The sequence below is a fragment of the Asticcacaulis sp. AC460 genome (assembly GCF_000495795.1).
In the GTDB taxonomy this organism is placed as follows: domain Bacteria; phylum Pseudomonadota; class Alphaproteobacteria; order Caulobacterales; family Caulobacteraceae; genus Asticcacaulis.
In genome coordinates, this window is sequence record NZ_AWGD01000027.1 from 1 (window position 1) to 46,425 (window position 46,425).

General features: G+C 62.1%; 43 protein-coding genes. 21 read left to right on the plus strand and 22 right to left on the minus strand.

Going from position 1 to position 46,425, the window contains the following annotated elements:
• Window positions 1-3,097, minus strand: a 3,097-nt coding sequence (locus ABAC460_RS39330; protein WP_023454244.1) for a cadherin-like domain-containing protein, incomplete at its 3' end; no start/stop codon positions are given.
• Between the two features lie 273 nt (window positions 3,098-3,370).
• Here ABAC460_RS39330 and ABAC460_RS39335 point away from each other — a divergent pair.
• Entirely contained in the window at window positions 3,371-4,651 is a 1,281-nt protein-coding gene (locus ABAC460_RS39335; protein ID WP_023454246.1) for an O-antigen ligase family protein, read from the plus strand.
• Between the two features lie 105 nt (window positions 4,652-4,756).
• Here the strand turns inward: ABAC460_RS39335 and ABAC460_RS39340 are convergent, their stop codons facing one another.
• Both ABAC460_RS39340 and ABAC460_RS39345 read right to left on the minus strand, forming a co-directional pair.
• Window positions 4,757-5,812: a quinone-dependent dihydroorotate dehydrogenase gene (locus tag ABAC460_RS39340; RefSeq protein ID WP_023454247.1), complete on the minus strand. Its 1,056-nt coding sequence runs from the start codon at window positions 5,810-5,812 to the stop codon at window positions 4,757-4,759.
• A complete protein-coding gene (locus tag ABAC460_RS39345) occupies window positions 5,812-6,300 on the minus strand; it encodes a SixA phosphatase family protein (protein WP_023454248.1) in 489 nt (162 codons plus the stop codon). Before ABAC460_RS39345 ends, ABAC460_RS39340 begins: the two co-directional genes overlap by 1 nt.
• A gap of 104 nt (window positions 6,301-6,404) precedes the next feature.
• Here ABAC460_RS39345 and ABAC460_RS39350 point away from each other — a divergent pair, with 104 nt between their 5' ends.
• On the plus strand, window positions 6,405-6,887 hold the full coding sequence (locus ABAC460_RS39350; protein ID WP_023454249.1) for a CAP domain-containing protein: 483 nt from the start codon (window positions 6,405-6,407) through the stop codon (window positions 6,885-6,887).
• Here the strand turns inward: ABAC460_RS39350 and ABAC460_RS39355 are convergent.
• Complete coding sequence (locus ABAC460_RS39355) at window positions 6,881-7,624, minus strand: class I SAM-dependent methyltransferase (protein WP_023454250.1); 744 nt, start codon at window positions 7,622-7,624, stop codon at window positions 6,881-6,883. The two genes, ABAC460_RS39350 and ABAC460_RS39355, sit on opposite strands and share 7 nt — an antisense overlap.
• A gap of 72 nt (window positions 7,625-7,696) precedes the next feature.
• Here ABAC460_RS39355 and gloB point away from each other — a divergent pair, with 72 nt between their 5' ends.
• Complete coding sequence (gene gloB, locus ABAC460_RS39360) at window positions 7,697-8,449, plus strand: hydroxyacylglutathione hydrolase (protein ID WP_023454251.1); 753 nt, start codon at window positions 7,697-7,699, stop codon at window positions 8,447-8,449.
• 82 nt (window positions 8,450-8,531) lie between these two features.
• On the opposite strand, the gene ABAC460_RS39365 is transcribed toward gloB, so the two are convergent.
• Window positions 8,532-9,260 carry a DUF4908 domain-containing protein gene (locus tag ABAC460_RS39365; protein WP_031237018.1) on the minus strand — a complete coding sequence of 243 codons (729 nt, stop codon included), beginning with the start codon at window positions 9,258-9,260 and terminating at the stop codon, window positions 8,532-8,534.
• Window positions 9,261-9,523: 263 nt separating this feature from the next.
• On the opposite strand from ABAC460_RS39365, the gene ABAC460_RS39370 reads away from it, so the two are divergent.
• Window positions 9,524-10,801, plus strand: coding sequence for a serine hydrolase domain-containing protein (locus tag ABAC460_RS39370; protein ID WP_023454253.1), 1,278 nt, complete (start codon window positions 9,524-9,526; stop codon window positions 10,799-10,801).
• Between the two features lie 306 nt (window positions 10,802-11,107).
• Here ABAC460_RS39370 and phbB read toward each other — a convergent pair whose 3' ends face one another.
• Window positions 11,108-11,830 carry an acetoacetyl-CoA reductase gene (gene phbB, locus ABAC460_RS39375; protein ID WP_023454254.1) on the minus strand — a complete coding sequence of 241 codons (723 nt, stop codon included), beginning with the start codon at window positions 11,828-11,830 and terminating at the stop codon, window positions 11,108-11,110.
• 25 nt (window positions 11,831-11,855) lie between these two features.
• Window positions 11,856-13,034, minus strand: a complete 1,179-nt coding sequence (locus tag ABAC460_RS39380; RefSeq protein ID WP_023454255.1) for an acetyl-CoA C-acetyltransferase — start codon at window positions 13,032-13,034, stop codon at window positions 11,856-11,858.
• 405 nt (window positions 13,035-13,439) lie between these two features.
• On the opposite strand from ABAC460_RS39380, the gene phaR reads away from it, so the two are divergent.
• Complete coding sequence (phaR, locus tag ABAC460_RS39385; protein WP_023454256.1) at window positions 13,440-14,072, plus strand: polyhydroxyalkanoate synthesis repressor PhaR; 633 nt, start codon at window positions 13,440-13,442, stop codon at window positions 14,070-14,072.
• A 181-nt stretch (window positions 14,073-14,253) separates the two neighbouring features.
• Window positions 14,254-14,517 (plus strand): hypothetical protein, encoded by a 264-nt coding sequence (locus ABAC460_RS39390; RefSeq protein ID WP_023454257.1) that lies wholly within the window; start codon window positions 14,254-14,256, stop codon window positions 14,515-14,517.
• Between the two features lie 229 nt (window positions 14,518-14,746).
• Here the strand turns inward: ABAC460_RS39390 and ABAC460_RS39395 are convergent, their stop codons facing one another.
• Together ABAC460_RS39395 and ABAC460_RS39400 are read right to left on the minus strand one after the other, a co-directional pair.
• On the minus strand, window positions 14,747-15,265 hold the full coding sequence (locus ABAC460_RS39395) for a hypothetical protein (protein ID WP_023454259.1): 519 nt from the start codon (window positions 15,263-15,265) through the stop codon (window positions 14,747-14,749).
• A 30-nt stretch (window positions 15,266-15,295) separates the two neighbouring features.
• Complete coding sequence (locus tag ABAC460_RS39400; RefSeq protein ID WP_031237020.1) at window positions 15,296-16,033, minus strand: glycosyltransferase family 2 protein; 738 nt, start codon at window positions 16,031-16,033, stop codon at window positions 15,296-15,298.
• A 118-nt stretch (window positions 16,034-16,151) separates the two neighbouring features.
• Here ABAC460_RS39400 and ABAC460_RS39405 point away from each other — a divergent pair, with 118 nt between their 5' ends.
• Window positions 16,152-17,900 (plus strand): ArnT family glycosyltransferase, encoded by a 1,749-nt coding sequence (locus tag ABAC460_RS39405; protein WP_023454261.1) that lies wholly within the window; start codon window positions 16,152-16,154, stop codon window positions 17,898-17,900.
• Between the two features lie 63 nt (window positions 17,901-17,963).
• Here the strand turns inward: ABAC460_RS39405 and ABAC460_RS39410 are convergent, their stop codons facing one another.
• From ABAC460_RS39410 to ABAC460_RS39440, 7 genes are all read right to left on the minus strand, one after another.
• Window positions 17,964-18,662 (minus strand): VIT1/CCC1 transporter family protein, encoded by a 699-nt coding sequence (locus ABAC460_RS39410; protein WP_023454262.1) that lies wholly within the window; start codon window positions 18,660-18,662, stop codon window positions 17,964-17,966.
• 122 nt (window positions 18,663-18,784) lie between these two features.
• Window positions 18,785-19,792: a glycosyltransferase family 2 protein gene (locus tag ABAC460_RS39415; protein WP_023454263.1), complete on the minus strand. Its 1,008-nt coding sequence runs from the start codon at window positions 19,790-19,792 to the stop codon at window positions 18,785-18,787.
• A gap of 2 nt (window positions 19,793-19,794) precedes the next feature.
• The gene (thrS, locus tag ABAC460_RS39420) at window positions 19,795-21,729 is read right to left on the minus strand and encodes a threonine--tRNA ligase (protein ID WP_023454264.1); all 1,935 of its coding nucleotides are present in this window, start codon (window positions 21,727-21,729) and stop codon (window positions 19,795-19,797) included.
• Window positions 21,730-21,847: 118 nt separating this feature from the next.
• Window positions 21,848-22,084: a membrane protein insertion efficiency factor YidD gene (yidD, locus tag ABAC460_RS39425; RefSeq protein ID WP_023454265.1), complete on the minus strand. Its 237-nt coding sequence runs from the start codon at window positions 22,082-22,084 to the stop codon at window positions 21,848-21,850.
• A gap of 175 nt (window positions 22,085-22,259) precedes the next feature.
• Window positions 22,260-22,685, minus strand: a complete 426-nt coding sequence (locus ABAC460_RS39430; protein ID WP_031237022.1) for an iron-sulfur cluster assembly scaffold protein — start codon at window positions 22,683-22,685, stop codon at window positions 22,260-22,262.
• Between the two features lie 38 nt (window positions 22,686-22,723).
• A complete protein-coding gene (locus ABAC460_RS39435) occupies window positions 22,724-24,292 on the minus strand; it encodes a cisplatin damage response ATP-dependent DNA ligase (protein WP_023454267.1) in 1,569 nt (522 codons plus the stop codon).
• Between the two features lie 307 nt (window positions 24,293-24,599).
• Window positions 24,600-25,610 carry a ligase-associated DNA damage response exonuclease gene (locus tag ABAC460_RS39440; RefSeq protein ID WP_023454268.1) on the minus strand — a complete coding sequence of 337 codons (1,011 nt, stop codon included), beginning with the start codon at window positions 25,608-25,610 and terminating at the stop codon, window positions 24,600-24,602.
• 249 nt (window positions 25,611-25,859) lie between these two features.
• Between ABAC460_RS39440 and ABAC460_RS39445 the strand changes: the two genes are divergently transcribed.
• The 3 genes from ABAC460_RS39445 to ABAC460_RS39455 all read left to right on the plus strand — a co-directional run bounded on the left by ABAC460_RS39445 (window position 25,860) and on the right by ABAC460_RS39455 (window position 29,523).
• Window positions 25,860-28,298 carry a ligase-associated DNA damage response DEXH box helicase gene (locus tag ABAC460_RS39445; protein ID WP_023454269.1) on the plus strand — a complete coding sequence of 813 codons (2,439 nt, stop codon included), beginning with the start codon at window positions 25,860-25,862 and terminating at the stop codon, window positions 28,296-28,298.
• Window positions 28,282-28,950: a ligase-associated DNA damage response endonuclease PdeM gene (pdeM, locus tag ABAC460_RS39450; RefSeq protein WP_023454270.1), complete on the plus strand. Its 669-nt coding sequence runs from the start codon at window positions 28,282-28,284 to the stop codon at window positions 28,948-28,950. The genes ABAC460_RS39445 and pdeM overlap by 17 nt, the downstream gene beginning before the upstream one ends.
• A 66-nt stretch (window positions 28,951-29,016) precedes the next feature.
• Complete coding sequence (locus ABAC460_RS39455) at window positions 29,017-29,523, plus strand: DUF4262 domain-containing protein (protein ID WP_023454271.1); 507 nt, start codon at window positions 29,017-29,019, stop codon at window positions 29,521-29,523.
• A 47-nt stretch (window positions 29,524-29,570) separates the two neighbouring features.
• On the opposite strand, the gene ABAC460_RS39460 is transcribed toward ABAC460_RS39455, so the two are convergent.
• Entirely contained in the window at window positions 29,571-29,897 is a 327-nt protein-coding gene (locus ABAC460_RS39460) for a cell division protein ZapA (protein WP_023454272.1), read from the minus strand.
• Window positions 29,897-30,214: a hypothetical protein gene (locus ABAC460_RS39465; protein ID WP_023454273.1), complete on the minus strand. Its 318-nt coding sequence runs from the start codon at window positions 30,212-30,214 to the stop codon at window positions 29,897-29,899. The genes ABAC460_RS39460 and ABAC460_RS39465 overlap by 1 nt, the downstream gene beginning before the upstream one ends.
• A gap of 201 nt (window positions 30,215-30,415) precedes the next feature.
• On the opposite strand from ABAC460_RS39465, the gene tkt reads away from it, so the two are divergent.
• Window positions 30,416-32,362 carry a transketolase gene (gene tkt / locus ABAC460_RS39470; RefSeq protein WP_031237024.1) on the plus strand — a complete coding sequence of 649 codons (1,947 nt, stop codon included), beginning with the start codon at window positions 30,416-30,418 and terminating at the stop codon, window positions 32,360-32,362.
• Window positions 32,363-32,696: 334 nt separating this feature from the next.
• On the opposite strand, the gene ABAC460_RS39475 is transcribed toward tkt, so the two are convergent.
• Window positions 32,697-33,236, minus strand: a complete 540-nt coding sequence (locus ABAC460_RS39475) for an EF-hand domain-containing protein (protein ID WP_081716606.1) — start codon at window positions 33,234-33,236, stop codon at window positions 32,697-32,699.
• A gap of 175 nt (window positions 33,237-33,411) precedes the next feature.
• Here ABAC460_RS39475 and ABAC460_RS39480 point away from each other — a divergent pair, with 175 nt between their 5' ends.
• The 10 genes from ABAC460_RS39480 to folB all read left to right on the plus strand — a co-directional run bounded on the left by ABAC460_RS39480 (window position 33,412) and on the right by folB (window position 41,719).
• Window positions 33,412-34,146 carry a response regulator gene (locus ABAC460_RS39480; protein ID WP_023454276.1) on the plus strand — a complete coding sequence of 245 codons (735 nt, stop codon included), beginning with the start codon at window positions 33,412-33,414 and terminating at the stop codon, window positions 34,144-34,146.
• Between the two features lie 13 nt (window positions 34,147-34,159).
• The gene (locus ABAC460_RS39485) at window positions 34,160-35,707 is read left to right on the plus strand and encodes a sensor histidine kinase (protein WP_235075825.1); all 1,548 of its coding nucleotides are present in this window, start codon (window positions 34,160-34,162) and stop codon (window positions 35,705-35,707) included.
• A gap of 147 nt (window positions 35,708-35,854) precedes the next feature.
• Entirely contained in the window at window positions 35,855-36,877 is a 1,023-nt protein-coding gene (gene gap / locus ABAC460_RS39490; RefSeq protein ID WP_023454278.1) for a type I glyceraldehyde-3-phosphate dehydrogenase, read from the plus strand.
• 52 nt (window positions 36,878-36,929) lie between these two features.
• Entirely contained in the window at window positions 36,930-37,277 is a 348-nt protein-coding gene (locus tag ABAC460_RS39495; protein ID WP_023454279.1) for a hypothetical protein, read from the plus strand.
• 78 nt (window positions 37,278-37,355) lie between these two features.
• On the plus strand, window positions 37,356-37,757 hold the full coding sequence (locus ABAC460_RS39500) for a hypothetical protein (RefSeq protein WP_023454280.1): 402 nt from the start codon (window positions 37,356-37,358) through the stop codon (window positions 37,755-37,757).
• A gap of 65 nt (window positions 37,758-37,822) precedes the next feature.
• Entirely contained in the window at window positions 37,823-38,227 is a 405-nt protein-coding gene (locus ABAC460_RS39505) for a hypothetical protein (RefSeq protein WP_023454281.1), read from the plus strand.
• 79 nt (window positions 38,228-38,306) lie between these two features.
• On the plus strand, window positions 38,307-39,503 hold the full coding sequence (locus tag ABAC460_RS39510; protein WP_023454282.1) for a phosphoglycerate kinase: 1,197 nt from the start codon (window positions 38,307-38,309) through the stop codon (window positions 39,501-39,503).
• Between the two features lie 192 nt (window positions 39,504-39,695).
• Window positions 39,696-40,733 (plus strand): class II fructose-bisphosphate aldolase, encoded by a 1,038-nt coding sequence (gene fba, locus ABAC460_RS39515; protein WP_023454283.1) that lies wholly within the window; start codon window positions 39,696-39,698, stop codon window positions 40,731-40,733.
• 51 nt (window positions 40,734-40,784) lie between these two features.
• Window positions 40,785-41,372, plus strand: coding sequence for a 6-carboxytetrahydropterin synthase (locus tag ABAC460_RS39520; protein WP_023454284.1), 588 nt, complete (start codon window positions 40,785-40,787; stop codon window positions 41,370-41,372).
• Entirely contained in the window at window positions 41,369-41,719 is a 351-nt protein-coding gene (gene folB, locus ABAC460_RS39525; protein ID WP_031237028.1) for a dihydroneopterin aldolase, read from the plus strand. Before ABAC460_RS39520 ends, folB begins: the two co-directional genes overlap by 4 nt.
• A gap of 42 nt (window positions 41,720-41,761) precedes the next feature.
• Here folB and ABAC460_RS39530 read toward each other — a convergent pair whose 3' ends face one another.
• The 3 genes from ABAC460_RS39530 to ABAC460_RS39540 all read right to left on the minus strand — a co-directional run.
• Window positions 41,762-43,573, minus strand: coding sequence for a DUF885 domain-containing protein (locus ABAC460_RS39530; RefSeq protein WP_023454286.1), 1,812 nt, complete (start codon window positions 43,571-43,573; stop codon window positions 41,762-41,764).
• Between the two features lie 60 nt (window positions 43,574-43,633).
• A complete protein-coding gene (locus ABAC460_RS39535; RefSeq protein ID WP_023454287.1) occupies window positions 43,634-45,979 on the minus strand; it encodes a hypothetical protein in 2,346 nt (781 codons plus the stop codon).
• A gap of 77 nt (window positions 45,980-46,056) precedes the next feature.
• Window positions 46,057-46,425, minus strand: a 369-nt coding sequence (locus tag ABAC460_RS39540) for a DUF4031 domain-containing protein (RefSeq protein WP_235075827.1), incomplete at its 5' end; no start/stop codon positions are given.

Genomic DNA, 46,425 nt, shown 5'->3' on the forward strand with positions numbered 1-46,425 from the left:
CGCTGCCGCTCAGGTCGGTGCCGGTCCAGGTGACGACATAGCCGCCGCCGGTCAGGTGCGCCACGGACGACGAATTCTGCTCGCCGGCGGTGATGTTGTTGACCGCGCCCTGGGTCAGCGGATTGAAGGTGGTGGCCAGAAGGGCGGTGTCGCTCAGGATCCAGGTCTTCTGGTTGCCGGCCGTGGTGACGAAACCGTCGGTCACCGCGAAGGTGAAGGCAACCTTGCCGATGTAGCCCGTGGTCGGTGCGAAGCTGTAATTGCCATCGCCCAGATCCGTGACCGTGCCGTGGGTCGCCGTGACGGCGCCGCTGATGCTCAGTTCGTCGTTGTCAACGTCGGTGAAGCCATCCAGCAGGTCCGCTGCGGTGAAGGTATAGGCGGTGTTCAGCTTGCCCATGGCCAGGGTCGCCTGGGCTGTGGTCAGGACCGGAGGCCCGTCATTGACCGAGGTGAGGTTGAAGTTGCGGGTCTGGCCGGTGACATCGTTGACCCCGTCAGTGACCGTGTAGATGACGATGACCGAGCCGTGGTAGTTGGCGTCCGGCGTGAAGGTCCAGCCGCCGTCGGTGGCTTCAAAAGTGCCGTGGTTGGCGCTGATGGCCGAGACGGACAGGGTATTGCTCTCGACGTCAGAGAAGCCCTGCAGCAAGGTCGATTCCAGGATCACCTGGGTGGTGTCCTCAGTGCCATCAGCCACCGTGCCGGTAGGCGGGCCGGTCGGGGCGTCGTTGACGGCGCCCAGGCTAAAGGTGCGGGTGGCGGCGGTTGAGCCAGCTGGATCACTGTCATCCAGCACATTGTAGCTGAGGGTGACGGTGCCGTTATAGTCGGCGTCCGGTCTGATGGTCCAGGTGCCGTCTCCGTTATTGCTGACCTGGCCATGATCGGCCGTGACCGTCCCGACCGTAAGATCCGTATAGCCTTCGACGTCGTAATAGCCGTCGATCAGTTGCTCCAGCGTAACGTCATAGTCGGTATCTTCGGTGCCTGCGGTCAGGTCAGCCGGGCTTCCTGTCAGTTCCGGCGCGTCGTTGACGGCGGTCAGGGTAAAGGTGCGGGTGGCGGCAGTAGCGCCGGCCGGATCACTGGAATCGAATACCGTGTAGCTGAGGGTGACGGTGCCGTTATAGTCTTCGTCCGGCGTGATGAACCAGACGTCGTCTCCGAAGGTGGAGACCTCGCCATGGTTGGCCGTGATCGTACCGACTGTCAGTACCGTACCGTCTTCGACATCGGTATAGCCGTCCAGCAGTTGCGCCAGGGTGATCTCATAGTCGGTATCTTCGGTACCGGCGTCGAGCACCGCCGGCACAACGGTCAGGGCCGGCGCGTCGTTGACGGCAGCCAGGGTGAAGGTGCGCGTCAAGCCGGGGGTATCGTCATAACTGTCGGTGACCGTATAGGTCAGGGTGACCAGACCCTCATAATTCGCCTCCGGCGTAAAGGTCCAGCCACCTTCAGTTTCGGTCAGTTCACCGTGATCGGCCTCTATGGATTCGACAGATATTCCGTGATTTTCATAGTCCATCAGACCTTCGATAAGGGTCATGTTCGAGATGAACTGCGTCGTGTCCTCGGTCCCGTCATCGATGGTGCCCGTAGGCGTTCCCGAAGGCGCGTCATTGACTTCGGTGACCTCATAGACGGCAGATCCCTGGACCGTATCCGAACCATCGGAGATGACATAGGTCAGGTGAACGTCTCCGGTGAAGTAGACGGCATTCGTCAGCACTATGGTATAGACGCCCGCGCTGTGAGAGGCGGTGCCGATGACTTCGCCGTCATAGTCCTTGACGGTGATGGCGTGGTCGACAATCGACAGAACATCTTCATCGGCATCATTGGCATTGCCGAGCAGATCCGCCAGCGTAAAGGTGGCGTTGGTGCCCTCCTCCACACTGGTCAGCGTATCCTCGCCGCTGAAGGTCGGGGCCGAATTGGCCGAGAACAGCTTCTGGTAAATCCCGTTGCTGCCTGCGCCTTCGTCCTGTCCGTAGCTGGTCCAGGTCACGACATAGCCACCGTTCGCCGCCGCAGCGACGCTGGCATAGCCCTGATCTTCGGCGGTATAGGTGTTGACCAGAATTTCGTCACTTGTGGCGACACCGTCGCTATCGAAACGGCGCGAATAGATGGACGTATCGCTGCCCTCGGTTGAGGCGCGCGTCCAGACGATGACGAACCCGCCATCGCTCAAGGTGGCGATATCCGGAGCGAATTCAGCGCCGTCCCACGCTTCGCTGACAGTCACCGCCGTTCCCTGGAGCGTACCGGAACTGTTGAAACGGCTGCACACTATACTAGAATCGTTAGCAATATTGGAGACATAGGTGATCACGAAGCCGCCACCGGGCAGACCGGTCACCTGCGCGTAGGTCTGCTCCGTGGCTTCGCCAAGCGCCAGAGCGGTAACAGCGCCATTGGCGGCGCCGGAAGCGTCGGAACGCAGAAAGTAAACAAAAGTGCCCTCCCCCGGCACAGACGCATGCCAGGTCGTCACATAACCACCGTCACTTAGGGCCGCGACGCAAGGCGCGGAAGCTCCGTCTTCAAAACCGGAACTGACATAGATCTGATCGCCCTGGGCCACACCGGCGCTGTTGTAAACCCGGTTGTAAACAAACCCATCCTCCCAGGTGATGACATAGCCGCCGTTGGCAAGAGCGGTGATGCCCCTCACACTCTGGCCGGTCTCGATATCGGTGTTAACCACAAACTCGCCACCGACCTTGTCGCCATCTTCATCATAGCGCTGGGCAACGACGCCATATTCCTCGCCGTCCTGTACGTCAGCCGTCCAGGTGATGACAAACCCACCGTCGCTCAGGGCCGCGACGAACGGTTGGTACTGATGATATTGCACGGTTGTATTGGCGCGAGTTTCCACCCCTATGGCCGTACCGTTCGCTGCGAAGCGCTGGAAATATATGCCGTAGGTGTCGATCTCCTCATCGTCATTGTCGTCGTCGGCAAAGCTTTGCCAGGTAACGATATAGCTGCCGTCCGCGAGGTAGGTTACCGATGAATAGGACTGATCGCCGTCCGTGAAGGTATTGACGCGCGTCTCAGCCCCGGCCGTGTAAATCGCAACCATGTCGAACAACCCCTTGCAAATCTGCCTGGCACCTGCGGTTACCGGCTTTATCGATCGCAAGTTGGATGAAAATACTTATGAACTCCTTACTTTTTGGGTTTTCATTTACCATGCTTATGGAAAGGAAAGTCGCGGAGCCAAGGGCTGGCGGTGTTACGCCGGCCCTATGGGGTTTGGACAAACTTGGATCAAACCTGATCGTAACCGCGCCTGATTTGAACCTTATCTTGACGTTTTTCGCCTAGGGTTTCGACTTTCCTCAGGCTGCAAAACGTGCCGACACCTGCGACGATTCCGATATCAAGCCATAACCCGGCCGCGCCATCCGCGCAGCTGGAGGGCCTGGCGCTGTGGATCTTCCGCGCCGAAGCCGGGCTGACCATCTTCTGCTTCCTCATGCTGTCCAACGCTTTGGTCGGGCCCCTGTTCAATCCCACCCAAGGCGAGGAAGCCGGATTCCTGAGGCTGCTGTGGCTGCCGGTCTATGGTGTCGCCCTGTTGCTGTCGCTGCTGCGTTGGGACAAGTTCCTCAACATCCTGCCTGCCGTGTTCATGATCGGCGGGTTGATCCTGTTCTGTTTTGCTTCGAAATTCTGGTCGATCGAGCCCGGCATCACCACGCGGCGGACCATCGCCCTGTTCTTTACCTGCGTCTTCGGGCTGTATCTGGGCGCGCGCTGGCGTGGCTCGCATCTCACTGAATTGCTAGGAATCAGCTTCGCCATCCTGGCCATCGGCGCTCTGATCGCCTGCGTTGCAGCCCCCGGATTTGGCGTTCACCAAGACGTCAATGCCGGCCTGTGGAAGGGGTTGTGGTACGAAAAGAACCAGATGGCGGCTATGATGACCCTGGGTTTTATCGCCTGCACCACCACCGCCTATCAGGTGTCGGAACGACGCAAACTGTGGATCGGGTTTGCCCTGTTGATGTTTTTCCTGGTGTTGATGACCCGGTCCAAGACGTCGCTATTGGCCTGTATGCTGGTGGCGGGGGCGTTTCCGGTGTTTTTTGCGTTGAAGAAGGGGGGCGTGCTCAGCATCCTGTTCGTGTGGCTGGCCGCGACCGCGTCCTTGAGCGCGATGGCGCTGTATGTCATGGCGCCGGAGCTGATCTTCAAGGCGCTGGGTAAGGATCCGACCCTGACCGGACGGACCGAAATCTGGGAGTCGTTGGGACGTCTGTCGGACAAGCGGCCACTGCTGGGCTATGGCTACAAGGCGTTCTGGACGCCGGATTCGGTGCCGGCAGCCGTGGTGCGCCAAGAGACCAGCTGGGAGGTACCGTCGGCGCACAATGGCTGGCTGGATTTGCTGATCCAGCTTGGTTGGGTCGGGGTCATCCTGTTCGGCGCCTGCCTGGTGGCGTGCTTCTTCTGCGCGTTGTTCCGCTATGAGCGGGTCAAGGACGGGTTTTTCTCGGTGCTGATGCTGATGCTGTTCAGCTTCCTCATCCTGTCGGAGAGCTTTATCCTGTCGCAGAATTCGCTGGTGTGGGCGTTGTTTGTCTGCGCAATGGCAAGGTTGACGGCAAACGCACTGGAGAGCGAGCGGTAGGGGGAGCGAAGGCAGCGTCTTTGCGTAACGTCCTCTGAAGGCCGATCGCCCACGCTCCGCTCGGCTCTCGTCCTCTCCCCGCAAGCGGGGAGAGGTAAAATAAGATCAGCCCTTGCCTATGGCTTCGGACATGGTCGCAAAACCGTCCGCTTTCAGACGGGCCACCAAGTCGCGGCGGACAGCGTCGGCAAGGCCCGGCCCCTTGTACACCATGGCTGAATACAGCTGTACCAACGATGCGCCGGCGCGGATCTTGGCATAGGCCTCGGCGCCCGACGTGATACCGCCGGCGCCGATCAGCACCAGTTTACCGGCGGCGGCGGTCGCAGCCACTTTCAACGCCCGGGTCGACAGTTCAAACAGGGGTTTGCCCGACATGCCGCCCGCTTCCGAGGCAAACGAAGAGCGCAGGCCTTCGCGCGACAGGGTGGTGTTGGAGACGATCAGTCCCTCAAGCCCATGGTCCAGCGTCGCAGAGACCGTGTCTTCGACTTCGCTGTCGTCCAGGTCCGGCGCGATCTTGAGGAAGATCGGCATATTCTGCCCGGTGGCGCTCGCAAGGGCGCGGCGGGTCTCAGCAATACGGCCCAGAAGGTCGTCCAGGTGCGATCGCCCCTGCAAGGCGCGCAGGCCGGGCGTGTTGGGCGACGATATATTGATCGTAAAGTATGACCCCATGCCCCACAGGCGCTTCAGGCCCGTGACATAGTCCGCCATGCGATCGGTGGCGTCCTTGTTGGCACCGATGTTCAGACCGATGACGGCCTTATCCTTGGTGCCTTCGAGGTTGCGGGCATAGGCTTCCAGGCCGCCGTTGTTGAAGCCCATGCGGTTGATGACGGCTTCGTCCTCGGTCAGGCGGAATAGACGCGGCTTGGGGTTGCCGTCCTGCGGCAGGGGCGTGACCGTGCCGCATTCGACAAAGCCGAAACCGGCCCGCGCCATGGCCAGGGGCACTTCGGCATTCTTGTCGAAACCGGCGGCCAGACCGACGCAGTTGGGAAACCGTAGGGTTCCGCCGTCGTAGGGGACGTCGACCGCCAGCTGCGGCGTGCGCAGCGATGACACCGGCCCCAGACCCGCTTTCAACAGTTGAATGGTGACGGTGTGCGCCGTTTCCGGCTGCAGGATGTGAAGGGCACGGGTGGCGAGGCTGTACATCACTTCGCCAGGTAGATGCCGTCATAGATGGCGCGGCCGGCGGCATCGACTTCGAACACGGTGGCGGTTGCCGTCGGGTAGCCGCCGCGGACCTTTTCGATAATGTCGGCGCCGGCGGCGCCTTCGAACAGGTAGTCGGCGACCAGGGCCTGGACACCCGGATTGTGGCCGACCAGCAGGATGCAGTCGCCGTCGTTTTCGTGCTTTTCGAGGGCGCGGCGCATGGCGTCAGCCCCGGCATGGTAGAGGTCTTTCGAAACCAGGGCGTTGATCGTGCCGAACACGCCTTCGACCTGGGCGAAGGTGTCGCGCGTCCGTGCCGCCGCCGAGACCAGGGCGAAGTCCGGTTTCAGGCCATAGGCCTTCAGCGCCGTCGCCACCGAAGCGGCCTCTTCACGGCCGCGGCCGCTGAGGCGGCGGTCGAAATCCTCGCCCGAAGGCGCATCCTTTTCCGCCTTGGCATGGCGCATGATGATCAGGTGTTTCATGCCCTTCGCTATGGCGCAGAATCGTTTTCGCGGCAACCTGTCAATATCTGTAACTTGGATGTGCCCGCGAGGCGGCTATAGTTGCCGCAACAAGGGGATTATATATGAAAACCTGTATTCTGGCCGCCATCGTTCTGGCCACCGCAGCTCCCGCCTTTGCTTCCGACATGACGGACCAGATTCTGGCCGTCCATAACCGGGAACGCGCCGAGGTCGGGGTCGCGCCACTGGTGTGGAGCGACGAACTGGCCGATGGAGCCCAACAATGGGCCGATCACCTGGCCGGCAGCGGCAAGTTCGAACATTCGTCGACCGGCGACGGCGAGAATTTGTGGATGGGGACGACCGGCTATTACAGTTACAGCCAGATGGCGCAGGGATGGGCCGACGAAAAGGCGCTGTTCAAGTATGGCGCCTTTCCGGATCTCAGCACGGATGGAAACTGGGCCAGTGTCGGTCACTATACCCAGATGATCTGGAGCAATACGACCCAGGTCGGCTGCGCCAAGGGGACCGGCAGCGGTATGGATGTGCTGGTCTGCCGCTATCGCACGCCGGGGAATTACTGGGGGCAGAAGCCTTACTGAACGATTTCCCGCGAGGTCGGTACTGGCTGTTGGACGCCCAGGACGTCGCGCAGTTCCTGCAACAACGAGGGCTGGGCCTTGACCGTGTTGGCCACGAAAGGCTTGCGGCCGGCCTCCATCAGGATCAGCCCGCCCTTCAGCGGCCAGATGCGCGGCAGGATATTGTCCAGCGGCCCGGCCCAGCCCAGGAACGGCGCCATCGGCGGCGTGTAGAGGGCATAGCTCCAGGCCAGGGGCTCCAGCTCGGCGTCGCGCAGGGCGTTTTCGAGCTGCATACGGCTGTAGGGCTGACCGTAGCCGAACGGGGTCTTTTCGGCATGGGCCCAGAAACCGCCGCGGGCCGCCACGGCAATGATCAACCGGCCGGCAGGCGACAGCAGACGTGACGCTTCACACAGGAGACCATGCGGCGTTGACGATTCCTCCAGGGCGTGGATCATCAGGATGCGGTCAAACAGCGCCGTCGGAAACGGCAGGGCCTCTTCTTCGACCAGTGTAGCGCGGACCTTCAGGTCGGCCGGCCAGATTTCGGCACCCTGGGCCGCCGGCATGGCCTGCAACACGCGCCGCGCCTCTACGAAGCGGTCGAAATAGGGGCTGCAATAGCCTATACCCAGCACATCCAGTCCCCGCACATCCGGCCATGCCTCGTTCAGCTTGGCGGCGACCAGACGTTGCGCCACCGTCCCTTCCGGGGCGGCGTAAAAGCGGTTGAGCTCTTCGACCGAACGGCGCAAACGGGTTCCTTTTTGCTCGCAGTGTCCTACATATAGGACATCAGCGGACATAGTAGCAGGGAGGCGCGCAAAATGGGCCTGAAAATCGATATCTTTCCCTGCCTGAGCGACAATTACGGCTTCCTGGTGACCGATGAGGCCACCGGCATCACCGCCGCCATCGACACACCCGAAGCGTCACGGATCATTGCCCGCGTCGAGGAACGCGGCTTGCCGGGGCTGGACTTTATTCTCAACACCCATTGGCACCCCGATCACGGCGGTGGCAATGCCGAGGTTCAGGCACGCTTCGGCTGTCCGATTTATGGCGCGGAAGAGGTGCGCAAGCGTTGGCCGTTGGATCATGTGCTGAAGGACGGCGACGTCTTCATGCTGGGCGAGACACGGCTGGATGTGGTTGGTTTGGGCGGCCATACGCTGGGCGTCATCGGCTATTTCGATCGCGCCGGCGGCAATGCCTTTGTCAGCGACGTGATTTTCCCATTGGGGTGCGGACGGATGTTCGAAGGGACTCCGGAGCAGTATTGGGGCAGTTTGCTGCGGTTAGCGGAACTGCCCGACGACACGGTGTTGTACAGTGCGCACGAATATACGTTGGCGAATCTGCGGTTCGCCGAAAGCCTGGGTGTGGATGAAGTGTTGCAGGCACGTGGGGATAAGGTGCGGGCCAAGCGTGAACGTGGAGAGTTTACCGTGCCATCGACGGTTGCCGAGGAAAAGGCGACCAATCCTTTTTTGCGCTATCCGTTGATGGAAAAAGATTTTGCTGCGCAGGCGGCAAGATTCGGGGAGTTAAGAGCGGCGAAGGATGTGTTCAGGGGCTGATTGAGCAAAGATACCCCTCCACCCCTTCGGGGTCCCCCTCCCCACTTCGTAGGGAGGAGAAGCAAGTATCTCCTCGGCCAATTTAGCGCCGTTCGGCGACGGAATAGGTCGTCAGGATGATATTTACGATGCGCTTGGACGAGACATGACCACCCCAGGCGCCGCGCGAGGTATCCAGCTTCATGATCAGCACCCCGTCGGTCAGGGTCGCGCTGGGCGGACGGCCTTCGACGAACTGAACCGACTCGACGCCGGTCAGCCGTTGTTTTCCCTTACTCTGCAAGGCGACCTGAACCAGAGCGGACGAGGTCACGTCGGCCGCCTGGGCATAGAGGGCATCGGCACCCGGCGTCACATTGGGCGCTTCGAACGGCACCAGCCGCCCAAGGGCCTGGGAAACGCGCTTGCTGCCCTTGGCCAGGGTCTGCCACAGCAGGGCCGGCGACATGCGCGGCTGGCGGAAAGCATCGGCCTTGCCCGACAAGGCCACCGGATCACCGGTCGGGCGTTCGTCGGTGAACAGGATCATACCACCCCAGCGCGTCGATTTCAGCACCGGCTGGCCCATATCGTTCTTGTAGATCCGGTCGCCCTTGGCGCCCTGGGTCACCGACAGGCTCCACACCTCTGTGTCACCGTCGAAACGTAACAGCGGCTGGCGGCCGGATTCGTCGAGAATAAAGGCCTCACCGTCTTCGGATTCGAAGCGCGCCACCGTCTGGGCCGCCTCGGTCCGGCCGTCCTGGGACTTGCCGAACATCCGCTGCTGCAAGGATTGCCCATGCGCCGCCCCGGCGCCCACAAGGAGCATCAGGCATAGCAGGAGACGGCCAACAGGATTTACAGAGCGGGTGAGCATTGGCCGGATTGTTAGGTGGGGACTTGGGCGAATTTTAGACGCGGATTAAAATAAATTAAGGCAGCTTCGCCATGGCTAAGGAGTTGGAAAGGTTTGGCGGAATAGGCTGGACATTCTCCCCAATTCACGCCAGATTCGCCCGTAACGTGCGGGCGCGTTGGTGCTTCGAGTCGGCGGATTCGAGCAGAAGCCGCACTTTCGTTCGAGTACAGTTGATGACGCCAGACGACACTATCCCGCCGAAACTGAACCGCCGAGCCCTGCTGGCCGGCCTGACGGGAGCCGGTGTCGGCGCCCTGACCGTTGGCGGTCTCTATCTCTCCACGCAAAAGGCCGCCGTTGTCCAGGCCATCACGGCGAAGGCCGCGCCACCGCCGCTGAAAAGCTGGCCGACGCTGGATGCCCTGGGCGAGCAGATGGTCGCCGCCAAGCTGACGCCCGGCCTGTCGCTCAGTGTTATGCATGACGGCGTCATGTTCTATTCGCGCGGCTTCGGCGTGGCGCGGCTGGACAATAACGAAGCCGTCACGCCGCAGACCGGGTTCCGCATCGCTTCGATCACCAAGCACTTCGCCGCCTCGGCCATCCTGTTGCTGGCCGAAGCCGGCAAGCTGTCGATCGATGACTCGCTGGCGAAATATGTGCCGGAATATCCGCAGGCCGCCGACATCACCCTGCGCCAGATGATGAGCCACACCTCGGGGCTGAACGATTACATCAACGGCCAGAGCATGGTCATCCTGACCGAAGCGCAGCAGCGGGATTATTCGGCGCCCGAACTGATCGACATCATGAGCCGGCGCCGGCCAATTCTGCGCCATCAGCCGGGCCAGACCTGGGCCTACAGCAATACCGGTTTTACGTTGTTGGGGATCGTCGCCGAGCGGGTATCCGGGATGGCCCTGCCCGATTTCGTCGCCGAGCGCCTGGCCAAGCCGGCCGGGCTGACGCGGACTGCCATCGACCGGTCGTGCCACGAGATCAGCGGGTGTGCCGGCTACCGGCCGAACTATCGCGCCGAGCAGAAGTTCGACCTTATCCGGCCGATTTCACCGAGCTTTGCCGGCGGCGCAGGGGCCATTCGCTCGACCACCGAGGATCTGTGCCTGTGGCATCATGCCCTGATGGAGGGCAAGGTGATCAAGCCGGAGAGCCTGGCCGCCATGCTGAGCCCCGCGTTGTTGAAGGACGGCACGCCGGCGATCGAAAAACGCGGCAAGGACGAGATGAATTATGGGTTCGGGTTGGCGCTGGGCCATGAAGGGCCGATCCGGTTTGCTTCCCACGGCGGACGGATCAATGGCTTTACCGGCCATCTGAGGAGTTTTCCAGACCAGAAGGTTACGGTAGCGATCCTGTACAACAGCGACGGCGGCGGGGCTCCGGGTTTCCGGGCGGCCCAGCGCGGGTTGCGGGTGCAGTCGACGACCCTGGCGATGCAGGAACTGGGGATTGAGCCGGCCAAGACGGAGTCCGCGGACGGCGCGGGGTGAGGTCGGAGTTTCGGAAAGAAAGTCGCCCCACCACCACCCTTCGCCTCCGCTTCGCTATGGCTTCGGGTGGTCCCCCTCCCCACGCTAAGAGGCGCGGGGAGGTATCAGATTAAGGAAAGGGCGCGTACAGTTGGCACGCGCCCTTTCTTAAATTCTAATGGCACCACTTTAAGCGGTCATGAGCTGCCATGATGAGTCGAAAGGCGTTGGCTTTTGAGCACCCGCCGCGACGTGTACATCTCGTACACGAGCAAGGGCGCGGAAAAAGACGACGGCTTGCAGACCATCAGGGCGCGCTCAGGGCCCTTAAAGCATGTGTTGGCCGCCGTTGACGGCGATAGTGGCTCCGGTAATAAACGAAGCCATATCCGAGGCCAGGAAGGCGCAGATTTCGGCGACTTCTTCGGGCGTGCCCAGACGTCCCACCGGAATACCCGCCACGATCTTGTCCAGCACCGCCGGCGCAATGGCCGAGACCATTTCCGTCGAGGTATAGCCCGGCGCAACGCAGTTGACCGTGATGCCCTTGTTCGCCGATTCCATGGCCAGGGCCTTGGTGAAGCCGATCATGCCGGACTTGGCGGCCGAGTAGTTGGTCTGGCCGGCCTGGCCCTTCTGGCCGTTGATCGACGAGATGTTGATGATGCGGCCGTAGTTGCGCTCACGCATGCCTTCGATCACCTGGCGCGTCATGTTGAAGACGCTGTCCATATTGGTGTGGATGACCTGCTGCCACTGTTCCAGAGTCATCTTGTGGAAGAAGCCGTCGCGGGTGATGCCGGCATTGTTGACCAGGACCTCGATCGGGCCAAGTTCGGCTTCGACTTCCTGGACGGCGCGCTTGCAGTCATAGAAGTTGTCGACCGAACCCTTGACGATCATGACATTAAGCTCTTCGGCGACCTTGCGGGCGTTCTCTTCGTTACCGGCATAGCCGGCCGCAACCGTCAGGCCGGCATCCTTCAAACGCTTGACGATGGCCTTGCCGATGCCGCGTGTACCGCCGGTGACCAGTGCAACTCTTCCCATTTTTTTATCTCCCAACTAGAACAGATTACGCTTCGACCGCGAGGGCCACGCCCATGCCGCCGCCGATGCAGAGTGTGGCCAGGCCCTTGCCGCCGCCGCGACGCTGCAGTTCGTGCAGCAGGGTAACCAGGACCCGTGCGCCGGAAGCGCCGATCGGGTGGCCGATGGCGATGGCGCCGCCGTTGACATTGACCTTGCTCACATCCCAGCCCAGGTCGCGGTTGACCGAGATGGCCTGGGCGGCAAAAGCTTCGTTGGCTTCGATGACGTCCAGGTCGGAGATCGACCAGCCGGCCTTCTTCAGCGCGTTCTGGGTCGCCTGGATCGGACCGGTGCCCATGATGGCCGGATCGACGCCGGCGATACCAGCGGCCACGACGCGGGCCAGGACTTTAAGGCCACGGCGGTCGGCTTCGGCCTTCGACATCAGCACCACGGCGGCGGCGCCGTCGTTCAGGCCCGAAGCGTTGGCGGCGGTGACGGTGCCGTCCTTGCTGAAGGCCGGGCGCAGGCCCGAAATGCTGTCATAATTGACGCCGTGACGGATGAATTCGTCCTTGTCGACGACAACGTCGCCCTTGCGGCCCTTGATGGTGTAGGGGGCGATTTCGGCGTCGAACTTGCCACCCTTCTGGGCCGCTTCGGCCTTGTTCTGCGAAGCGACGGCGAACTCGTCCTGTTCCTGGCGGCTGATGCCGTACTTGGTGGCGATGTTCTCGGCCGTCGTGCCCATGTGGTAGTTGTTGAAGGCGTCCCACAGACCGTCCTTGATCATGGTGTCGACCAGGCCGAGGTCGCCCATCTTCTGGCCGGCACGGATATAGGCCGCGTGGGTCGACATCGACATGCTTTCCTGGCCGCCGGCAACGACGATGGCCGATTCGCCGAGCGCCACCTGCTGGGCGCCCAGGGCGACCGCACGCAGGCCTGAGCCGCAGATCTGATTCAGCGACCAGGCCGGAGCGTCATAGGGAACGCCGGCCTTCACCGAGGCCTGGCGGGCCGGGCCCTGGCCCTGGGCAGCCTGGAGCACCTGGCCCAGGATGACTTCGTTGACGTCGGACGCCTGCAGGCCGGCGCGTTCGACCGCGGCCTTGATGGCGTGGGCGCCCAGGTCGTGGGCGGGAATCGCGGCGAACGAACCGAGGAAGGAACCGACCGCGGTACGGGCGGCGGATACGATGACGACTTCATTGACAGACATGCGGAGAACTCCCTGGGGGCACGGCGGGGTTGGATGGGGGCGGCTTAAGACACCCCAGACGCGAAATCAAGTTTCCCGTTTCCCCGAAGCCTTGAACTGTGGTTTCCTATTGTAAGTCTTTTCGTGACAGACACTTGCCCGAAGTTGACGGCCGCGTCACCCCCTATCCACTGCCCCCCGATACCGTTTCAGTCAATTTTTTGTGCGCAGCATGTGCCGCAACATGATTTGCTGCGGCACAGAACATCGTTTTGCACTTAAACTCTTAAAATTATTGAATTTTTATTCATATTACGACACCTCTTTACGCATAAGCACAAAAGGGTTTATCGTGGTGCAAAATCAAGGCGGCAAAAGACCGCAAAATCCATGCAAAAACTCAGGTCAGCATTGGGAGTAAACGCAGTGAGTGAAACAAAACCCCGTAACAAACGTGGCGAGGGCGACCGCGTCATCATCAAGAAATACGCCAACCGACGGCTCTACAACACGGCGACCTCGTCCTATGTCACGCTCGACAACCTGTCGGACATGGTGCGCCAGGGCGTCGATTTCGTGGTCTTCGACGCCAAGACCGGCGACGATATCACCCGGTCGGTCCTGGCCCAGATCATCTTCGAAGAGGAAAGCCGCGGCCAGAACCTGCTGCCGATCCAGTTCCTGCGTCAGTTGATCAGCTTCTACGGCGACAGCATGCAGAACCTGCTGCCGACCTATCTCGAAATGTCCCTGGATGGCTTCGCCAAACAGCAGGAGCGTTTTCGTTCGCAGTTTTCCCAGGCCTTCGGCGGCACGCCGGCTCTGGGATATTTCGATGAGCAAGTGTCGCAAAACCTCGCCATGTTCGACCGCGCCATGCGGATGTTCTCGCCGTTCTCCTTCGCCAATGCGGCCGGCGGTTCAACAGTCGCGGCCACCGAGGGCCTGGATCCTGCGCCGGCAACTGCGCAGCGTTCCGATACCGACCAGGTCCGTGAACTGCGCGAGCAGATGGAAGCGATGAAGGCGCAGATAGACCAGCTCGCCAAAAAGAGCTGAGATACCGTATGAAAATCAATGAGGTTGGTCTGCAAAGGGCCGTTTTCTGCGCTTCCGGTGCTCACGTACTTGAGTACGCTCCGCTCCGGTTCTCGAAACCAGCCCTTTTCGACTCAACCTCACTGATTTTCAAAACGGTCTCAACGAGATTTCTTAGCTATTCTGAGGCATAGTGACGGGCATGAGCGATTCCAAATCCTCCCTGCCCGTCCCGTCCGGCCCGGTCATCGACCATGCCACCGGTAAGCCTGCGCGCAGGAAGCCGGCAACCGGTGTCGATGAGGGCACCTTTGCCGCCCAACTGCTGGGCGGTGGCGAGAAGCGCGGCCTGAAGGGCGGGCCCGAAACCCTGGAGCGGGCAAAAACGACCTATCTGAAGTCGGAATATTCCGGGTCGAACGACCGCCGCCCCCGCCCAGGCCGGGTCACAAAGACTGAAATTTAACCATAATTCTGACGGCACGGTCCTTGCAGATGGCTTGGCTCCTTCTGTGTGGAGTCGCGCGTGTCCCGTCCTGCCAAAGCCCCGTTTCTCGCCTCGCCGCGTTTCTGGACCCGCGCCTTCGATACGCTGGTCGTCGCCCTGATCTTTTCGGTGTTCGGCTGATCTGCCCGTAAAAACAAAACCCCGGCCTTGTGACCGGGGTTCCGTAAAAAGCACTGACATCCGGCCCTTAAGCCCCGAAGTCGATATCCTTCCGCGCCGAAATCGCGGTGACGATAAAGCCGGCAAGCACATCCATAAGGGTCATGGCGGTCAACAGGAAGAAGATCGAGGTTGCAAACGGCCGCAACAACAGGAACTCGACCAGACAAGCGATGAACAACACCATCGACAGTGAGTGGTTGATGATGGCCACCTTGTCCGACTTGGTCGACTTCAGCAACTCGAAGAACAGACAGATCAAGGCGCCCAGAAGGATGATGTCGCCCAGCGATACCGCCCACTTGGTGCCGCCGGCCGGCATGGGGATGCTGAACAATGGAGTCACCACCGACTCATACGCGGCGACTCCGGATTCGGCGCCGCTCCACATGGCGATGACCGCCAGGACATTATAGACGAGCCACGGTATAACCAGGAGCGGAAAGGCTGTAATCACGCTGATTTCCTTTTTTGATTTCGGGGCCGGTTCGTCGTACATGCCGATGGCAACTTCGCGTGCAGCGAGATCACGATGATCAATGGCCATGATGAGTCCCTCGTACCCCCGTCTGCAACCTTAACGCCCGGTTTCCGTCACCTTCCCCGGTTTGCGATAACGGCTGTTCAGCCATATTACACCGGGAAGGTCGGATAACGCCACTGCCAAACGGCCGAGATTGGTATATTTCGACTGACCTGTTGTACGTAAGCGATCATCCACCGGCTCCGACAGCACGCCATACCCCTCACGCGCGATAAGTGACGGCATGTAGCGGTGCATTTGATCGAAATAGGGGAGTCGCAAAAACACCTCGCGGCGGAAAGCCTTCAGTCCGCAGCCGGTATCGTCGCAACCGTCGTTCAAAAGCGCCTTGCGGATGCCGTTGGCCCAGCGTGATGCCCACTTCTTCGACAGCTTATCCTGGCGGTTGCGGCGGATTCCGGCGACCATGCCGATATCGGCCGGCGCCGCGCCCAGGACCTGGGTCATGCGCGCCGCATCCGCGGCCGGGTTCTGACCGTCGCCGTCCAGGGTGACGAGAATATTGCCCTGCGCCGCCATCACGCCCGTGCGAATGGCGCCGCTCTTGCCGACGTTCTTGCCATGGTGCAGCACCCGGATCTGGGGCAGGCCGGCCATGGCTTCGTTCAGCCGTGCCAGGGTGTGGTCGGAGCTCGAGTCGTCGACGAAGACGACCTCGAAACCGTCGGCACCGTAAACCTTTGAAAACTCCGCTACAATTTCCTCGGCGACTTGCACGCAGGCGCCTTCTTCATTATGAACGGGGACGATGACAGAGACGGATGGGGGCATATGCAGGGAATACTTAAGTCTTTGCGGCGGATAGGATTTTCATCCTGTCTTATCGTTTCCGCCTCCGTGCGTAAACAGCCATTTGCCCTCAATAGCCAACCGGCCTAAAAGGATCGTCATGTCCGCCGCCTTCTCCATGCCCGATCTGAAGGCCGCCCTCAGCCGGATGATGCATACCGACTTTTTCGGCCAGGCGTCGCGTGGCCTGCGCGGTCCCCTGGCTGCCGCCCTGCTGGCCTTTCTGGTCGGCCTGCCCTGCGCCATGATCATGCCGCCGCTGGACCGCGACGAGTCGCGGTTCGTCCAGGCGACGTCGCAGATGCTGGAGACAGGCGACTATATCAACATCAACTATCAGGACGGCCCCCGCCACAAGAAGCCGGTCGGCATCCACTGGATGCAGGCGGCTTCGGTCAAGCTGACCTCGGCGACCGAGGCGCGCAAGATCCTGGCCTATCGCTGGCCGTCGCTGCTGGGCGCGGCGTTGGCGGCTTTTGCCTGCGCCTGGGGGGCGTCACGGGCTTTCGGCACGCGTATCGGCACCAAGGCCGGGCTTATCTTTGCCGTCACCTTCATGCTGTCGACCGAAGCCTTCTGGGCCAAGACCGACGCGGTTCTCACCGGCCTGCTGACCTTGGCCATGGCCGCCATGGCCGTCATATACATGCGTACGCGCGATCTTGCGAAGGACGATCCGCCCCCGAAACTGCGCAAGGAACTCTGGATCTTCTGGCTGGCGACGGCCTTCGCGATCCTGGTCAAGGGGCCCGTGGCCTTCCTGGTCATCGCCCTGCCGATCCTGACCCTGTGGGGATGGGACCGGCGCATCACCTGGCTGAAGCACCTCAATATCGGCTGGGGGCTGATCCTGTGCCTGGCCATCTGCGGCCCGTGGGCGATCGCGATCACCATCACCACCGACGGCGCCTTCTGGACCGGCGCCGTGGGCCACGACCTGAAAACCAAGCTGGACGGTGGCTCCGAGGGCCATTTCGGCTGGCCGGGTTACCACACCCTTTTGCTGGCCATCACGATGTTTCCAGCCTGCGGGCTTTTGGGTGGCGCCATCCAGACCGCGATCCAGCGCCGCACCGAGCCGGCCATCCGTTTCGCCGTGGCCTGGTTCCTGCCGGTCTTCCTGTTTTTCGAAATCATGCCCACCAAGCTGCCGCACTATACCCTGCCGGCCTTCGGCGCGCTGTGCTGGCTGGCGGCGGTGTCGCTGGACCTGTCGCTGAAGACATGGGCCAAGGCGGTGAACGTGGTGATGGGTCTGTTCGGCGGCGTTCTGCTGACGGCCCTAGCCTGGTACGGCTACAAGACATACGGCACCCAGGGCTCGCTGCTGCTGCTGATCGCCGTCGCCGCTTCAGCCCTGGTGCTGATGATCTTCGCCGCCTGGCTGCTGCTGCGCAACCAGCAGCGCACGGCCTTTGGCTTCCTGCTGGCGTCGGGCATCATAGCGCATATGAGCTTTATCAGCCTGGCGGCGTCGCTGACGCCGATCTGGGTGTCGCGCAAGATGGAGGCCGCCCTGGCGGCGCACAAGCTGGATCCGCGCCTGGGCATCGCGCCGGGTCCCGTGGCGACGCTTGGCTATTCCGAACCCAGCTTCGTGTTCGAGATGGGCACCAAGACGCAGTTGTTGAACGAAAACGCCCCGGCGGCCGTCAAGGCGCTGAAGGAGGGCCGGCCGGTCTTCGTCGAGTCGCTGCAGGAAGCCGGCTTCCAGGCGGCGGCCAAGGCGGAGGGGGTGACGCCGCATATCGTAACCCAGGTAAAAGGTACCAACTATTCCAACGGTCGCGATGTGGTGATTACGCTGTACGACAATCCGTTGCCGGAAGGGGTAAAGTCGGCGGAGTAACGTCCGGAGATAAAACGATGCGGTTGAAGCTGTTGTCTGCCGGATAATCGGAGTTTGGGCGCTTCATACGCCTGCGCCAAAAATGCGGCCGACGGCAGCCGTTACCGCCATGGCAAGCGCGCCCCAGAAAACCACGCGCGCGGCCGCCTTCCAGGCGCCTGAACCGCCAGCCGCCGCCCCGATAGCGCCCAAAACAGCAAGGCATGCGAGCGCCGAAAGCGTTACGGTCCAGAAGGCAAACGGTCTGGGGCTTAGCAAAAGCGCGACCACTGGCAAAATGGCCCCTGCGGCGAAGGTCGCAGCGGAAGTCAGGGCAGCCTGAATCGGTCGTGCCTGGGTGTGCTCGGAAATGCCGAGTTCATCCCGGGCGTGGGCGCCAAATGCGTCGGCCTCCATCAGACTGGCGGCAACCTGTTCCGCCAATTCACGGGATAGTCCGCGAGCGATATAGATCTGAGTCAGTTCCTCAAGTTCAGCTTCGGGAAAATCGACCAACTCCTGCCGTTCACGGGCCAGATCAGACTGCTCCGTGTCAGCCTGGGAACTGACCGATACATATTCGCCGGCGGCCATGGACAGGGCGCCGGCGACAAGCGCCGCGACCCCGGTTACGACAACCGTTCCCTTGTCGGACGCAGTGGCCGCCATGCCGGCGATCAGACTGGCGACGGAAATGATGCCATCATTAGCCCCCAGGACGGCAGCGCGAAGCCACCCCACGCGGGATATGAAATGACGCTCCTGTGCACTGTGCCTGGGCATGGATGGCTCCTGTGGCGGCTGTCAGCCAATCTCCTGCCATGCCGGACACGCCGTCAGCATTGACCGGCGTCAATGCGAGCAAGGCATATCGCTAATCCCGGGCAGCAGCCAGCCAGACGGCCTTACTCGGCGGCGACGTCGTCTTCGTCGTTCCTGAGGCGCGGCCGGACCACAGCACGGGCCACCGAAACGCCCAGGATCACCGGCGTCAGCAGGGTAACATAGGCCTTGCGCCAGAAACCCTTGGCGCGTTTGTGGAAGTAGTAGCACAGCCCCATGCCCTTGTTCCATTCGACGTGCAGCGGCTCGACCCGCGACGTGTGACCGACGTGCATGACCTCGGCCTTGGGATGGAACAGCACCAGGCCGCCGGCTTCGCGGGCGCGCCAGCACAGGTCGACATCCTCGACGTGCAGGAAGAAGTGCGAGTCGAAGCCCTTCAGCCGCGCAAAGTCGCGCTTGGACACCGCGAAACAGGCGCCCGAAATAGTCGGGACGGCCTGGGGCGCGTCGGGCAGGTCGTTGAATTCGTAGTGGATCTCAAACTTCTGCAGTTCCGGCACCAGTTTGGACAACCGCGTCAGGGCCAGCAGAGTCGTCACCGGGGTGACCTCGCCACGGCGGGCGCCGCGCTGTTCCGAGCCGTCCGGATTCAACAGACGCGAACCGACGATGCAGGGCGAAGGCTGGCCGCGCGCCGACTCGACCAGACGCTTGATACAGCCCGGCTGCAGCAGGGCGTCCGGATTGAGGAAGACCAGCCACGGCTGGTTGGCCAGGTGGGCGCCCAGGTTGGCGGCCTTGGCGAAACCGATATTGCCATGGCCCTGGACCAGCAGGATGTGGTCGTTTTCGTCGTTCAGGTCGCGCAGTTTCTGCGCCGCCTTGTCCGACGAGCCATTGTCGATGATGATGAACTGTTTGACCTGGGGGTCGTCCAGCACCTTCTCGATGGCTTCGAACAGCACCTTGCCGGTGTGGTACACGATCATGATCACGCTGACGCCGTCGACCGTCTCATCATACGGCGACATGTCGAGATGCTGCATGACGAAGTAATGCGCTTCGCTGGTCGCCAGCTTGCGTTCCTTCAGCATTTCCACAATCGATGGCGGCAGGTTGTGATTCATGGTTAACCAGCCTGTCTCAAATCGGGCGGGGTTGCATCCGTTTGCAACCGCTGGACGGCATCGGCCAGGGACAGGATGGTCTGGCCATCCGAGCCCAGGAAGCGCAGGGCCACTTCGCCGGTTTCAGCCTCCTTGCGGCCGACCACGGCGATCACCGGCACCTTGGCGACCGAATGTTCGCGAACCTTGTAGTTGATCTTTTCGTTGCGCAGGTCGGCTTCGACCCGCAGTCCGGCGGCGCGCAGGGCGTCGGCGACCTGTTCGGCATAGGGGTTGGCGTCCGAGGTGATCGGCGCTACCACGATCTGAACCGGGGCCAGCCACAGCGGGAACTTGCCGGCGAAGTTTTCGATCATGATGCCGATGAAGCGCTCGAACGAGCCCAGGATGGCGCGGTGAAGCATGACCGGACGCTGGCGCGAACCGTCTTCGGCGACATATTCGGCGTCAAGGCGTTCCGGCAGGACATAGTCGAGCTGGAGCGTGCCGCAGGTCCATTCACGGCCGATGGCATCCTTGACGATGAAGTCGAGCTTGGGCGCGTAGAAGGCGCCATCGCCTTCGGCAATCACCGGTTCGACGCCGGCCTGTTTGGCGGCCTCGGCCAGCATGCCCTCGGCCTTGTCCCAGAACTCATCCGAGCCGGCACGGATTTCGGGGCGAGTGGCGAGATTGATATAGGCGGTTTCCATGCCGAGATCGGTGTGGATCAGCTTGGTCAGGCGCACGAACTTGGCGGTTTCCTCGACGATCTGGTCTTCGCGGCAGAAGATGTGAGCGTCGTCCTGGGTAAAGCCGCGCACGCGCATCAGGCCGTGCAGCGAACCCGACGGCTCATAGCGGTGGCAGGCGCCGAACTCGGCCATGCGGATCGGCAGCTCCTTATAGGAACGCAGGCCGACCTTGAAAATCTGGACGTGGCCCGGGCAGTTCATCGGCTTCAGCGACAGGGTCTCGCCTTCGACCGTTTCGCAGACGAACATGTTGGGGCGATACTTGTCCCAGTGGCCCGACTGCTCCCAGAAGGAGCGGTCCAGGACCTGGGGCGTCTTGACCTCGACATAACCCGAGGCGTCGAGACGGCGGCGCATATAGGCTTCGAGGACGCGCCACAGCACCCAGCCCTTGGGATGCCAGAAGACCATGCCGCGGCCTTCTTCCTGCATGTGGAACAGGTCCATGGCGCGGCCCAGCTTGCGGTGGTCGCGCTTCTCGGCCTCTTCGATACGCTGGACATAGGCTTCCAGGTCGGCTTCCGACGACCATGCGGTGCCGTAGATGCGTTGCAGTTGGGCATTGTTGTGGTCGCCGCGCCAGTAGGCGCCGGCCAGCTTGGTCAGCTTGAAGGCCTTGCCGATGAATTTCGATGACGGCAGGTGCGGCCCCAGGCACAGGTCCTTCCAGGCGTCGCCGTGGAAATAGACGCTGATGTCCTCGGATTCCGGCAGGTCGCGGATAATCTCGGCCTTATATTTTTCACCGATGGATTCGAAGTGAGCGATGGCGTCGTTGCGGTCCCAGACCTCGCGGCGAATCTTCTCGTCGCGGTCGACGATCTCGCGCATTTTCGCTTCGATCTTGGGGAAGTCGTCGGTGGAAAACGGCTCGTCGCGGGCGAAGTCGTAGTAGAAGCCATCGTCGATGGCCGGACCGATGGTGACCTGGGTACCCGGGAACAGCTCCTGCACCGCTTCGGCCAGGATATGGGCCGTATCGTGACGGATAACCTCCAGAACTTCAGGGGCTTCGCGCGTCAAGATGTCCAGCCTCCCCCCGTTCTCGAGTGGTCGGTCGAGGTCCAGCAGAGCCCCGTCCAGTTTGATCAGAACCGCCTTCTTGGCCAGAGATTTCGACAGGCTTTCGGCAATCTGTCTGCCGGTTGTTCCCTTCTCGAAGGAGCGAATGGCGCCATCGGGGAAGGTCAAGTCTATCGTCATCTCAGTCACTCTTCGCTGGCGACCTGTAGCCCTTACGGCGGGCTTCATCGCGCAATAATTTTCATAAAGATTCGATGTGGTCTTAATAAAACCATCTCGAACCGGTACTCGTTGACGCTTACCTTTCACCTTTGGGCGGCACCGGGTCGAACCCGTGGCCTCCGCCGGGACGGCAGCGGCAGATACGCTTGATACCCATCCAGGCGCCGGTCAGGGGACCGTGCTGGATCAGGGCGTCGGCCATATATTCGGAACAGGTCGGCCGATAACGGCAGCCCTGCCCAATATAGGGCGACAGGGTAAGCTTGTACGCCCGCAGAGCAGCGCGAACGGATCGCTCATACAGACCGGACATGCGGAAATAAAGCCTGGTTTACGTCAAAAAATGCCGCACTCAACGGTACTTACGCGCACTCTTCCCCGAACCCTGGTTACATACGAGCCTATTTCGACGGTGAAAGCAACCCCCGAAACGAGGGGTTCATGCTGCAGTGCGAGAATAGTTGCACCTTTGTAACGGCAGTGCGGAATCAGGGGTGCGCGTTATGGATGGCGTCGACGGTCGCTTCAAGGGCCAAAAGGGTGGAGGCGTGGCGGGCCGGAAAATCCTTCACGCTTCTCAGAATGTGGAAGTCGGCAAACCGTTCCGGGAAGGTAACCTCTTCCCCTTTCAGCAGCCGGCGCAAGGCGTCCCTGGCCGACAAAATCTCGGCCGTTGTGGCGCCGACGACATGCTGGCTGAGAATGGCCGCTGCCGCCTGGCCCAGGGCGCAGGCCTGGACCTCCTGGGCGAAATCGCTGACCGTATCTCCGTCCAGGTTCACTTCGATGTGGATGGTCGAGCCGCAGAGCTTGGCCGTGCGGTCGGCGGTCCCGTGCGGGTCAGCCAGCCGGCCGACATGCTGAAGTTGGGTGGTGCGGCGAAGGATTTCGCGGGAATAGAGCTCGTCGATCATGGACATCAGATAAGGGACCCGGACCGCAAAGAAAAGGGTTAGGTCAGCAAAGGTTCCAGTACACCCATGTGGTCGGCTTCGTGGGCCGGCTTGTCCCAGCGGATGCGGCTGATGCGCGGGAAGCGCAGAGCATAGCCTGACTTATGCCGGGTCGAACGATGGACGGCGTCGAAAGCGACTTCGAACACCAGTTCCTTGCGCACCTCGCGCACGGGGCCGAAGCTTTGCAGGGTGTGGTGGCGCACCCACTTGTCCAGTTCCTTCAGTTCGGCATCGGTGAAGCCGAAATAGGCCTTGCCGATCGGCAGCAGTTCGTTGCCCTTCCACAGGCCGAAGGTGAAGTCGGAATAGAAGGAGGAGCGTTTGCCCGAACCGCGCTGGGCATACATCAGCACGGCGTCGACCAGTTTCGGGTTGATCTTCCACTTGTACCATGGACCGGTCGGGCGGCCGGCGACATAGGGGCTGTCGCGGCGTTTCAACATGACGCCTTCGATGACCGAGGCGTTGTCGACGCTGCCGCGCAGGGATTCCAGTTCGGCAAAGTCCTTATAGGGCAAGTCCGGCGACATACGGATGCCGACCGGCTGATGGTGGTCCAAGGCCGCCTGCAACAAGGCCCGGCGGGCGGCATAGGGCTGGGGTCGGACGTCCTCGCCTTCCAGCATCAGCAGGTCGTAGGCGACGATGCCAGCGGGATGGTCAGTCATCAGTTTGGCCGACGGGCTCTTGCGGCCCAGGCGCTGTTGCAGGTCATTGAACGATCCCAGTTCGTCGCCGCGCAGGACCAGAAGTTCGCCGTCCAGCACGGCATGGAAGTTGAGGTGATCCAGCACGTCTGGGAAGGTATGGCTGATGTCGTCGCCGGTGCGAGTGAACAGGGCGCGGCCGATGGCGGAATGGACGACCTGGACTCGAATGCCGTCATATTTCCATTCGGCGGCATAGGTGCCCGGTTCGATCAATCTGTGGTCTTTGTCTTCGAGCGGATGGGCCAGCATGACCGGCGTAAAGGTCAGTTTCTCATGCACCACCGGCGCTTCGGCGCGGCCTTCCAGCCAGGCGAACAGGTCCTCATAGGGCGGATCGACGCCATGCCACAGGGTTTCGACCTGTTCGACCGGCTGGTTGCCGTACTTAGCCAGGACCTGTTTCAGCAGCCGCGCCGACACACCGATACGCAGACTGCCGGTGCCGATTTTGAGCAGCGCCCAGCGTTCCGGTGAAGTCATCCGGTCGAGCAGGCCGGCGACATAGGCCGGAAGGTCCGCCTTCGGTTTATGGCGCAGGTTATGGACGACCTCGCTCAAGGACGGTAAATCCATGGTGTCGGGGTTGCCGGGCCAGAGGTGCGCAACGGTTTCCGACAGTTCGCCCACATAGTCGTGGCTCATGGCCAGCAGGTGCGGGTCGGTGCGGGCGCGGATCAGCTCCAGCACCATGCCGCGCTTGAAATTGGGCAGGGACAGACTGTCACCGATGATGGCGACGGCATAGCCGCGGTCGGGATCGGGCGTGCTGGCGAAATAATCGAGCAGCAGCCGCTCCTTGCCGAGGGTCGAGGGTTCGAAATAGAGGCGTTCGAGAAGACGGGAGAAGGCTCTCATGGCGAACCTCGCAAACCGGCCGTTAAGTCGAGCTTCCCTTCTCCTCCCCGCTTGTCGGGGAGGGGGACCATAAGCGAAGCAAAGCAAAGCGGCGCGGAGCGAAATGGTGGTGGGGTATCTTGCTGTAGAGACCTCAGCCGCTGGTGGGACAGGAAAGTAAGAAACCCCACCACCGCACCTCGCTCGCTTCGATCTTCGGTCATTGACCTCAGATCTCCACACACTCGAGCGGTCCCCCTCCCCGAGCCTCGCCGGCAGGCAAAGCGCGGAGGAGAAGATAAGTGCGATTCAGCCTTTCGATAAAATATCACTCGCTGTCGTCCTCATAGCCAATGAGATGGAGCGCCTGGGCCTTCAGTCCCATCTGCTGGGCGGCATAGACCAGGGCGTCGTCGCGGCCATGGGTGACCCAGACTTCGGGGGCGCCGACATCGCTCAGGGTTTGCAAAAGTTCGTCCCAGTCGGCGTGGTCGGACACCACCAGCGGCAGTTCGACGCCCTTCTGTTTGGCGCGCGCCCGGATGCGCATCCATCCGGAAGCCGCCACCGTCAGCACATCGGGGAGCTTGCGCGACCAGCGGTCCTGAAGCGCCGAAGGCGGACACAGGACGATCTTGCCGGCCAGGGTTTTGGCGTTTTCAGGGGTGACCAGATCCCACGGTCCCAGGTCGATGCCGAGGTCCTGGTACAGTTCGCACAATCTGACCATGGCGCCATGCAGGTATATGGTTTCGGTGTAGCCGGCGCGGCGCAGGGCGACCATCATGCGCTGGCACTTGCCCAGGGCATAGACGCCGACCAGGTGGCAGCGCTCAGGGAACTGGCGCAGCGAGGTCAGCAGTTTGGCGATCTCGGCTTCCAGCGGCGGATGGCGGAAGACCGGCAGGGCAAAGGTGGCTTCGGTAACGAAGACGTCGCAGGGCACGGGTTCGAACGGGGTACAGGTCGGGTCGGCGCGGCGTTTGTAGTCGCCGGAAAAGACGATGGTTGAACCTTCGAATTCCAGCCGCGCCTGGGAGGAGCCCAGGATGTGGCCAGCCGGATGCAGGCTGACCTTGACGCCGTTGATCTCGACCGCCTGGCTGTAAGGCAGTGGATGCTCGGCCTGGGTGGCATGGGTTTCGCCGTAGCGGGCGCGCATGATGGCCAGGGTTTCAGGCGTGGCGAAGACATCGCCATGGCCGGCTCGGGCGTGGTCGGCATGACCATGGGTGACGACGGCGATTTCGGCAGGGTGCATGGGGTCGATGAAGAATCCGCCCGGCTTGCAGAAGACGCCTTCCTTGCTGACCTCGATCCAGTGGCGGGGATGGGTCATGCTGGCCGTCCTCCACCGCTCGCGGGGGAGGTGCTGAGCAAGTGTAGCCGAAGGCGAAACGCGTCGAAGCGGAGGGGGCGCCGAAAGCTCGGAGCTTGTAACGCCCCCTCCGGCTCGACGCGCTTCGGCCGATAGGGGGCCTCGCTTGCTCGCCACCTCCCCCGCAAGCGGTGGAGGATAAGAAGCATTTTTCCTGCGTATGCCAAAGTGAGATTGCTCCCTTACACCTGCGACCCTACATTCCTCATCATGGCGGCTATTCCTTCGCATTTCCGGCAGTGGTTCGACCAGCAGGGCTGGAAGATCCTCCCGCACCAGAAGGCGATGGTGGAACGCTACCGGCAGGGCCTGTCCACCCTGCTGACCGCGCCGACCGGAACCGGCAAGACACTCGCCGGGTTCCTCGGTTCGCTAATCGACATTGATGCGCGCCAACCCAAAGGTTTGCACACCCTCTATATCTCACCGCTGAAGGCATTAAATTACGATATCGAACGCAATGTCGTGGCTTTGATCAAGGCGCTGAACCTGCCCGTCACCGTCGAGTCGCGCACCGGCGATACCTCCGCCTATCGCCGCAAGCGTCAGCGCGCCAAGCCGCCGCATATCCTGCTGACGACGCCAGAATCGCTGATGCTGCTGTTGTCCTATCCGGACGCGGCCCAGATGTTCGGTTCGATCGAGGCTGTCATCATCGACGAAATCCACCAGGTGGCGGCGTCGAAGCGCGGCGACCTGATCACCCTGGCCCTGGCCCAGTTGGAAGCCTACCGGCCGGGCTATCGCCGTATCGGGTTGTCGGCGACGGTGGCCGAGCCCGACCTGTTCTCGATGTGGCTGGGGCCGACCGGCGCGCCCGTACCGCACCTCGACAGCCCCGGAGGCAAGCCGCCCAAGGTTCAGATCCTGAAGACCAGGGAAGCTATTCCCTATGGCGGCTTCATGGCCAAATATGCCGTGCCGGAGATCATGGCAGAGATAGTCAAGGCGAAGACCACCATCGTCTTCGTCAATACCCGCGCTCAGGCCGAACTGCTGTTCCAGTTCCTGTGGGAGGCCAATGACGAGGCCCTTCCGATCGCCATCTATCATGCGTCGCTGACGCGGGAGTTGCGCGCCAAAACCCAAGCCATGATGGCCGAAGGCAAGCTGCGCGCCGTGGTGGCTACGGCGGCGATCGAACTGGGCATCGACTGGGGCGATGTCGATGTCGTCATCCAGGTCGGGGCGCCCAAGGGCGTGTCACGGCTGCTGCAGCGTATCGGCCGGTCGAACCACCAGGTCGATGTGCCGTCCAAGGCGTTTCTGGCGCCGGCCAACCGGTTCGAGGTGCTGGAATGCGAGGCCGCCATCGGCGCGATCGCGGCGCGGCACTTGGATGGCGATCAGCCCCTGCCCGGCGCCCAGGACGTGGTCATCCAGTTCATCATGAATGCCGCCTGTTCGGCGCCGATCACGCCGCACGGGCTGCACGGCATCGTCAGCCGGTCGTGGTCGTACCGTCATCTGACCTACGAACAGTTCGAGGAATTGTTCCAGTTCGTCATCGATGGCGGCTATGCCCTGCGCGCCTACGACCGCTGGCACCGACTGGTCAAGCGCGACGGCGCCTGGGTGCCGTCGACGCCGCAGATGATCCAGCGGCATCGCCAGAACATCGGTGTCATCATAGAGGCCGGCAAGCTGAAGGTGCGCAAGATGCACGGCCGCGGCGGGCGCTATCTCGGCGAGATAGAGGAACAGTTCGGCCAGTCGCTGAGCCCCGGCGACACCTTCTATTTCGGCGGCGAGGTCCTGGCGTTCGAGCGCATCCAGGACATGACGCTGCATGCCAAGGCCAGCACGGCGAAGGAGCCGAAAATCCCGACCTATTCCGGCGGTCAGATGCCGCTGTCGACCTTCCTGGCCGATGGGGTTCGCGGGCTGTTGCAGGACGAGGATGCGCTGAACGGGTTGCCGAAACTGGTGCGCAACTGGCTGATGCTGCAGGCGCGGTTTTCGCAACTGCCCGACCACAAGAGTCTGCTGGTCGAGAGCTTTCCGCGCGGCAAGCTGTTCGCCACGGTGCTTTACACGTTCGAGGGCCGGCGGGCGAACCAGACCCTGGGTATGTTGTTCAGCCGGCGGATGGAGCGGCTGGGGCTGCATCCGTTGAGCTTTACCGTCACCGATTACGGGTTGGCGATCACCAGCGTCAAGGCGGTGACCGGCGAGAGCATTTACGAGCTGCTGCGTGCCGATATCCTGGCCGATGAGCTGGAGGAATGGCTGGGCGAATCGCCGATGCTGAAGCGGTCGTTCCGCCGCGTGGCGACCATTGCCGGCCTGGTCGAACAAAACCACAATTCGGCACGCAAGACTTTGAAACAGGTGACCTTTTCAACCGACCTGATCTATGACGTGCTGCGCAAATACGATCCCGGCCATGTCCTGCTGGCCCTGGCACGGGACGATGCCGAGCGCGAACTGCTGGACCTGGACCGCCTGACCGACATGATTTTGAACTTCCAGTCGCATATTGAGTTCCGTGAGTTGCCGCGGCCGTCGCCGATGTCATTGCCGGTGATCCTGGACGTGCGCACCGAGCGGCTGCCGGGCGGCGGGCTGGAGGCGCTGCTGGCCCAGGGCGATGTCGAGTCCCAGGCCGAACAAATGATGGCGGAGGTCGAGCATGGCCTCATGGCTTGAGGTCGCTTTTGCCGGGCATTATGTCGTGCTGGATGCGGAGCTGAGCCTGTACTGGGCCGAGCATGGGGCGCTGGCGGTGTCCGATCTGCACCTGGAAAAGTCGACCTTCCTGGCGCAGTTCGGCTCGCCCATCCCGGCCTATGACAGCCATGATACTTTGGTGCGGCTGGAGCGGTTGATCGCGCGGTACCGGCCGAAGGTGCTGATCCTGCTCGGCGACACTTTTCATGACAAGGCAGCGTGGGAACGGCTGGAAGATCGGACGCGGACGCAGCTTTTGACGGTGTGCGGGTCGGTCGAGCACTGCTGCTTCGTCGAGGGCAATCACGATGTCGGGGTCAGCGTCGATCCCAGCCTGTGTTTCGCCGATGACTATGTTATCGAGAATGTGGTGTTCAGCCATGAACCGGCGGCGGCGGACCTGCCGCAGGTGATCGGGCATTTTCATCCCAAGCTGCGGACGTCGCTGCATGGCCATAAGCTGAGCGGCAAGTGTTTCGCGATGAACGAGCGGTTGTTGGTCATGCCGGCGTTCGGCAGTTTCACCGGCGGGCTTGAGCTGACGCATGCGGCTTTTGCGACGCTGGCAAAGGGTGATCCGTTGCGGCCGTACATAATTTACGGGAACACCGTGGCTGCCGTTTGTTGGTGAACTCTTTCGGCTATTGTATATGCCTCGGGCTCGCTCCACAATTCGGGCACTTTGGGAGGGCTATTGATGCGAACTGCACTGGAGGCACCAGATGACGCATTGGATACGCAGGAGAAAGACTTCGTTGCGAAAATCCGTGAGCATGGGTGGTCTGGCACCAATATCTTTGCAGAAGGAAACCAGCCTGGCTTCACCTTCACAACGGGTTTCTGGGTGACCCATAGAGCCCCCGAAATCATCGTGTTTGGCTTAAAGGCCGAAATCGCTCACAGCGTGTTTTGGGACCTTTACAGAGACATTGCTAATGGGCAAACGTTGCCACTTTGCAGCCGAAGCGATGAGCTACTAGGAAACCATGACGCTTATCTCTTTCCGGTGCATAAGACCCACTATCCTGAATATTTAGGCTGGAGCAGGTGGTTCTACGCGGGGGACGAGTTTCCCTGCGTGCAACTGGTGTGGCCCGATCGCAAGAATGTCTTCCCTTGGGAGGAGACGTTTGACGCGACAATGGCTGCCAAACAGATCGACATATCAGAGAGCGGATGGAGAGGGATGTCCAGAAGGCATTAGGGATGACATTGCATGCCCCTCACCCGATCGCGGGGAGAGGTAATCCTTTACACGCCTAGCAGCCGTTCCAAGCGCGCGGCCGCATCTGAGATCGCAAACGCCGCCTTGCGTTCCATCTCATGGGCGCCGGCATTCATGCGCGAGTTCAGCGAATTGGCCTCATCCAGTTGCGCGCGCAGGTCCTGCATCTCGTCGATCATCAGCAAAGACGCCATCAGGAACAGACGCACCTCGCCGATAGCGCCGACATCCGACACCACCATCTCGACATGTTCATCAAACGTCCGCGCCAATTCCTGGACGCGGGCTTCCTGGCCGTCGGCGCAACCGACCGTGTAGGGCTTGCCGTTGACGCGGACCGTGACCTCGCCCATCAGGCGGCCTCTTCGCGCAGCAGGATCCGGATATTGGCCGCCGCCATGCCCAGCGCCTGGAAGGCCGTCTCGGCCGCCTTGGCCAGGGCCGCTTCACGGCCCTTGGCGTCTTCCAGCTCGCTCAACAGGTGCTCGACCTCTTCGTTGCGGCCGTCGGCTGGCGCCCCTTCGGTGTTACCCAGGAGCGGCGGCGGCAGGGGATCACCATTCTGCAGGGCCCGCACACGCGATTCGAGCGCCTCAAGCGCGCGGTCCAATCGGTCCACCGCCACGCTCAGGCTGCTTCCCATCTGCCCCGACGTCAGCGACGTTTCCATGCCCGATCTCCTCATCAACGGCCCGTTTTTTACTGCGGGCCGCATAAAAACCTACACTTGCCCCGGCATTTCCGCTAAAGCGCCGCCAAGTTTACGTGACTCGCGTCACCTCACAAGTTTAATAGAGACTCGGCCATGACCACAAGTCCCCAATCTGGTGACATCCCCGCCCTGACTGCGGACAAACCGCTCAGCGTTCTGATGGCCGATGCTATCCGCGTGCTGTCGATGGAAGCCGTCCACCGCGCCAAGTCGGGCCACCAGGGCATGCCGATGGGTATGGCCGATGTAGCCACCGTGTTGTGGACCAAGTTCCTGCGTTACGATCCCAAGAAGCCCGACTGGGCTGACCGCGACCGTTTCGTGCTGTCGGCCGGCCACGGCTCGATGCTGCTCTATTCGCTGCTGCACCTGACCGGCTACAAGTCGGTGTCGATGGACGACATCAAGAATTTCCGCCAGTTGGGCGCATCGACGCCCGGCCACCCCGAATACGGCCATACCGCCGGCGTCGAATGCACCACCGGTCCGCTGGGCCAGGGCCTGGCTACCGCTGTCGGCATGGCCATGGCCGAGCGTCACCTCAATGCCCGATTCGGTGACGACCTGGTCAACCACAAGACCTGGGTCATCGCCGGCGACGGCTGCCTGATGGAAGGCGTGTCGCACGAAGCCATCTCTCTGGCCGGGCGTTTCAACCTGAACAATCTGATCGTCCTGTTCGACGACAACAATGTCACCATCGACGGCTGGGCGACCCTGGCCGAAACCGGCGACCAACTGAAGCGTTTCGCCGCCGCCGGTTGGGCGGTCAAGGCTGTCGACGGCCACGACCATGCCAAGCTGGCCGCCGTCATGCGCTGGGCCGTGCGCCAGGACAAGCCGGTGATGATCGCCTGCAAGACCAAGGTGTCACGCGGCGCGGGCGCGCTGGAAGGCGACAAGCATGGCCACGGCTACAACCTGTTCGACGACCAGATCAAGGCGGCCCGCGAGGCCATGGGCTGGGCGCATGAGCCCTTCACCGTCCCCGCCGACATCAAGAAGGCCTGGGAATCGGCGGGCCGCAAGGGCACCCGCACCCGCAAGGCGTGGGAAGACACCGCCAAGACCAATCCGAAGTTCGACGAGCTGAACGCCGCCATGGCGGGCGACTTTGCCGACAACGCGTTCGAAGCGCTGGACGCCCACATCAAGGCGTCTTTGGAGTCCAAGCCGACCGACGCGACGCGTTCGTGCTCGGGCGCGGCGCTGTCGCACCTGGTTCCGGCCATCCCGGCGCTGATCGGCGGCTCGGCCGACCTGACCGGTTCGGTCAATACCCTGGTCAAGGGTATGGGCACCTATGACACCACCGACTATACCGGCCGCTACGTCCACTATGGCGTGCGCGAATTCGGCATGGCGGCGGCGATGAACGGCATGGCGCTGCATGGCGGCATCATTCCCTATGCCGGTACCTTCTTTGTGTTCTCGGACTATTCGCGCCCTGCCATTCGTCTCGGCGCGCTGATGGGCGCCAAGGTGGTTCACGTCATGACGCACGATTCGATCGGCGTCGGCGAAGACGGACCTACTCACCAGCCGGTCGAGCATCTGGCGGCGTTCCGCGCCATGCCCGGTCTGCATGTCTTCCGCCCGGCCGATATGGTCGAAACGGCGGAATGCTGGAAGGCCGCGCTGCATGCCGGCGGTCCGTCGATGCTGGTCCTGACGCGTCAGAAGATTCCGGCCGTGCGGACATCGGGTGAGAACCTGGCGCAAAAGGGCGCCTACGAGATCAGCGCGGCTTCGGGTGATGCAACGGTGTCGATCTTTGCGTCGGGTTCGGAAGTGTCCGTGGCCGTGGCGGCGCAGAAGCTGCTCGAGGCCGACGGCGTCGCGACCCGCGTCGTGTCGACCCCGTGCTGGGACCTGTTCGACGCTCAGACGCCGGCCTACAAGGCTTCGGTCATCGGGGATGCGCCGGTGAAGGTCGCCGTGGAAGCGGCGGTTTCGCTGGGCTGGGAAAAGTTCATCGGCAATGACGGCGTGTTCATCGGCATGAAGGGCTTCGGGGCGTCGGCGCCGGCCGACCGGCTGTTCAAGGAGTTCGGGATTACGGCCGACGGTGTTGCGGCTGCGGCCAAGGCGGCTGCGAAGGGTTAAGTAAGAAAGCCCCTCACCCGATCGCTATCGCTTCGCTCAGCTCTCGTCCTCTCCCCGCAAGCGGGGAGAGGGAATTATCTGGCGCATCGGGCGCCTGCGGTGTATCGATTGCGCAATTACAAAAGAAGCCGTGGCGACGGCGGTCGCCACGGCTCTCTCTCGGGACCAGGCAGCTCCGGGGAGATACCGCCTGTCTCAAGGACCTAGCGGGCGATGGAGCACTCCGTCGCCCTTTCATTTTGTCTAACGCGGTGAATTACGAACTCCGTCGCAAAAAAATCGGCCGCGGAACAAAAAATTCCGCGGCCAGTTTTCACCATTGTAAAATCGTATGTTACCGCCCGGGCATGGGCGGCGGCCCTTCGTGGCGCTTCAGTTCGTCGCCGCTTAGAACGCCGTCCTTGTTCCCGTCCATTTCGCCGAAATGCTCTTTCATCGGCGCCGAGAACTCCTCGAAGGTGACCTTGCCGTCCTTGTTGGCGTCCAGGCCGTCACCGCCGATGATGCGGATTTCGCTCTTATGGATGCGCGCGCCCGGCGGCGGCGGACCGTCGAAATCATCCGGCCCTTCACCGCCCGGACCACGCATCATGACGACGTCGCGTTCGATGTGCGGCGGCTTGAAGGCCTTGAATTCGTCCTCGGTGACAGAACCGTCCTTGTTGGCGTCCATCAGGTCGAACGGATCGGGCGGCGGGCGGTTGAACTCCTCGCGCGATACCTTGCCGTCCTTGTTGGCATCCAGCGTGACGAAGTCACCGCCGCCATGGAAGATGCGCACTTCGCGCTTCGGCTGCGCCAAGGCTCCGAATGCCAGGGCCGCAACGGCGATACCGGCCGCCGCCATCATGTAATGTTTGGGTCGTATAGTCATACGGGTCTCCCTTGAAAATTCGTCCTCCGCAGCCTCATACTGCGCCCCTGGTGTTTCCGGTTGATGTCAACGGTATGCCAATTGTGGCAAAATTAAGATTTATTATGTCACCCTGGCCATTCGTCCGCCGCATCTCGCGGGCACATAATCCGGTAGTTCTTCAATGAGTTGCCCCATGCCCCAAGCCGCCATCATGACCGAAACCGCCACTGCCACGCCGCTGCGCATCCTGATCGTCGACGACGACCGCGATATTCGCGAACTGACCGGCAACTTCCTCAGCCAGAACGGATTCACCATCCACACGGCTGCCCAGGGCAAGGAGATGGACAAGATCCTGACGCGCGGCGACATCGCCCTGGTGGTTCTGGACTATATGATGCCGGGCGAAGACGGCCTGTCGATCTGCAAGCGTCTGCAGGAACAGGGCGGACCGCCGGTGATCATGCTGTCGGCGCGCGGCGAAGAGATCGACCGCATCGTCGGCCTGGAACTGGGCGCCGACGACTACATCGCCAAGCCCTTTCATCCGCGTGAGCTTCTGGCGCGCATGCGCGCCGTCCTGCGCCGGCGCGAGGCCCGCACCGGTGGCGATAAGGGCGCGCCAGTCACGACCTTCTTCGGCTGGTCGCTGGACAATATCAAGCGCACCCTGACCCGTCCCGACGGCATCCAGGTGGCGCTGTCCAATGCCGAGTTCGAACTGCTGCGTGTCTTCCTCGACCGTCCCGGCCGCGCCCTGTCGCGCGACCAGATCCTCGATTACCTGCACGGCCCCAATGCCGACAGTTTCGACCGGGCCATCGATGTCCAGATTTCGCGTCTGCGCCGCAAGCTGAGCGACGATCATAACGAAGACATCATTCGCACCATCCGCGGCATCGGCTATATGTTCAAGCCGCTGAAGTAGGATTTCGCATTCGTTGACGACCCAACCGAAACGCCGGCTCATTTCAGTCTTATCCCCTTGGCCAATCTTCTGGCAGGTCCTGGGGCTGAGCCTGGCTGTGCTGATCCTGGCGTTGGCCATCAACACCTTCCTGGTGATCAATGCGCCGGACCCGCCACCGTCGGGCTATACATTGGAAGAGGCGGCGACGGCGCTGAAGACCGGCAAGGTCGAGCTGCGCAATGGCCGGACCCTGACGACGACGACAGCGGCCACGGCACCCGACTTCGTCAATCGGTCGGCGCCCGGGCATTTCGGCATGATGTCCGCCGCGCTCGAACAAAGGCTTGCGGCGCAACTGGGTGTACCGGCCGACACGGTCAAGGTGCGCATACTGCCCCACCGGCGCACCTTCCGGTCGGGCCCGCGACCGATCGAGACCGACCGGATCGTGACGTTTCGCAATGAAGAGTTTGGTCGCAATGAAGAATTTGATAGGAACGATGGCCCCCCTACGGGCCCCGGCGGCCAAGCCGGGTTCCGCGCCGAGGGCGATATGCCGCCGCCGCCCAACGACATGGCCGGCCCGATCATGCGGGTCGAGCGGCTGGAACTGCGCGGTGACATCGTCTATCCGCCGTTTTCCGCCGCGTGGAAGCTTAATGACGGCAGCTATAGAGTCATCACGCCGCCGCAGGAGTTGATCGCGCCATGGCAGGTCCGCCTGCTGATCGGGTTCGGCCTGACCGCCCTGCTGATCCTGCCGCTGGCCTGGTGGCTGTCGCAGCGCCTGGCCGGGCCGATCGTCGCCTTCTCCGAAGCCGCGTCCAAGATCGGTGTCGAGGACAATGCCCCGCCGGTCCTGGCCGTCGGGCCGCTGGAGGTGCGCCAGGCCGCCGACGTGCTCAACGCCATGCAGGTGCGCATCCGCAAGCAGGTCGAAAGCCGCACCGCCCTGATGGGCGCCATCGCCCACGACCTGAAGACGCCGTTGGCCCGGATGCGGCTGCGGATCGAGGACCTGCCCTCACCGCTGCGCGACAAGCTGGCCGACGATATCGCCCATATGGATGGGTTGATCCGTTCGGCCATGAGCTTTACCAGCGCCCACAAGCTGGGTGATAGTTTGCGGCCGATGGACCTGTCGGCCCTGGTCGAGACCCTGGCCGACGACCTGTGCGCCGTCTGCGAGATGGACACGGCCCTGATCGAGCCCAACATCATGATCAAGGGCGATATGGTGGCGCTGAAGCGCATCGTCACCAACCTGGTCGAAAACGCCGGCCGTTACGCCACCTCGTGCCGGATCGAGCTGGCGGCGCGCGGCCCTTCGGCCGAGGTCCGTATCGTCGACAACGGTCCGGGTCTGCCAACCGATCAGCTGGAGACGGTGTTCGAGCCCTTCTACCGCATGGAAAGCTCGCGCAGCCGCGATACCGGCGGCACGGGGTTAGGCCTGTCCGTGGCGCGCTCCCTGGCCGAAGCCCAAGGCGCTACCTTGAGCCTGCACAACCGCTATGAAGGCACGAAAGTCATCGGGCTGGAAGCACGTCTGGTCCTGCCGCGGCTGATGCGCAAGTAACGGAAAAACGGTTACAAATTCGACCATCGGGGTGGAATTTCTGCGTTAGCGTTACCATATTGGGTGCGGCGCGAAATAGGGCTTGACTTCAAGGCCTTGAGGTTCAAGAACCGCGTCGAAAAAAGACCCATAGCAAAGGATGCTCCCATGGCTTTACGTGTCGCCATCAACGGGTTCGGCCGCATCGGCCGCCTGGTTCTCCGCTCCATCGTCGAACATGGCCGCACCGACATCGAAGTCGTGGCGATCAACGACCTGGGCCCGGTGGAAACCAATGCCCACCTGTTGCGCTACGACTCCGTACATGGCCGCTTCCCGGGCAAGGTCACGGTCGACGGTGACAGCATCACCCTGATCAAGGACGGCAAGACCTACGGCCCGATCAAGGTGACGGCCATCAAGAACCCGGCCGAACTGCCGCACAAGGAACTGGGCGTCGACATCGCCTTGGAATGCACCGGCATCTTCACCGCCCGCGACAAGGCCGCCCTGCACCTGGACGCCGGCGCCAAGAAGGTCATCGTCTCGGCCCCGGCCGACGGCGCCGACAAGACCATCGTCTATGGCGTCAACCATGACAGCCTGACCAAGGACGACACGGTCATCTCCAATGCGTCGTGCACCACCAACTGCCTGGCGCCGGTCGCCAAGGTGTTGCAGGACCTGTGCGGCATCGAGCGTGGTTACATGACCACCATCCACAGCTACACCAACGACCAGCCGTCGCTGGACCAGATGCACAAGGATCTGTACCGCGCCCGCGCCGCGTCACTGAGCATGATCCCGACCTCGACCGGCGCCGCCAAGGCCGTCGGCCTGGTGCTGCCGGAGTTGAAGGGCAAGCTGGACGGTTCGTCGATCCGCGTGCCGACCCCGAACGTGTCGGCGGTCGACCTGGTCTTCGTGCCGGGCCGCAATGTCACCAAGGACGAGATCAACAATGCTATCATCGCCGCCGCGGAAGGCACCATGAAGGGCGTTCTGGACTACACCAACGAGCCGCTGGTGTCGTCGGACTTCAACCACGCGCCGGCGTCGTCGACCTTCGCGCTGAACCAGACCCAGATCGTCGATGGCGGCCTGGTCCGGATTCTCAGCTGGTACGATAACGAATGGGGCTTCTCGTCCCGGATGGCCGATACGGCCGTCTACTTCGGCAAGCTGATTTGATAACTTAAACCCCGCCGGACCGTCCGGCGGGGTTTTTCAATTGGGGGGAACGATGGAAAAAGCCGGCGGGCTGACCTTCTGGTCGGCATGGTCGTTGTGGAGCTTTCTAATCGGAGCACTATGGGTCTATCCGGCGATGCTCCTGCATTATGCGTTGGCGCTTTCCGACTGGACGCCCCTGCCCGCCGAGACGGCCCGGCTTATAACTCCAAGCCTTTCCGTTGCCGCCGGTGCCATCTTCCTGGCGTTTATGATCCGGTCGGCCATCAAGCGATTTTCGGCATCCAGCCCGATTGTGGTGACCGCGATCGCGCTTGCAGCGGGTCTTGGTTTCATCGCCCTGGGACTTGCGGCAGCCCTGAAACTGGGGCTGGGATCCATGCGCCCATTGTCTTTCTGATGGGTGATGTAATTCGGTTAACCATCTGGTAAGGTCTTCCCGTTCTCCCCAATGGGGGCGTCCGTATGGGGAGGGAAGATGCCGGAAAGCGCGAATACATCCGAGATTGTCGAGGGCGCCTTCTGCCCGTTGCCGTTTCCCGTCGTGCGCTGGCTGATGATGGCCGGCCTGTGCGGCCTGCTGTACCTGCCTGCCTTTTATCTGGTGTTGGTTGTCGCAGGATTTCTCGGCTTCCTGGCCCTGCCGATGATGATGGCGGTCGGATTCGCCCCACTGGTCTTCATGGGAGTCTACCTGTATGCCGCTCTGCGTCACCGCAAGGGCAGCCCACGATCGCTGCGCCAGCCGACCGTTTTCTCCCTGATCGGTACCCTGGTGCTCATTCCCTTTATCTGGATGTCGGGCCTGACCCTGTTCGCCACCATCCTGAACCTGTCAGGTCTCGGGGCGTGGCTCGACATCGGCGGACATATCGCCTGACTGTAATTCCGCAAGGTCCTATGGTAGGGTTGGCCTCAGGTGGCGGGAATTTTGGTGGGGGAAACATGTCCGATGACATCGCAAAAAAGGCGGTCCGCGGGCGGCCGTTCCGGCCGTGGCTGTGGTCGCTGCTGGCCGGGGCGACCGGACTGTCGTACTTTCCCGGGATCGGCCTGACCATTGCCTTCCAGGATGCCTACCCTAAGGCCGCCAACCTGGCCGCCCGGGTCATCATGTACCTGCCGGCGGCCGTTGCCGGCCTGTATCTGGTATTTGCGCTGCTGCACTATATCGGTCCGAAAACGGTGCGGCGTCCGGCCTTCCTCAGTCTGGTCGGGGTTCTGGTCCTGATGGCCATTGTCTGGCTGGTGGACTTCGCGGCTGGGGCCGTCCTGGTCCAGAAATTCGGCATGATCGACTGGATCATGAGCGGAGACCCTATCGGACAGCTCACTGCCGGCAAAAAATAGCCGTAGGGCGCATCTCTGTTTGCCTTCCGCGCACCGGCGCGATAAGCCAGCCCCGTCTTTCAGCGCATAAGGATCGGCCATGGCTTTCAAGACCCTCGACGACGTTTCGGACCTCAACGGCAAGATCGCCCTGGTGCGGGTCGATTTCAACGTGCCGATGGAAGACGGCCGCATCACCGACGACACCCGCCTGAGGGTCGCCATCCCGACCATCGAAAAGCTGGTCGCCAAGGGCGCCAAGGTCGCCCTGCTGGCTCACTTCGACCGCCCCAAGGGCAAGATTGTCCCGGAAATGTCGCTGCGCCCCGTCGCCGGTCCGCTGTCGGAACTGCTGGGCAAGACCGTCGGCTTTGCCAGCGACTGTGTCGGCCCCGCTGCCGCCGATCTGCTGAAGCTGTTGCCGGCGGGTAGCGTTGCCCTACTGGAAAACGTGCGCTTCCATGCCGGTGAAGAAAAGAACGATCCCGAATTCGCGCAACAGCTGGCGGACATCGGCGACATCTATGTCAATGACGCCTTCTCGGCTGCCCACCGCGCCCACGCCTCGACCGAAGGCGTCGCCAAGCTGCTGCCGGCCTATGCCGGGGAAAGCATGCGCCGTGAACTGGACGCGCTGGAAGCCGCGCTGGGCAATCCGCAGCGTCCGACGCTCGGCATCGTCGGCGGCTCCAAGGTGTCGACCAAGCTGGACCTGCTGAAGAACCTGGTCGGCAAGCTGGACGCCCTGGCGATCGGCGGCGGCATGGCCAACACCTTCCTGTACGCGCAAGGTGTCGAAGTCGGCGGTTCGCTGTGCGAAAAGGACCTGAAGGACACTGCCCTGGAAATCCTGAAAGAGGCAGAGGCCCAGGGCTGCCGCATCCTGCTGCCCGTCGACGTCGTCGTGGCCCAGGAATTCAAGGCCCATGCGCCGTCGCGCACGCAGGACGTTGATGCAGTGCTTTCGGCCGACGACAAGATTTTCGACGCAGGCCCGAAGACGGTCGATCAGCTTACTGAAGTTATGGCGGCGTCGAAGACCCTGATCTGGAACGGGCCTCTGGGTGTGTTTGAATTGCCACCGTTCGACGCGGCGACGGTTGCGGCGGCGAAATTTGCTGCATCGCAAACAAAATCCGGTAAGCTGGTAGCGGTCGCGGGCGGTGGGGACACCGTCGCCGCGCTGAACCATGCCGGGGTATCCGAAGACATGACCTTCGTGTCGACGGCCGGTGGCGCCTTCCTGGAATGGATGGAAGGCAAGGTTCTGCCCGGCGTCGCGGCCCTTGAACAGTAAGAGGAAACGATTTAATCTTTAATTCCAAGCGGTTCACAAGGTCAAAAGGCCAGACCGCTTTATTCACGGCCCCGCCACAGGGCCAGAACCACAGCCAGCACGGAGTTGGCGTGGTGCGCCGAAATACGGCTGGTTTTTTGCCGTCTTCAGCCCACCAGGGTCGCTCCGCCATTGAAAGAGGGAAAATTTCACATGGCCCGTATCAGCCTTCGCCAATTGCTCGACCACGCCGCCGAGTACGACTACGGCATGCCCGCCTACAATATCAACAATATGGAACAGGGCCTCGCCATCATGGAGGCGGCCCGCCGCACCCAGTCGCCGGTCATCATCCAGGCCTCGCGCGGCGCCCGCGCCTATTCCAATGACCTGATGCTGAAGCGGATGATCAACGCCCTGGTCGAGATCTACCCCGAAATTCCCCTGTGCATGCACCAGGACCACGGCAACAGCGTCGGGACCTGCGCCTCGGCCATCCAGCACGGCTTTACCTCGGTGATGATGGACGGCTCGCTGAAGGCCGATGCCAAGACCCCGGCCGATTTCGAGTACAATGTCGATGTCACCCGCCGGGTCGTCGAAATGGCCCATGCCTGCGGCGTATCGGTCGAGGGCGAGTTGGGGGTTCTGGGTTCGCTGGAAACCGGCATGGGTGAGGCCGAGGACGGCCACGGCGCCGAGGGCGTTTTGGACCATTCGCAGCTTCTGACCGATCCGGACCAGGCGGTCGATTTCGTTGCCCAGACCAATGTCGACGCTTTGGCGATTGCCATGGGCACTTCGCACGGCGCCTACAAGTTCACGCGCAAGCCCGATGGTGACGTCCTGGCCATGAACGTCATCGCCGCGATCCACAAGCGCCTGCCCAATACCCACCTGGTGATGCACGGGTCGTCGTCGGTGCCGCAGGAACTGCAGGACCTGATCAACGAATACGGCGGCAAGATGCCGCAAACCTGGGGCGTGCCGGTCGAGGAACTGCAAAAGGCTATCAAGATGGGCGTGCGCAAGATCAATATCGACACCGACCTGCGCCTTGCCATCACCGCCGGCATCCGCGAGACCTTCACCAAGTCGCCGGAAGTGTTCGACCCGCGCACCTATTTTAAGCCGGCCTATGCCATGATGCAGAAGGTGTGCGAGGACCGCTTCGAGCAGTTCGGCGCCGCCGGCAATGCCCCGAAGATCAAGCCGGTCGGGTTGTCGACCATGGCGCAGTTCTACCTGTAGCGGCCAACGGGCGCATTGACTTGGCAGGTTATATGCGCTTGAACGCCCGCCATGCTGATCCAGTTTAAACGCCGCTTTTCCATGGCTCATCGTCTGCGCTTCGATTCCGTATCGAAGTGCATGACGCCGCACGGCCATAACGAGTTCGTGGCTGTCAGCCTGCAGCCGAAGCCCGAGGCGACCGGTATGGACTGGGGTAATGCCAACTATGCCGCCAGCTTCGCAGACCTGAAGCGCCACTGGCATGGCTTTGTCGACGATGCGCTGGACCATGCGTTTCAGTTGGGCGCCGACGATCCGATGCTGGGCTATTTCCGCGACCATGAGCCGGAGTTGCTGCCGCGGTTACTGGTCATCCAGGGCGATCCGACCACTGAAGCGGTCGCCACGGCGCTATATATGAAACTCGACGCCATACTGGCGAAGTTCCGGCCGGATTTCGAATGCGTCCGTTTCGAGATTGAAGAGACCCCGACCAACAGCATCATCCTGACGCCCGAGGATGTCGCCGCCTGCCCGATCCGGCTGGGTGAATGGTGCCACCGGGCGGATCTGAGTTTGAACGACATAGTGCCGGTGGATAGCTGGGGGCAATTTGACTCGCCCTCAAACAGCGAAGCAATAGGGCAAAAAAAATGATGACCTCGCGCCGCGTCTTCGTTCAAGGTCTGCGCATCGAAGCCGCCATCGGGATTTATGATCACGAGCACGGCCGCACCCAGCCGCTGATCATCGACACGGTGATCGATCTGGGCCTACATGAGATCACCGGTCTGAAGGACACGCTGAACTACGAACTGGTCGGCAAGATCGCGCGCGACATCGTGGCGAAGGGGCATATCCGGCTGGTCGAGACCCTGGCCGAAGACATGGCGTCGGAGTTGTTAACATTGCCGCACGTCCAGAAGGTGGAGCTATCGATCACCAAGCCTGAAGCGTTAAGCGACGCAGACCGGGCCGGTGTGACCGTCGTGTATGCGCACTGAGACCAACCGACGCCGTGTCAGGCGAAGCTTTCTTCTCTCTACTCAGATCAGTCCGGCGTCCTTAAAGACCTGTTCCAGCACGGCCAGGGGCACAGCGGCGCAGGTCAGGCCGACATCATGGAATTTCTTGATGTCGAAGTTCGCGCCGGCCTTCGCCCTCGCCTGTTCGCGCAGCTTGATCCACTGAATCTTGCCGATCATGTAGCTCAGGGCCTGGCCCGGCCACACACAGTAACGCTCGATCTCGGTCGTCGCGGCCGATTCCTGATCGCCATTGGTGGCGACGAAATACTGGATGGCCTGTTCGCGGCTCCAGCGCTTGGCATGCATGCCGGTGTCAACCACCAAGCGGATAGCGCGGAACAACGACGACTGCAGGTAGCCGATATAGCCCGGCTTGTCGTCGGCATACATGCCCATCTCGGACGCCAGCAGTTCCGAATACAGGGCCCAGCCTTCGGAATAGGCCGAGTAACCGCCGGTCTTGCGCAGCATGGGCAAGCCCTGCGCCTCCATCTGGATGGAGATCTGCAGGTGGTGGCCCGGAATAGCCTCGTGGTAGGTCAGGGTCGGCAGCGACCAGGACGGCCATTCGGCCGTGTCGCGCAGGTTGATGTAGTAGGCGCCCGGACGCGAACCATCCAGGGTCGGGCGTTGATAGTAGCCGCCGGGCGCGCCGGCTTCGGTTTCCTTGGGCACGCGGCGTACGGTCACCGGCGTCTTGGGCAGGACGCCGAACCAGTCCGGCAGCTTGGCCTCGATGGCGCGGATCTGGACGTTCAGGTCGCCGAGCAGTTGCTCCTTGGCCTCGTCGGTATTGGCGTAGACATATTTCGGATCCTCGGACAGGGCCCGCATGCGTTCGCCGACAGTTCCCGTCGTGTAGCCGATCTCTTTCAGCTTGACGTCGGCCTCGGCACTGATCTCGGCCACCAGGTCGAGGCCGATCTTGTGGATCTCTTCCGGGGTCAGCGTGGCGGTGGTGCCGCCCTTGGCGCAGTGGGCATAGTAGGCGTCGCCGTCCTTGAGGCGCCAGATACCTGCGTCATGCACGGCCTTGGGGCGCGCCGCCGTTAGCGCAGCGATCTGGGCGTCCAGCGCCTTGGCCACCACACCATCGACGCGTTTGGCCGCTTCTGCTGCCCAGTCGCCGGCGACGCCGGCCTTGGTTGCTTTTTCAGCCAGGGCCTTGGTCATCGAGCTGTCGGCGCCCTTGATGGCGCGCAGGGCCTGCAGTTGAGTGATCGCCTTGTCGAGCGCAAAGTCGGGCGCCATGACGCCCTGAGCGACGTCGATATTGAAGCGCTCGGTCTGCTGGTCCAGCACGGTGGCAAAGCCTTCGATTCGGGACAGGAAGGCGTCGGCATCGGCCTTGGTTTCGACCGTGTGCTGGGTCGCCAGGAAGTCCGGCAGGCTTTGGTAAGCGCCGTTAAGCTGGCTGAGGATATAGGGCTGCGAGCCCCAGTAACCGAACTTGAACTTTTCGGCGCCCGCCTTGGACTGGGTCAGGCTCCACAGCACGGAATCGTAGTTGATGCGGTCCATGCCCGACAGCTTATCGCGCGGGATGGCGGCGATCGCGGCGTGATGGCGGGCGGTACGTTCGGCGCCGGCCTTCTGTTCGTGGATGCTGTAGTCCGACAGCTTCGCCTTGGAATCGGCCTTGTCGCCCTTGTCCAGGCCCAGCGATGTCAGGGTTTCCGGCGAGTATTTCAGCCGCTCCTGGTAGATGTCGTCGAACACCTGATTGAGCTTGGCGGCGATGGCGGTGTCACTGGCCCAAGCCGTGGTATCTAAGGCGGCAGCCCCAGCCGTGGCGGCGGCTGACGCAAGAAGATGGCGGCGATTGAGCATGGAAGACGGTCCTTTTGAACAGCAGCCGCTATGCTTCGCAGGGCCACGGCGGATTGAAAGTTAAATTCTTGTAATATTTGCAACGATCCTGACATCGCGGCCGTCTTCCGACGACAGAAAGATATCGCCGGTCTCGGGATCGAATCCTTCGGACCGCTTGCCATTAATGGTCACCGCATCGATCCTGCCCCTGAACCTCAATCGCATCCTTACGGGTGCGTCACGGATATCAATCGGCGGCAGGGCGATGGTCGCTTCGATGCGTTTCGTGCTGGAGCTTATGGCATAGCCGGTCCGCCCCCACCGGGTTGGTGCGTTAGTAACGCGCACGGTCTTGCCGGGTTCGAGCCAGGCCTGCGGCAAGCCCTTGCCCAGCCACAGAATCCACCGTTCTTCGTAGACCAGCAGCCACCGCGCCATCAGTGGGCAGACCAGTTGCGACGGCGAGCAATAGGCCGAGGTGAAGTCGTCGGCCAGAGGGCGCCGCGTTTCCGGCGCCAGCCAGGCCCCACGGGTATACTGATGCGCCATGGAGCTGTAGGTCATCAGCAGGGCTTCCCGAATGCGGTCGTTCTGGATCAGCCCGTAGCCGTGACCGTAGGACAGAAAACCGGCCATTTCGCCCGTGCGGTAGCCATAGGCCATAGGCATGCCCAGGACGATGTCGTGATGGCGGCCGCGGTAGTCGATGATGCGGTTGATCTCTTCTTCCCAGAGGAAGCCGGAATACAGCATTTCCATCCACGAACGGTAGCTGCGCCACTGCGGGTCGGAACGGTCGCGCTGCAGGACGACGTGGAAAGGTTCCTTCGCCCCGGCGATCGTCGGCAGGATGGTTTCACCATCGACCGTCAGCATCGAGCGCGACATGGCGGTTTGCAGGTCCCTGGCCAGATGCTGTCCGTCACTTATCAAGGTCTGGCCCCAGTCGTAGAGGGCGGAATCGGCCCGTGCCGTGGCAATGGTGCGCCAGACGTCGCCTATCTCGGTGAAGCCACGGATCGCTTCGGTACTGTTGGAAAAATAGGGCTGCATATAGCGCTGCGGATCGGCTTCCAGCACGGCGTCGGCTTCGCTCCAGCCCGACAGCATGCCATAGGCCGGGTCGTCCTTGGCCAAGGTCAGGGCCTTGGCGCGCATACCCAAAAGGACATGAGTGATGGCGTCGATGCGTTTGCGGTGGCGAAGCAGCAGGTCCGGGTCGCCACCATGGGTGATATATTGCGCCACTACGGTCAGCATGCGGCCGAACTGGCCGGTTTCCGGACCGCGATACAGGATCACGCCGTCGTCGCGGACGAACTTGCCAAAATAGTTGTCGATATAGACGCCGGCGCGCTCGATCAGGCCCCATTCGATCATAGCCGCCGTCTCGACATTGAAAGTGTCGGGGAAGCCGTCGTGCTCGCTGCCGCCGTAGTTCTTGTCGACCGTGCCGTATTTGGGATAGCCGTCCGACCGTCCCATCATGGCGCGGATCAGGCTGTGGCGCGCCTGGTTCTGCAACCGGGCATCGGGAAGGTCGACCTGCATGCCGGCCGCCAGTTTCTCGTCCCAGCCGGCCTTGAAGGCCAGCAAGTCGGCATAGAACAGTTTCGGGTCGTCGCCCTCGCGCGGTGGATAGGGCAGATAGGAGTCGATATGGCGGCTCCAGGCCAGGCGGCCCTCTTCGATACGGCTGACGCGGTACCAGACCGGCTGCATGCGGGTATTGCCGTTGATCATCCGCAGTGGCGCGAAGGCCAGCATCTCGGTCCAGTCACCGTTGTCTTCCGGATAGACGAAGCGCAGGCACGGCAGGTAGCCGCCGACCAGGCCGTCGCGGACCTTGCCGGCCTTGCGCACGGCGTCGACCGAGGGCTGATAGACGGCGGGGTCGAAATTGGGCGAGCGGCCGCCATACATGAACCAGACCTTGTCCTGGTTCTCCGGCGTGCCGAGGAAGTTGTAGGTATCACCCCATACCTTGCGGATCGGCGGAAAGGCCGAGGCGACCGTGTCGTAGTCGGGATCGCCCGGCCTTGACAGGATCTGTTGCCCCAGCAGGTCGGTCGGGGACTCGCGGACCTCGGCTTCGGTGTGGCCGAGGAAGGCTTTCGAGAAATCGACTTCGGTGGATTCGGCAGTTTTGCCGAAGGCCATGCGCAGGCCGGTCGTGTCGACAAAGGCGATGTCGCCGCCATCGATGCGGAAGGTTTCCAGCACGACCTGGTCGGGCAGGATTTCGACCAGGGTCCAGGCGGCGAAGGTTTCACCGCGGCGAACGGTTTGGCGGGTTGCGCCTTCGCTCAGTTCGACGGAGGTGTCGTCGATAAAGCGAGTGACTTTTAGGCCTGTCGCGGCACGGACGGACGGCGCCGCGGCCAGGGCAGCCACAGAGGCCAGCAAATGACGGCGATTGAGCATGGTGTCCTCCCCAGACTCTGCAACTCGTGTAAACGTTTACAGTTGATGGGGATGATTGGCCTGACGGTGGCGAAGAGTCAAGTTTGGGTACGCAGCCAGTTCCGATACCAAGGCCTGGCGTCCTCGGGCCGTCCGCAGCTGCCTTCGACGACCTTGCGGCGGCGCATGGCCCCGGCCTGTTTGTAGGTGATGGCGATGGCGCCAGCCGCGATCGCCCGGTCGCGCATCGACAGCGGCACGTCGTAATGGTCGCCTTGGTAGTGTTCGCGTTTCATGCCGATCATGACGGCAAAGCGATGCAGTTCCGCGTCCGTGTCGGCGATCATGTGCGACATGTGCATGCCGCGAAACGCGCCGATGCGGTAGCGGTACATGTCATCGACAAAGACGGTCATGGAGCCTGACGGATTTTGGCGTTGCAACACTCTCCTCCCCACGTGTGGGGA

Coding starts and splice junctions, on each gene's coding strand:
- ABAC460_RS39350 (WP_023454249.1), top strand. CDS start 6,405: ATGAAAACCTGTATTCTGGCCGCCATCGTTCTGGCCACCGCAGCTCCC.
- ABAC460_RS39460 (WP_023454272.1), bottom strand. CDS start 29,897: ATGGGCGAGGTCACGGTCCGCGTCAACGGCAAGCCCTACACGGTCGGT.
- tkt (WP_031237024.1), top strand. CDS start 30,416: ATGGCCGATGCTATCCGCGTGCTGTCGATGGAAGCCGTCCACCGCGCC.
- ABAC460_RS39520 (WP_023454284.1), top strand. CDS start 40,785: ATGCTGATCCAGTTTAAACGCCGCTTTTCCATGGCTCATCGTCTGCGC.
- ABAC460_RS39530 (WP_023454286.1), bottom strand. CDS start 43,573: ATGCTCAATCGCCGCCATCTTCTTGCGTCAGCCGCCGCCACGGCTGGG.
- ABAC460_RS39345 (WP_023454248.1), bottom strand. CDS start 6,300: ATGAAACACCTGATCATCATGCGCCATGCCAAGGCGGAAAAGGATGCG.
- ABAC460_RS39430 (WP_031237022.1), bottom strand. CDS start 22,685: ATGATCGACGAGCTCTATTCCCGCGAAATCCTTCGCCGCACCACCCAA.
- pdeM (WP_023454270.1), top strand. CDS start 28,282: ATGGCCTCATGGCTTGAGGTCGCTTTTGCCGGGCATTATGTCGTGCTG.
- gap (WP_023454278.1), top strand. CDS start 35,855: ATGGCTTTACGTGTCGCCATCAACGGGTTCGGCCGCATCGGCCGCCTG.
- phbB (WP_023454254.1), bottom strand. CDS start 11,830: ATGGGAAGAGTTGCACTGGTCACCGGCGGTACACGCGGCATCGGCAAG.
- ABAC460_RS39455 (WP_023454271.1), top strand. CDS start 29,017: ATGCGAACTGCACTGGAGGCACCAGATGACGCATTGGATACGCAGGAG.
- ABAC460_RS39510 (WP_023454282.1), top strand. CDS start 38,307: ATGGCTTTCAAGACCCTCGACGACGTTTCGGACCTCAACGGCAAGATC.
- thrS (WP_023454264.1), bottom strand. CDS start 21,729: ATGACGATAGACTTGACCTTCCCCGATGGCGCCATTCGCTCCTTCGAG.
- ABAC460_RS39535 (WP_023454287.1), bottom strand. CDS start 45,979: ATGCTCAATCGCCGTCATTTGCTGGCCTCTGTGGCTGCCCTGGCCGCG.
- yidD (WP_023454265.1), bottom strand. CDS start 22,084: ATGTCCGGTCTGTATGAGCGATCCGTTCGCGCTGCTCTGCGGGCGTAC.
- fba (WP_023454283.1), top strand. CDS start 39,696: ATGGCCCGTATCAGCCTTCGCCAATTGCTCGACCACGCCGCCGAGTAC.
- ABAC460_RS39370 (WP_023454253.1), top strand. CDS start 9,524: ATGACGCCAGACGACACTATCCCGCCGAAACTGAACCGCCGAGCCCTG.
- ABAC460_RS39405 (WP_023454261.1), top strand. CDS start 16,152: ATGTCCGCCGCCTTCTCCATGCCCGATCTGAAGGCCGCCCTCAGCCGG.
- ABAC460_RS39395 (WP_023454259.1), bottom strand. CDS start 15,265: ATGGCCATTGATCATCGTGATCTCGCTGCACGCGAAGTTGCCATCGGC.
- gloB (WP_023454251.1), top strand. CDS start 7,697: ATGGGCCTGAAAATCGATATCTTTCCCTGCCTGAGCGACAATTACGGC.
- ABAC460_RS39465 (WP_023454273.1), bottom strand. CDS start 30,214: ATGGAAACGTCGCTGACGTCGGGGCAGATGGGAAGCAGCCTGAGCGTG.
- ABAC460_RS39435 (WP_023454267.1), bottom strand. CDS start 24,292: ATGAGAGCCTTCTCCCGTCTTCTCGAACGCCTCTATTTCGAACCCTCG.
- ABAC460_RS39445 (WP_023454269.1), top strand. CDS start 25,860: ATGGCGGCTATTCCTTCGCATTTCCGGCAGTGGTTCGACCAGCAGGGC.
- ABAC460_RS39340 (WP_023454247.1), bottom strand. CDS start 5,812: ATGTACAGCCTCGCCACCCGTGCCCTTCACATCCTGCAGCCGGAAACG.
- ABAC460_RS39390 (WP_023454257.1), top strand. CDS start 14,254: ATGAGCGATTCCAAATCCTCCCTGCCCGTCCCGTCCGGCCCGGTCATC.
- ABAC460_RS39475 (WP_081716606.1), bottom strand. CDS start 33,236: ATGACTATACGACCCAAACATTACATGATGGCGGCGGCCGGTATCGCC.
- ABAC460_RS39480 (WP_023454276.1), top strand. CDS start 33,412: ATGCCCCAAGCCGCCATCATGACCGAAACCGCCACTGCCACGCCGCTG.
- ABAC460_RS39440 (WP_023454268.1), bottom strand. CDS start 25,610: ATGACCCATCCCCGCCACTGGATCGAGGTCAGCAAGGAAGGCGTCTTC.
- ABAC460_RS39380 (WP_023454255.1), bottom strand. CDS start 13,034: ATGTCTGTCAATGAAGTCGTCATCGTATCCGCCGCCCGTACCGCGGTC.
- folB (WP_031237028.1), top strand. CDS start 41,369: ATGATGACCTCGCGCCGCGTCTTCGTTCAAGGTCTGCGCATCGAAGCC.
- ABAC460_RS39500 (WP_023454280.1), top strand. CDS start 37,356: ATGCCGGAAAGCGCGAATACATCCGAGATTGTCGAGGGCGCCTTCTGC.
- ABAC460_RS39495 (WP_023454279.1), top strand. CDS start 36,930: ATGGAAAAAGCCGGCGGGCTGACCTTCTGGTCGGCATGGTCGTTGTGG.
- ABAC460_RS39365 (WP_031237018.1), bottom strand. CDS start 9,260: ATGCTCCTTGTGGGCGCCGGGGCGGCGCATGGGCAATCCTTGCAGCAG.
- ABAC460_RS39400 (WP_031237020.1), bottom strand. CDS start 16,033: ATGCCCCCATCCGTCTCTGTCATCGTCCCCGTTCATAATGAAGAAGGC.
- ABAC460_RS39505 (WP_023454281.1), top strand. CDS start 37,823: ATGTCCGATGACATCGCAAAAAAGGCGGTCCGCGGGCGGCCGTTCCGG.
- ABAC460_RS39415 (WP_023454263.1), bottom strand. CDS start 19,792: ATGAATCACAACCTGCCGCCATCGATTGTGGAAATGCTGAAGGAACGC.
- ABAC460_RS39410 (WP_023454262.1), bottom strand. CDS start 18,662: ATGCCCAGGCACAGTGCACAGGAGCGTCATTTCATATCCCGCGTGGGG.